At 35.8% G+C, this 57,671-nt stretch carries 55 protein-coding genes, 2 tRNA genes and 1 pseudogene (1 of these 58 running past the window's edge); 27 read left to right on the forward strand and 31 right to left on the reverse strand.

Going from position 1 to position 57,671, the window contains the following annotated elements; all coding sequences use genetic code 11:
- Positions 1 to 86: 86 nt before the first annotated feature.
- Entirely contained in the window at positions 87 to 710 is a 624-nt protein-coding gene (locus ACFIJL_RS05005) for a lambda exonuclease family protein (RefSeq protein ID WP_375623112.1), read from the forward strand.
- A gap of 72 nt (positions 711 to 782) precedes the next feature.
- Entirely contained in the window at positions 783 to 986 is a 204-nt protein-coding gene (locus tag ACFIJL_RS05010; RefSeq protein ID WP_005865986.1) for an AlpA family transcriptional regulator, read from the forward strand.
- Between the two features lie 99 nt (positions 987 to 1,085).
- Here ACFIJL_RS05010 and ACFIJL_RS05015 read toward each other — a convergent pair.
- From ACFIJL_RS05015 to ACFIJL_RS05030, 4 genes are all read right to left on the reverse strand, one after another.
- Positions 1,086 to 1,161 (reverse strand) — tRNA-Thr (locus ACFIJL_RS05015).
- Positions 1,162 to 1,365: 204 nt separating this feature from the next.
- Entirely contained in the window at positions 1,366 to 2,724 is a 1,359-nt protein-coding gene (gene accC / locus ACFIJL_RS05020) for an acetyl-CoA carboxylase biotin carboxylase subunit (protein WP_375623115.1), read from the reverse strand.
- Between the two features lie 14 nt (positions 2,725 to 2,738).
- The gene (gene accB / locus ACFIJL_RS05025) at positions 2,739 to 3,236 is read right to left on the reverse strand and encodes an acetyl-CoA carboxylase biotin carboxyl carrier protein (RefSeq protein ID WP_375623117.1); all 498 of its coding nucleotides are present in this window, start codon (positions 3,234 to 3,236) and stop codon (positions 2,739 to 2,741) included.
- Positions 3,237 to 3,478: 242 nt separating this feature from the next.
- Positions 3,479 to 4,345, reverse strand: a complete 867-nt coding sequence (locus tag ACFIJL_RS05030) for a DsbA family protein (RefSeq protein ID WP_375623119.1) — start codon at positions 4,343 to 4,345, stop codon at positions 3,479 to 3,481.
- 341 nt (positions 4,346 to 4,686) lie between these two features.
- Between ACFIJL_RS05030 and glpD the strand changes: the two genes are divergently transcribed.
- From glpD to cobT, 3 genes are all read left to right on the forward strand, one after another.
- Entirely contained in the window at positions 4,687 to 6,216 is a 1,530-nt protein-coding gene (gene glpD / locus ACFIJL_RS05035) for a glycerol-3-phosphate dehydrogenase (protein WP_375623121.1), read from the forward strand.
- Positions 6,217 to 6,928: 712 nt separating this feature from the next.
- Positions 6,929 to 7,909, forward strand: a complete 981-nt coding sequence (gene dusA, locus ACFIJL_RS05040) for a tRNA dihydrouridine(20/20a) synthase DusA (protein ID WP_375623123.1) — start codon at positions 6,929 to 6,931, stop codon at positions 7,907 to 7,909.
- Between the two features lie 385 nt (positions 7,910 to 8,294).
- A complete protein-coding gene (cobT, locus tag ACFIJL_RS05045) occupies positions 8,295 to 9,302 on the forward strand; it encodes a nicotinate-nucleotide--dimethylbenzimidazole phosphoribosyltransferase (protein ID WP_375623125.1) in 1,008 nt (335 codons plus the stop codon).
- Between the two features lie 28 nt (positions 9,303 to 9,330).
- On the opposite strand, the gene ACFIJL_RS05050 is transcribed toward cobT, so the two are convergent.
- The 8 genes from ACFIJL_RS05050 to topA all read right to left on the reverse strand — a co-directional run bounded on the left by ACFIJL_RS05050 (position 9,331) and on the right by topA (position 18,005).
- Positions 9,331 to 9,822, reverse strand: coding sequence for an Lrp/AsnC family transcriptional regulator (locus tag ACFIJL_RS05050; RefSeq protein WP_375623127.1), 492 nt, complete (start codon positions 9,820 to 9,822; stop codon positions 9,331 to 9,333).
- 23 nt (positions 9,823 to 9,845) lie between these two features.
- Complete coding sequence (locus ACFIJL_RS05055) at positions 9,846 to 10,475, reverse strand: uracil-DNA glycosylase family protein (RefSeq protein WP_375623129.1); 630 nt, start codon at positions 10,473 to 10,475, stop codon at positions 9,846 to 9,848.
- Between the two features lie 28 nt (positions 10,476 to 10,503).
- Positions 10,504 to 11,067 carry a thermonuclease family protein gene (locus ACFIJL_RS05060; protein WP_375623131.1) on the reverse strand — a complete coding sequence of 188 codons (564 nt, stop codon included), beginning with the start codon at positions 11,065 to 11,067 and terminating at the stop codon, positions 10,504 to 10,506.
- A gap of 343 nt (positions 11,068 to 11,410) precedes the next feature.
- Complete coding sequence (gene rpmG, locus ACFIJL_RS05065) at positions 11,411 to 11,578, reverse strand: 50S ribosomal protein L33 (RefSeq protein ID WP_004864083.1); 168 nt, start codon at positions 11,576 to 11,578, stop codon at positions 11,411 to 11,413.
- 104 nt (positions 11,579 to 11,682) lie between these two features.
- A complete protein-coding gene (locus tag ACFIJL_RS05070; protein WP_375623134.1) occupies positions 11,683 to 11,958 on the reverse strand; it encodes a hypothetical protein in 276 nt (91 codons plus the stop codon).
- A 44-nt stretch (positions 11,959 to 12,002) separates the two neighbouring features.
- Entirely contained in the window at positions 12,003 to 12,818 is an 816-nt protein-coding gene (locus ACFIJL_RS05075; protein WP_375623136.1) for an MFS transporter, read from the reverse strand.
- 333 nt (positions 12,819 to 13,151) lie between these two features.
- A complete protein-coding gene (gene rnr / locus ACFIJL_RS05080; RefSeq protein WP_375623138.1) occupies positions 13,152 to 15,428 on the reverse strand; it encodes a ribonuclease R in 2,277 nt (758 codons plus the stop codon).
- Positions 15,429 to 15,431: 3 nt separating this feature from the next.
- Positions 15,432 to 18,005 (reverse strand): type I DNA topoisomerase, encoded by a 2,574-nt coding sequence (topA, locus tag ACFIJL_RS05085; RefSeq protein ID WP_375623140.1) that lies wholly within the window; start codon positions 18,003 to 18,005, stop codon positions 15,432 to 15,434.
- Positions 18,006 to 18,269: 264 nt separating this feature from the next.
- Between topA and ACFIJL_RS05090 the strand changes: the two genes are divergently transcribed.
- The gene (locus ACFIJL_RS05090; protein WP_005773510.1) at positions 18,270 to 18,476 is read left to right on the forward strand and encodes a hypothetical protein; all 207 of its coding nucleotides are present in this window, start codon (positions 18,270 to 18,272) and stop codon (positions 18,474 to 18,476) included.
- On the opposite strand, the gene dprA is transcribed toward ACFIJL_RS05090, so the two are convergent.
- Genes dprA through ACFIJL_RS05110 form a run of 4 tightly spaced genes read right to left on the reverse strand, consistent with a single transcriptional unit; the run spans position 18,406 to position 22,502 of the window.
- The gene (dprA, locus tag ACFIJL_RS05095; RefSeq protein WP_375623143.1) at positions 18,406 to 19,638 is read right to left on the reverse strand and encodes a DNA-processing protein DprA; all 1,233 of its coding nucleotides are present in this window, start codon (positions 19,636 to 19,638) and stop codon (positions 18,406 to 18,408) included. The two genes, ACFIJL_RS05090 and dprA, sit on opposite strands and share 71 nt — an antisense overlap.
- Positions 19,595 to 20,227, reverse strand: coding sequence for a glycerol-3-phosphate 1-O-acyltransferase PlsY (gene plsY / locus ACFIJL_RS05100; protein WP_375623145.1), 633 nt, complete (start codon positions 20,225 to 20,227; stop codon positions 19,595 to 19,597). The genes dprA and plsY overlap by 44 nt, the downstream gene beginning before the upstream one ends.
- A gap of 11 nt (positions 20,228 to 20,238) precedes the next feature.
- On the reverse strand, positions 20,239 to 21,540 hold the full coding sequence (locus ACFIJL_RS05105; RefSeq protein ID WP_375623147.1) for a dihydroorotase: 1,302 nt from the start codon (positions 21,538 to 21,540) through the stop codon (positions 20,239 to 20,241).
- Positions 21,537 to 22,502 carry an aspartate carbamoyltransferase catalytic subunit gene (locus tag ACFIJL_RS05110; protein ID WP_375623149.1) on the reverse strand — a complete coding sequence of 322 codons (966 nt, stop codon included), beginning with the start codon at positions 22,500 to 22,502 and terminating at the stop codon, positions 21,537 to 21,539. Before ACFIJL_RS05110 ends, ACFIJL_RS05105 begins: the two co-directional genes overlap by 4 nt.
- A gap of 125 nt (positions 22,503 to 22,627) precedes the next feature.
- Here ACFIJL_RS05110 and ACFIJL_RS05115 point away from each other — a divergent pair, with 125 nt between their 5' ends.
- The gene (locus tag ACFIJL_RS05115) at positions 22,628 to 24,247 is read left to right on the forward strand and encodes an acyl-CoA dehydrogenase family protein (protein WP_375623151.1); all 1,620 of its coding nucleotides are present in this window, start codon (positions 22,628 to 22,630) and stop codon (positions 24,245 to 24,247) included.
- On the opposite strand, the gene ruvX is transcribed toward ACFIJL_RS05115, so the two are convergent.
- Positions 24,232 to 24,711 carry a Holliday junction resolvase RuvX gene (ruvX, locus tag ACFIJL_RS05120; RefSeq protein ID WP_330167622.1) on the reverse strand — a complete coding sequence of 160 codons (480 nt, stop codon included), beginning with the start codon at positions 24,709 to 24,711 and terminating at the stop codon, positions 24,232 to 24,234. The genes ACFIJL_RS05115 and ruvX overlap by 16 nt on opposite strands.
- 147 nt (positions 24,712 to 24,858) lie before the next feature.
- Here ruvX and gatC point away from each other — a divergent pair, with 147 nt between their 5' ends.
- Positions 24,859 to 25,146 (forward strand): Asp-tRNA(Asn)/Glu-tRNA(Gln) amidotransferase subunit GatC, encoded by a 288-nt coding sequence (gatC, locus tag ACFIJL_RS05125; protein ID WP_375623154.1) that lies wholly within the window; start codon positions 24,859 to 24,861, stop codon positions 25,144 to 25,146.
- A 31-nt stretch (positions 25,147 to 25,177) separates the two neighbouring features.
- A complete protein-coding gene (gene gatA / locus ACFIJL_RS05130; RefSeq protein WP_375623156.1) occupies positions 25,178 to 26,662 on the forward strand; it encodes an Asp-tRNA(Asn)/Glu-tRNA(Gln) amidotransferase subunit GatA in 1,485 nt (494 codons plus the stop codon).
- A gap of 92 nt (positions 26,663 to 26,754) precedes the next feature.
- Here the strand turns inward: gatA and ACFIJL_RS05135 are convergent, their stop codons facing one another.
- From ACFIJL_RS05135 to ACFIJL_RS05155, 5 genes are all read right to left on the reverse strand, one after another.
- Positions 26,755 to 27,465 carry an ABC transporter ATP-binding protein gene (locus ACFIJL_RS05135; protein WP_375623160.1) on the reverse strand — a complete coding sequence of 237 codons (711 nt, stop codon included), beginning with the start codon at positions 27,463 to 27,465 and terminating at the stop codon, positions 26,755 to 26,757.
- The gene (locus ACFIJL_RS05140) at positions 27,452 to 28,234 is read right to left on the reverse strand and encodes an ABC transporter ATP-binding protein (protein WP_375623162.1); all 783 of its coding nucleotides are present in this window, start codon (positions 28,232 to 28,234) and stop codon (positions 27,452 to 27,454) included. The genes ACFIJL_RS05135 and ACFIJL_RS05140 overlap by 14 nt, the downstream gene beginning before the upstream one ends.
- Positions 28,231 to 29,289: a branched-chain amino acid ABC transporter permease gene (locus ACFIJL_RS05145; protein WP_375613416.1), complete on the reverse strand. Its 1,059-nt coding sequence runs from the start codon at positions 29,287 to 29,289 to the stop codon at positions 28,231 to 28,233. Before ACFIJL_RS05145 ends, ACFIJL_RS05140 begins: the two co-directional genes overlap by 4 nt.
- On the reverse strand, positions 29,289 to 30,365 hold the full coding sequence (locus tag ACFIJL_RS05150) for a branched-chain amino acid ABC transporter permease (protein ID WP_375623165.1): 1,077 nt from the start codon (positions 30,363 to 30,365) through the stop codon (positions 29,289 to 29,291). The genes ACFIJL_RS05145 and ACFIJL_RS05150 overlap by 1 nt, the downstream gene beginning before the upstream one ends.
- Before the next feature lie 114 nt (positions 30,366 to 30,479).
- Complete coding sequence (locus tag ACFIJL_RS05155) at positions 30,480 to 31,613, reverse strand: ABC transporter substrate-binding protein (protein ID WP_375623167.1); 1,134 nt, start codon at positions 31,611 to 31,613, stop codon at positions 30,480 to 30,482.
- A 323-nt stretch (positions 31,614 to 31,936) separates the two neighbouring features.
- Here ACFIJL_RS05155 and ACFIJL_RS05160 point away from each other — a divergent pair, with 323 nt between their 5' ends.
- The 4 genes from ACFIJL_RS05160 (at position 31,937) to ACFIJL_RS05175 (ending at position 34,875) form a co-directional block, all read left to right on the forward strand.
- Positions 31,937 to 32,512: a cold-shock protein gene (locus ACFIJL_RS05160; protein WP_375623169.1), complete on the forward strand. Its 576-nt coding sequence runs from the start codon at positions 31,937 to 31,939 to the stop codon at positions 32,510 to 32,512.
- 251 nt (positions 32,513 to 32,763) lie between these two features.
- On the forward strand, positions 32,764 to 33,276 hold the full coding sequence (locus ACFIJL_RS05165; protein ID WP_375623171.1) for a DUF192 domain-containing protein: 513 nt from the start codon (positions 32,764 to 32,766) through the stop codon (positions 33,274 to 33,276).
- The gene (locus ACFIJL_RS05170; protein WP_375623173.1) at positions 33,273 to 34,046 is read left to right on the forward strand and encodes an alpha/beta fold hydrolase; all 774 of its coding nucleotides are present in this window, start codon (positions 33,273 to 33,275) and stop codon (positions 34,044 to 34,046) included. Before ACFIJL_RS05165 ends, ACFIJL_RS05170 begins: the two co-directional genes overlap by 4 nt.
- A 616-nt stretch (positions 34,047 to 34,662) precedes the next feature.
- Positions 34,663 to 34,875: a DUF3126 family protein gene (locus ACFIJL_RS05175; protein WP_375623175.1), complete on the forward strand. Its 213-nt coding sequence runs from the start codon at positions 34,663 to 34,665 to the stop codon at positions 34,873 to 34,875.
- Positions 34,876 to 34,919: 44 nt separating this feature from the next.
- On the opposite strand, the gene radC is transcribed toward ACFIJL_RS05175, so the two are convergent.
- The 3 genes from radC to sfsA are packed head-to-tail and all read right to left on the reverse strand — an operon-like array spanning position 34,920 to position 37,271.
- The gene (radC, locus tag ACFIJL_RS05180; RefSeq protein ID WP_375623177.1) at positions 34,920 to 35,714 is read right to left on the reverse strand and encodes a DNA repair protein RadC; all 795 of its coding nucleotides are present in this window, start codon (positions 35,712 to 35,714) and stop codon (positions 34,920 to 34,922) included.
- Positions 35,715 to 35,731: 17 nt separating this feature from the next.
- Positions 35,732 to 36,562 (reverse strand): type I methionyl aminopeptidase, encoded by an 831-nt coding sequence (map, locus tag ACFIJL_RS05185; RefSeq protein WP_375623179.1) that lies wholly within the window; start codon positions 36,560 to 36,562, stop codon positions 35,732 to 35,734.
- Positions 36,555 to 37,271, reverse strand: a complete 717-nt coding sequence (sfsA, locus tag ACFIJL_RS05190; RefSeq protein ID WP_375623181.1) for a DNA/RNA nuclease SfsA — start codon at positions 37,269 to 37,271, stop codon at positions 36,555 to 36,557. The genes map and sfsA overlap by 8 nt, the downstream gene beginning before the upstream one ends.
- 303 nt (positions 37,272 to 37,574) lie before the next feature.
- Between sfsA and ACFIJL_RS05195 the strand changes: the two are divergent.
- The 4 genes and pseudogenes from ACFIJL_RS05195 (at position 37,575) to ttcA (ending at position 41,164) form a co-directional block, all read left to right on the forward strand.
- Positions 37,575 to 38,412 (forward strand): annotated as a pseudogene (locus ACFIJL_RS05195) (RNA methyltransferase).
- The gene (gene murI, locus ACFIJL_RS05200; protein WP_375623183.1) at positions 38,405 to 39,232 is read left to right on the forward strand and encodes a glutamate racemase; all 828 of its coding nucleotides are present in this window, start codon (positions 38,405 to 38,407) and stop codon (positions 39,230 to 39,232) included. Before ACFIJL_RS05195 ends, murI begins: the two are co-directional and overlap by 8 nt.
- A gap of 172 nt (positions 39,233 to 39,404) precedes the next feature.
- A complete protein-coding gene (rpsD, locus tag ACFIJL_RS05205; RefSeq protein ID WP_273722651.1) occupies positions 39,405 to 40,022 on the forward strand; it encodes a 30S ribosomal protein S4 in 618 nt (205 codons plus the stop codon).
- 266 nt (positions 40,023 to 40,288) lie between these two features.
- Positions 40,289 to 41,164 carry a tRNA 2-thiocytidine(32) synthetase TtcA gene (gene ttcA, locus ACFIJL_RS05210; protein ID WP_375623186.1) on the forward strand — a complete coding sequence of 292 codons (876 nt, stop codon included), beginning with the start codon at positions 40,289 to 40,291 and terminating at the stop codon, positions 41,162 to 41,164.
- Between the two features lie 36 nt (positions 41,165 to 41,200).
- Here ttcA and ACFIJL_RS05215 read toward each other — a convergent pair whose 3' ends face one another.
- From ACFIJL_RS05215 to lexA, 3 genes are all read right to left on the reverse strand, one after another.
- Positions 41,201 to 41,365, reverse strand: coding sequence for a hypothetical protein (locus ACFIJL_RS05215; RefSeq protein ID WP_375623188.1), 165 nt, complete (start codon positions 41,363 to 41,365; stop codon positions 41,201 to 41,203).
- A gap of 749 nt (positions 41,366 to 42,114) precedes the next feature.
- Positions 42,115 to 43,428: a 30S ribosomal protein S12 methylthiotransferase RimO gene (gene rimO, locus ACFIJL_RS05220; RefSeq protein ID WP_375623190.1), complete on the reverse strand. Its 1,314-nt coding sequence runs from the start codon at positions 43,426 to 43,428 to the stop codon at positions 42,115 to 42,117.
- A 460-nt stretch (positions 43,429 to 43,888) separates the two neighbouring features.
- On the reverse strand, positions 43,889 to 44,593 hold the full coding sequence (gene lexA, locus ACFIJL_RS05225) for a transcriptional repressor LexA (RefSeq protein WP_375623192.1): 705 nt from the start codon (positions 44,591 to 44,593) through the stop codon (positions 43,889 to 43,891).
- 1,208 nt (positions 44,594 to 45,801) lie between these two features.
- On the opposite strand from lexA, the gene ACFIJL_RS05230 reads away from it, so the two are divergent.
- The 9 genes from ACFIJL_RS05230 (at position 45,802) to ACFIJL_RS05270 (ending at position 54,791) form a co-directional block, all read left to right on the forward strand.
- Positions 45,802 to 45,877: transfer RNA gene (locus tag ACFIJL_RS05230), tRNA-Lys, on the forward strand.
- 550 nt (positions 45,878 to 46,427) lie between these two features.
- The gene (locus ACFIJL_RS05235) at positions 46,428 to 47,327 is read left to right on the forward strand and encodes a septal ring lytic transglycosylase RlpA family protein (protein WP_375623194.1); all 900 of its coding nucleotides are present in this window, start codon (positions 46,428 to 46,430) and stop codon (positions 47,325 to 47,327) included.
- 896 nt (positions 47,328 to 48,223) lie between these two features.
- The gene (locus ACFIJL_RS05240; protein WP_375623196.1) at positions 48,224 to 49,387 is read left to right on the forward strand and encodes a D-alanyl-D-alanine carboxypeptidase family protein; all 1,164 of its coding nucleotides are present in this window, start codon (positions 48,224 to 48,226) and stop codon (positions 49,385 to 49,387) included.
- 28 nt (positions 49,388 to 49,415) lie between these two features.
- A complete protein-coding gene (gene tmk, locus ACFIJL_RS05245) occupies positions 49,416 to 50,060 on the forward strand; it encodes a dTMP kinase (protein ID WP_375623198.1) in 645 nt (214 codons plus the stop codon).
- On the forward strand, positions 50,057 to 51,100 hold the full coding sequence (locus ACFIJL_RS05250; protein ID WP_375623200.1) for a DNA polymerase III subunit delta': 1,044 nt from the start codon (positions 50,057 to 50,059) through the stop codon (positions 51,098 to 51,100). Before tmk ends, ACFIJL_RS05250 begins: the two co-directional genes overlap by 4 nt.
- A gap of 76 nt (positions 51,101 to 51,176) precedes the next feature.
- Positions 51,177 to 52,739 (forward strand): methionine--tRNA ligase, encoded by a 1,563-nt coding sequence (gene metG, locus ACFIJL_RS05255; RefSeq protein WP_375623202.1) that lies wholly within the window; start codon positions 51,177 to 51,179, stop codon positions 52,737 to 52,739.
- Positions 52,729 to 53,502 (forward strand): TatD family hydrolase, encoded by a 774-nt coding sequence (locus ACFIJL_RS05260; RefSeq protein WP_375623205.1) that lies wholly within the window; start codon positions 52,729 to 52,731, stop codon positions 53,500 to 53,502. Before metG ends, ACFIJL_RS05260 begins: the two co-directional genes overlap by 11 nt.
- 10 nt (positions 53,503 to 53,512) lie before the next feature.
- Complete coding sequence (locus tag ACFIJL_RS05265; RefSeq protein WP_375623207.1) at positions 53,513 to 54,322, forward strand: MBL fold metallo-hydrolase; 810 nt, start codon at positions 53,513 to 53,515, stop codon at positions 54,320 to 54,322.
- 109 nt (positions 54,323 to 54,431) lie between these two features.
- A complete protein-coding gene (locus ACFIJL_RS05270; protein WP_375613428.1) occupies positions 54,432 to 54,791 on the forward strand; it encodes a hypothetical protein in 360 nt (119 codons plus the stop codon).
- A 247-nt stretch (positions 54,792 to 55,038) separates the two neighbouring features.
- Here ACFIJL_RS05270 and ACFIJL_RS05275 read toward each other — a convergent pair whose 3' ends face one another.
- The 3 genes from ACFIJL_RS05275 to pcsA are packed head-to-tail and all read right to left on the reverse strand — an operon-like array spanning position 55,039 to position 57,334.
- Complete coding sequence (locus ACFIJL_RS05275; protein ID WP_375623209.1) at positions 55,039 to 55,452, reverse strand: DUF6163 family protein; 414 nt, start codon at positions 55,450 to 55,452, stop codon at positions 55,039 to 55,041.
- Positions 55,449 to 56,495 (reverse strand): enoyl-CoA hydratase/isomerase family protein, encoded by a 1,047-nt coding sequence (locus ACFIJL_RS05280; RefSeq protein ID WP_375623211.1) that lies wholly within the window; start codon positions 56,493 to 56,495, stop codon positions 55,449 to 55,451. The genes ACFIJL_RS05275 and ACFIJL_RS05280 overlap by 4 nt, the downstream gene beginning before the upstream one ends.
- Positions 56,496 to 56,521: 26 nt before the next feature.
- Entirely contained in the window at positions 56,522 to 57,334 is an 813-nt protein-coding gene (gene pcsA / locus ACFIJL_RS05285; protein WP_375623213.1) for a phosphatidylcholine synthase, read from the reverse strand.
- Between the two features lie 182 nt (positions 57,335 to 57,516).
- On the opposite strand from pcsA, the gene ACFIJL_RS05290 reads away from it, so the two are divergent.
- On the forward strand, positions 57,517 to 57,671 hold the 5' portion of the coding sequence (locus tag ACFIJL_RS05290) for a UbiH/UbiF family hydroxylase (RefSeq protein ID WP_375623215.1). 1,072 nt of this gene lie beyond the right edge of the window; only the first 155 of its 1,227 coding nucleotides appear in the window; its start codon is at positions 57,517 to 57,519; its stop codon lies beyond the right edge, outside the window.

Below are 57,671 nucleotides of genomic sequence, written 5' to 3' on the forward strand. Positions count from 1 at the left end.
AATGAATAAAGCACAACAAGAGCAATTAGATGCACCTATACAAGATATCGAATATGCGCCAACTCAACAAGAAACGGCGGTGTGAAATGGAACAAAGGACAGCAGAGTGGTTTCAAGCGCGCTTGGGTAAAGTCACTGCATCTAATGTCTACAGCGTACTCAGTAAGACAGCTAAAGGCTTGCCTACCAGCAAATATGAAGACTACAAAATCAAACTCATTACAGAGCGCCTAATAGAAGGAATAAGCCAATCTTATATAACACCAGCTATGCAATGGGGCATTGAACATGAGGATGATGCCTTGAGAGAATATGCATTCATTTATGACACAGACGTCACAAGGTGCGGGTTTATCCAACACCACACAATAAAAATGGCAGGAGCAAGTCCTGATGGATTTGTTGGTGATGACGGTTTAGTTGAAGTTAAATGTCCACAATCGACCACGCATTTGCGCTTCTTTATGGATGGCAAAATCAAACCAGAATATCACGCACAGATGCAATTCCAAATGGCTTGTACAGGACGAAAATGGTGTCATTTCATGAGCTATAATCCAAACTTTGTAGGTAGATCTACTGGTTTGAGAATGAAAATCAAACGCGTCAACCGTGACGAGGAACAAATTGAAAAGATTAATAAAGCGGTCGAAATCTTTTTAGGGGAAATAGAACAAGAAATGCAAAAGATTTTGACAAAAGCTGCTTGAACCTATGGGGGTGCTCTCTCCTCCCAGCACCCCCGCCCATTTAATTAATATAAAAAAGAGAAAGGTAATGAGATGATATTTGATGATGGAGATAGATATGTAACGACACGTGAGTGTGCACAGCTTTTTAGTGTATCCACAACAACGATTCGCAATTGGGTGCTTCAGGGGTTGTTTCCGGAGCCATATAAGCTAGGGAGAGCAGTGAGATGGAGAAAAAAAGAGATCTTAGCCTTCACTCCAAAGAAAAATAAGGAGCAAATAAGAACAAATTAGGTAAAATTATATAAACTGTAGAAGGTGGTCTAAAAGGTGGTCTGAAAATAGCTATTTAAAGAAAAAAACTATATATTTCAATATGTTTAAGAAATAAAATGGTGCCCCCAGAGAGACTCGAACTCCCGACCCCCTGATTACAAATCAGGTGCTCTACCAACTGAGCTATAAGGGCGTAACCATGTAGGAGTTAGCACAAACTAACAAAAAGGAAAACAGAAAATTATAAAATTTTGTGCATATTAAGTGAAAACTATATAACAAATAAAAAATAACCAACTTATTTCCTCTTTTACCACTTTTTACAGCAAGATTAGAACTATCCTTATGTTGATATCTTATAGAATCTTTTATAAAAAAACACCATTTTGCTCTCGAATTACGAATCTGAAGACTTTGATTGATGAGAAAGGTATTTTTCTAACCAGTGAATATTATAATTACCATCAGCAACATCTTGATTATTAATAAGATCGCGAAAAAGAGGTAGTGTAGTTTTTATTCCATCAACGACAAATTCATCTAAAGCACGCCGTAAACGCATCATACATTCTAAACGGGTACGTCCATGAACAATCAGCTTTCCAATCATGCTATCATAGTAAGGAGGAATACGGTAACCTGAATAAGCGCCTGAATCAACACGAATTCCTAAACCTCCAGGGGTATGAAAATGCGTAATGGTTCCAGGTGATGGCGTAAAATTAATAGGATCTTCTGCATTAATACGGCATTCAATGGCATGACCAGAAAAACAGACATCATCTTGTGTCAATGAAAGCTTGCAGCCTGATGCAATATGGATTTGTTCATGGACTAAATCTATACCTGTAATTGCTTCAGTTACAGGATGCTCGACTTGTAAACGCGTATTCATTTCAATAAAATAAAATTCGCCATTTTCATAGAGAAATTCAACAGTACCAGCTCCACGATATCCAAGTTGGGCACAGGCGTTTGCAACAATACTTCCAATTTTTTTCCGTTCAGTTTCATTAAGTGCAGGTGACGTAGCTTCTTCCCATATTTTTTGATGCCGTCGTTGAAGTGAACAATCGCGTTCTCCTAAATGAATAGCATTGCCCGCACCATCACCTATGACTTGAATTTCAATATGACGGGGTTTTTCTAAATATTTTTCTATGTAAACAGCGTCATCACCAAAAGCAGCTTTCGCTTCTGAACGCGTTGTTTTGAGAGCTATAGAAAATTCTTGTTCAGAATGAACGACTTTCATACCACGTCCACCACCACCGGCAGAAGCTTTTATAATAACTGGATAACCAATTTCTCGAGCAGTGCGTAAAGCATCTGATTCTTCTGTGATTGCTCCATCTGAACCTGGAACGACAGGAATACCAAGTTTTTGGGCGGTTTTCTTGGCTTCGATTTTATCGCCCATGATTCGGATATGAGTAGCTGTTGGACCGATGAATGTAATATCATGGGCTTCTAGAACATCTGTAAATTTTGCATTTTCAGAAAGAAAGCCATAACCTGGATGAACAGCATCAGCTCCTGTAATTTCACAAGCAGCAATAATTTGCTGAATACTCAAATAAGAATCGCGAGCGGGAGGAGGGCCAATACAAACACTTTCGTCAGCAAGACGAACATGCATTGCATCTGCATCAGCGGTAGAGTGAACAGCAACGGTTTTTATGCCAAGTTCTTTACATGCACGTAAAACGCGAAGAGCAATTTCTCCCCGATTAGCAATGAGGATTTTTCGAATCATGGTTGCCCCTCGCTTTATTCAACAATAATAAGTGGTTCACCAAATTCAACAGGTTGGCCATCTTTGACAAGAACAGTGGTTACCGTGCCTGAGCGTGGTGATGAAATTTGATTCATTGTTTTCATGGCTTCAATAATAAGTAATGTCTCCCCTTCAGAAACATTTTGTCCTACTTCTACAAAAGGTTGCGCGCCTGGTGAAGGTGCAAGATAAGCTGTTCCAACCATTGGAGAGGTTATAGTGTTTTTTGATTTATCTTCTTGAATAGGTTGTAGAGGAGATTCAGTTGTTGGAACTGGGGAGGATGTTACAGAAAAAGTGGGAGTAGAAACAGGAGCATAGATTGCTTGCTCAGAAGAAGTTAAGGTATTTTGGCGGGAAATACAAATACGAATCTCCCCTTGTTCAACTTCAATGTTCGTTAAATTTGTATCATTCAAAATTTCAGCAAGATCACGAATAATTTTCGTATCAATTGCGGTTTTTGCCGAATCCACTTTTTTTATTGCCATTTTATTTCTAACTCCTTGATCAATGAAGATCGTCATTATCTCATTTTATGATCGAATATTTCTAGATTAGGGATCATATCTTTTGAGGCTTTAAAGATATTTATTTCCTTTAAGTCATTATATTTTGCAATTTTGAACTCGTATCCGCTTTACGCAAAATTGCACTTATAAGCCTGTTGTCAAAAAAGAGAAAGCATAAAATTACCTCATTTACAGTATTCTGCCTAAAACTGATCAGGTATTTACTGTGTATTATCTATCGCTTGTTTTAAAATATCTTGTCTGACTGCGCCGATGAATATTTTATTACCAATGATGTAAGAAGGTGTTCCCGTAATATGAAGTGTAGAGGCAATTTGAATATTTTCTTTAAAAGCGTTTTGCAGATTAGGATCTTTTATTGCATTACGGAGTTTTTTTTCATCAGCTCCTAATGAAACAGCTATTTTTATAGCTTTAGCTTCATTTGCGCGCCCTTGATGCATTAAAAGTGTTTTGTGAAACTGAGGATATTTTTCTGGGAATTGTTTTCGAAATGCGTAGGCAACGATATGGGTAGCCATAGAATCAGATCCCAAAATTGGTAAATCTTTGATAATAACCCGTAGATCTGGGGATTCTTTTATCAAGTCTTCTATATATAAATAGGAACTTTTACAAAACTTACAATTGTAATCAAAAAACTCAACAAGTGCTTTTTTACCATTTGGATTCCCCAAAACAGCGTCATGAGGAGAATGAAAAATTTCCTTTTCTAATAAATGAATAATTGAGCTTTGACTTTCATCTTCATTCTGTCTTCCCAGCTTATCTTGAAGGATAAGCTGCATTTCAATCAAAATTTCTGGATGAGTAAGAAGATACTCTCTGACAATTTGTTGAATATGCTGAGAATCAGTATGCGGAGCCATTGTTTCTTTAAGCTTAGATAAAAAGCTAGAATCTTCTAAAAGTTGTGCTTTAAGTTTTTCTAAGCTTAAATGATTGGTTACTTTTTGCTGTGATGTTGCGTTTGATAAAGAAGGTGAAAAGGTTAAAATACTCAACATAACTGGGACTAAAATTTTTGAAATAACTGTTATTTTCGAGTTTTGAGGTTGATGAGTCATCTGTATACCTTTACATTTTCTATTGTGTCATTGAGTGAACTATATGAAAAGCGTTCTCTATGTGCAATAAAGCATTTAGCTATAGTGTGTATTCTCAAATGAGAAAAAACATTAATTTTTCTCTAAAAAGCTTTCATATGATGTACATTTGCAAAGATTATGTTGCCTAGAGGATAAAAAATCATCTCTTTAATTTGTCAAATGTTTTTTTGATGTATAAGGGTATCAAAAGCTTTTTGTGCGTGTTTATTTTAGGAAAAAGTACGTTGATAATACAACGAAGAACACTTGTATTGTTTTTTATTGTTGCTTTATTGAGGACAGTGAAACAAAATTGAATAATGAAAAGTGAAATTATGAAAACCACAATGCATTATGAGCTGTTTATCATTGGGGGAGGGATAAACGGGTGTGGATTGGCAAGAGATGCAGCTGGACGCGGTTTTAAAGTGGGATTAGCTGAAATGAAAGATCTTGCATCAGGGACTTCAAGTGCATCAACAAAACTTATTCATGGTGGTCTTCGTTATCTTGAACATTATGAGTTCAAACTTGTTCGTGAGGCACTCAAAGAACGCGAGATCATTTTACGCATAGCGCCACATATTGTACGCCCTTTGCGTTTTCTTCTTCCTTATCATAAAGAATTGCGCCCTGCTTGGATGTTGCGTTTTGGACTTTTTATTTATGATTATTTAGGGAGCTGGAATCAGAAATTGTGGCGCAGTAAAACGATTAATTTTTCAAAAAAGTTTTGCGCTACACTGAAAAAAGAATATCAGAGAGGTTTTGAATATTCTGATGCAAGAGTAGATGATGCGCGTTTAGTCATTGCCAATGCTCGTGATGCAGAAAAGTGGGGAGCGGATATAAAAGTACGGACAAAAGTTCTCTCTTTAAAAAGAGAAGACAAAAAATGGCGTGTCTTTCTTCAAGACAAATTAAACGGTAAAAAATATAATGTCACAGCTTCTTATGTCGCGAATATGACAGGTCCTTGGATTGATCGTGTTTTGTCAAGCGTATTAGATTGTAAAGAACACACACCAATACGCCTTGTTAGAGGTTCTCATATTTTGGTTCCCAAGCTTTATACGCATGATCGTGCTTATATTTTTCAAAATGGTGATGGGCGTATTATATTTGCTATTCCGTATGAAGAAGAGTTTACCTTGCTTGGAACAACAGATTGTAACTATCAGGGAGATCCAGCTGATGCTCATATTACTGATACAGAAATAAACTATATCTGCGCAGCAGCCAGTGAATATTTCATACAACCAGTATTACCTGAAACGATTGTCTGGTCTTACTCTGGAGTTCGTCCACTCTATGATGATGGAGCTTCAAAAGCACAAGAAATTACGCGCGATTATGTTTTAAGAGAAATGGGAACAGGAAGTGCACCAAAGATTCTTAATCTTTATGGTGGAAAGATTACAACTTATCGTAAGTTGGCTGAAGATGCGATGAAATTTGTTGAAAAAGCACTTGGTAAAAAGGGAGCGTCATGGACAGCTAATGCACCCCTTCCAGGGGGGGATTTTCACTATAATAAATTAGATGTAATTGAAAATAAAATTGCTTTTTTAATGCCAGATTTAGATGCCTTTACACACCGCAGACTTGCACGCTCCTACGGCACAGAAGCCTTAGTGATATTTGCAAATGGTAAGGCGGACAGAGGAAAAGATTTTGGACATGGGCTTTATGAAATAGAAGTAAAATGGTTGATGGAAAAAGAATGGGCTAAAGCATGTGAAGATGTGTTATGGCGTCGTTCAAAACTTGGACTTCTCTTTAATGAGCAAGAGGTTGATACTCTTTCTTCCTATATGCAGAGCCAAAAAGAGATTGAACAACATTTATAATCATTTAATTTTACAGATTTTATTTGCAATATTGTAGAATATTTTTCTCCAAGAGATATTGATATAAGGTACATTCACACATGTTAAAAAATAATGCTCGTCTATACCCTCATCTTAGTTGTTTGTTTGCAACAACCATACAATGGCAAAATTAGGTTGAATATTTAGGGTAAAATTTGTCTATCCTATGAAGTGAAATCTAATAAAGAACGCATTGAGAGAAAATGTTTTATAATTAGATTCATATGAATAAGAAGTTTTGTCCTTTATCTTAAGGAGGAGATAAAAATACTTTCTATCGTGTTTTTTGCACAATAAGTTGGAATATTCTAAAGAAAATTAAGCCTATCATAAAAAATTGTATAATGTTTTAATTTATCATTTATTGTCTTAAACGCTGTGCTAAATCATGTAAGGATAGAGGCGTAATGGGGATTTTAAGAAGGACTTGTAAATAAGTTTTTTATGTTACAGTGAAAATCTTCTTCTTTCATGTTCATATATCTGAACATGATTCTATAAGAAGTGCGATATTGTATTTTATTATGATTGATTGTAATAAACTTTTCTATCAATTGAAGGAAACAATTGATAGAAAGAGGCTGTTATTATACGCGTGATCGTATAAAAGAATAACACTTTCTGTAAAATAAAAGTAAGTATTTTTCTATGTATAAAGAGAGAGCTATGGGGATATGAGAGTAGTCGCCTCATGATATTTTACAATCTTCCATCGCCTGTAAAATTTGCAGTCGCACCAATGTTGGACTGGACAGACCGACATTGTAGGTTTTTTTATCGTCTTTTAACGAAAAAAGCTCTTCTTTATACGGAAATGATGGTCGCAGATGCTGTCATTCATGGTGTTCGAGATCAATTGTTGGCTTTTAGCCATAAAGAATGTCCAGTTGCATTACAATTAGGGGGAGCAGATCCGAAAAAGTTGGCAGAAGCTGCACGGATTGCTGAAGATTTTGGCTATAATGAAATAAATCTCAATGTCGGTTGCCCATCAAATCGTGTTCAAGCAGGTGTATTTGGAGCTTGTTTGATGTTACATCCAGACATTGTGGCAAATGCTGTGGAAGCGATGAAACGAGAGGTTACGATACCCGTAACTATCAAATGTCGGATTGGAGTGGACGAACAAGATGAAGAATTAGCATTAGATCTTTTGGCTAATCAGGTTTGGAATGCTGGATGCGATGCGCTCTGGATACATGCACGCAAGGCATGGCTAAAAGGATTGAGTCCAAAAGAAAACCGTAATATTCCGCCCCTTAATTATGAAAGGGTTTATAAATTGAAACGTAAATACCCTCATAAGTTCATTGGGATAAATGGTGGAATTAAATTGATTGATGAGATCAAAGAGCATTTGACTTTCTGTGATGCTGTTATGGTTGGTCGCCAAGTTTATCATGATCCAACTTTGTTAAAACATATTGATTTTGAACTTTATGGTGAGGCGCAAAATAATCTGAGTGAAAGTGATCTTATTGAGGTTATGTGTGATTATGCGGCTCGACATATTGCATCGGGAGGGCGGCTTTCTCACGTGACACGTCACATGATTGGTTTATTTCATGGGCGAGAGGGGGCACGTCGATGGCGACAAATATTATCAAATGATGCAACAAAACAAAATGCAGATATATCTATTTTGAAAGAAGCTTTTCATGCTCTCATTTAATAACAGCCTGACAATTAACCTATGTTAAAGTTGAGATTTTTTGCGCTTTGTTTTCTTTACGATGATTTTGATGACTTTAATTTTATAAGTTTTTAAAAACTTATAACTTTTGTTATAGAAAGAACATTAGGATTCATATATTACACAACACGCTTATTTTTCCTATTTAATAGGAGAATAGGTTAGGGGTGATGTGTAAAGATAATAATAAGATATTGATAATATTTTGCATGTTCGTTATTTGATGAGAAAATAGAATATAAAAATTATTGCTTTCATAATATTTAACGTTTTTAAAGCACTGTTTAAAAAAGCAATAAATTATTCATATCCTGTATATATGACGTGATTTTCATTAAACATTGTAGATTTTAAAGGTATTCTCATGACCGTTAGCCCATTTGATGATTTTCGTGCTTTGCTTACAAATTTACCTGTTGCTGATGAGTTTTCTATGATTTTGGCAAAGAAAAGGCAAAAAAACTTAACAAAAGCGCAAGGAGCATTAGGAAAACTGGGAGATATTGCTGTTTGGTATGCGGGATGGAAGGGTACAGAAAAACCTATCGTAACGCGACCTTTAGTCGCTATTTTTTCTGGAAATCATGGTATTGTAGAAGAGAATGTTACACCATTTCCACAATCTATGACACAAAGGATGGTACAAAATTTTGCATCTGGTGGTGCTGCTATCAACCAAATTTGTATAGCTTATGATCTTGGATTAAAGATATTTGATTTAGCATTGGAATATCCAACAATGAATATTACGAAAGATGCCGCAATGGATGAGCGAAGTGCGGCTGCTACAATGGCATTTGGAATGGAATCCATTGCTGGCGGAACAGATCTTTTATGTATTGGTGAAATGGGGATTGGAAACACAACAATAGCTTCAGCTTTATGTTTAGCATTGTTTGGTGGAGAAGTTGAAGAGTGGACAGGAAATGGTATGGGATCGGAGGGTGATTTTTATCAGCGTAAAATAGCAGCGGTTAAGACAGCAGTCTCTTTGCATAAGGAGCATTTTAATGATCCTTTTGAAATTATGCGTCGCTTAGGAGGCCGTGAAATTGCAGCTATGGTTGGTGCTATTTTAGCAGCAAGAATGGAAAAAATACCAGTCATTTTAGATGGTTTTGTGGCAACTGCAGCAGCAGCGATCCTTTATAAAATGCATCCAAAAGCTCTTGATCATACCCTTGTTGGACATGTTTCTTCTGAGAAAGCCCATCGTAAACTCTTAAAAAAAATCGGTAAAGAACCACTTCTAGATTTTGGAATGCGTCTTGGTGAAGGGACAGGAGCAGCTATGGCTGCTGGTATCGTCAAAGCCGCTGTTTTAACACATGCACAAATGGCAGTTTTGGAACAAGAAAGTTTGAACGCCTAAAAGATAATGAGATAGATATAAAAAAGCCTTAAGAGTTTTGCTCATTTATCTTTTCATGTAATTTGATATAATTCAACGGAAGTTCCGTTGTATATTTAATCTGTTCCATTGCGAAAGAAGATGAGACATCACGGATATCAATTTTAGAAATTAATTTTTTATAAAAAAGATCATAAGCTTCAATATTGGGAACAACAACACGCAATAAATAGTCAATATCTCCACTCATTCGGTAAAATTCAATGACTTCACGGAATTCTTGTACAATTTTTGAAAAACGCTTAAACCATTCATGACTATGGGTATTTGTGCGAATAGAAACAAAAACAGTGACATGCGCATTTACTTTTTCTGGAGAAAGAACGGCAACGCGACGCTGAATAACACCATCTTCTTCAAGTTTTTGAATTCTACGCCAGCAAGGCGTGGTCGAAAGTCCAACTTTTTTAGCAATATCAGCGACAGAAAGTGTTGCGTTTTCTTGCAAAAGATGTAAAATTTTTCGGTCAAGACGGTCCATAATTTATTCTCAATATTTTTAATTTATAAAAATTTACGCACTAAACAACGCAAATATACAATAAGCTCATCATTAAACCATGGATTTTTCTGTAACCAAGAAGTATTTCGCCATGATGGATGAGGCAAAGGCATAACATTATAGCCTCGAGGTTGAGGAATGGAAAGGATATTTCTCCAATCACCAACAGTTGCAGAAACGGTTTTATGTTTTAATTCTGTAATGTGCCACTTTTGCGCATAACGGCCAATAGCAAGAACAAGCTTTATTTGAGGCATAGCTTGAAATATCTTTTCATGCCATATTTCTCGACATTCACGTCTTGGTGGTAAATCAGCTTTATTTTTGTCATAACCTGGAAAACAAAATCCCATAGGAACAATAGCAAAGAGAGATTTATTATAAAATTCTTCTTCCGTAACACCCAGCCAATTACGCAATCTTTCACCAGAACGATCATTAAAAGGGATAGAAGTTTCATGAACACGCAATCCTGGTGCTTGTCCTGCAATTGCAATCAAAGCCGTATTGGATAAATAAACAACGGGATTTGGTTCATGAGGAAGAGGAGGAAAATAATGGGGTTGTTGGATACAAACACGACAGGAATAGATCTTTTGTTCAAGTTTGATAATTGGGCTACATTGTTTCATTGGTAAATAAAATTAAAGAGTATTTTTCTTATTCTGTGCGCGGATTCGCTTTGCGCCATTCTTTTGGTCGTTGAAAACTTGATGCCCATATTCCTTTCTTTTTCCTTCTAGCTTCTTGCTCTTCTTTGGGGTATTCATAATAACTTACAGCCCAACCATTATGTACAAGCGTTGCGTTAATATTGCCAACTTGTTTTGTTTTACATGTTGCAAGGATACGGCGATATTTATCTGTTTTATGCCAGAGACATGTAACTGTTTGATTTTTTAGTAGTTGTTCTAAATATTTTTTTGCTTCAATCCCACAAGGGTAGCGTGCCTCCTTTTTTCCACAAAATTGGTGAAGTTCAGGAGCATCAATTCCAGCCAGTCGAATCTTAATTGAAGAAATCATGATGGTATCGCCATCAATGATTAATGCATTTCCTTCCACAGAGCTTTGAGAAGAAATTTTTTCTTTTTGAGATAACGATTGAGTCTGCTTAAAATAAGTTGACATAATCATAAGAATACTAGCAGAAACAAAAATACTGAAACCGATAACTTTTAGATTAAAGCCTCTTAGATTAAAATGAGAAAAAAAATTTTTCATGAAATAAAAAACTGCTATTTTTTATTATAACGCATTTTATTTAGTATTGCTTATAATCTTTTCAAGAAATTTTTATTCATATCACGAAACACCATCTCGTTTTAACGACAAAATTTTTGTTAAATACCACGACAATCAAATACTCATGCAGGATATATGTAAGCAACTTAAACAATAAATCAACTTATCCAAATCGGGACAAAACATACAAATTTAAGGTCATATAAATTTCAAAATAAACTTTTAAAGAAATAGAAAAACGCCCCTCAGACAATAACCCCGAAGGCAATACTTCCACATTTCTCTTGGACTATAAAACTTATCAATTCAATGATAAATTCATTTATTTAATTTTTGTTTCTTTAAATTCAACGTGCTTTTTTACAACTGGATCATATTTACGCTTGCTCATTTTATCTGTCATGGTACGGCTGTTTTTCTTTGTAACATAGAAAAAACCAGTATCTGCAGTTGATAAAAGCTTGATCTTAATGGTTGCTGCTTTAGCCATAATGTAAGAACCTTATTTATACTGAAAAAATATTATCTTGCTATCAAAACCTATTTCTGAAGTCATCAGATTTTCCAGCAACAGTACGGATGTTCTCGAAAAAGTCAAGAGCTGATTAATTTTCTCATAAGTTGGACAAACACCAAAATGACATATAAACCGAAAAAAACAGCCATGGCTATTGAAAAACCGAAGGGTTTAAAGATATCCATGGATTTTCCGATAAAGGTCGGTCCGATGAGCATACCAATTCCATAACAAAAAATAAAAGCAGAATTAGCAGCTGCAAGTTCTTGCCCCTTGAGACGGGCTCCTAAATGTGCAAGAACAATTGTATAAAGGCTCGCTGATACACCACCTAGAAAAAACAAATCAAGCATCAAAACCCATGGATATTGAAGAATCCATGGTACTATAAAAGTTCCTATAAACCTAGAATAGCGCAACTCATCAGTGGGTAGCGTCGATCTTTGGCGTAGTCGCTTATAATGCTGATAGGAATTAAGAGGAAAATATTCCCAAGTGCAAGGGTTGCCATAAAATGTGCTGCTTCATTCTCATTATAACCAATGGATAAACTAAAGGGTATTATAAGAGTTAATACGCCCATTTGAATGGCCCCGTAAACAAGGACCGCCATCATTGCACTTGGAACGTGAAAAAGATAACGAAAAAATGGTATATATTGATTTTTTTGAAATTCTGGACTTAGTTTCCAAGCGGCAAGAATTGGGATAGTAGTAAGTATAATAAGGCTATATCCAACAGCAAAAGGAATAAATCCTTGTGTTCCCACTTTTGCTAGCAGCGTTAGACCTATTATAACCCCTAATCCTAAGACAATAGCATAAATAGAAAGGATCAAACCGCGTTTTTTGGGGGGAGCATAACTGTTGATCCAAAATTCTGACAGGATAAACATAACTGTCATGCTGAAATGTAATATAAACTTTAAAATAAACCAAACCCATATGGAATCAAAAAAATAGAATCCTAAAAAACTTAAAGATCCTATCGCCATCATAAGTAATATTGTTTGAGCGATGCCTAAGCATAAGGCAATTCGAGACGTAAAAATAGCTGCAATAATTATGGCTATTCCACCAACTGTTCCACTATAGCCGATCGTACTGTTGGAAAGTCCTTTTTCTGCCATAAGAAAAGAGACAAGTTGTGTTCCCATTCCCAATGCTGTTCCAACAGTGCCAATGGTTGCAATAGCTGCAATAATGGCACGCAAAGAATTATTTTGAGAGTCAAAAGCTTTTTTTCATGAGAATGACTTAAGATACTTTTGTTTATTCGAATAATAAAAAGGTGTGCTGAAATGAAAAAAGCCCAAGCTTCCTTTTGCAGATTTTCTTACCTCTTGAGTATAAAAACTCTGCAATATTTTTATACAATTACTATAGATATAAAATAAAACATATGTATTATTATATAATAAAGAAAGAAAATTATATACATAAAATAATATAAACACTACCTATTATAGGTATTTTATTATCTTAAAGGTATTATTATATTATTGTTTATATTCTGTTTAATAGTAAAACAAGAATTTTATTTTTTATTAATATTTTCTTCTTCCATAAAAAGGATGCTTTTGTTTTTTTAATTTGTTTTTATGGTAGGATGTCGGTGAAAATTTTATTGGACGAGGTTTTGTTAAGAGCTCAAAGCATAAAGCACCAGCAAAAGGTTGTACCGTTATAAGTTTTACTTCTACAACATCACTGAGCTGATAGCCTTTATGGCTACGCTGTCCTACAAGAACATGTTGTGCTTCATCAAAATGATAATAATCATTTTTAAGCGTAGAAATATGGACAAAACCATCTGTATTGAGTTTATCAAGTGAGATAAAAAGGCCTGCTTTTGTAACTCCGGAGATGCGACCTGTAAAAATACGTCCAATTTTATTTGTTAAATAGTGAGCAACAAGTCGATCAATCGTTTCTCTTTCAGCCATCATTGCACGGCGCTCGTATAAAGAAATTTGCGTAGCAATTTCTGCAAGATTTTGTTCTTGTGTATCTGTTAATTGATCATTTCCTAATTTGAGAGCTTTAATGAGTGCTCGATGAATAATAAGATCAGCATAACGACGGATTGGTGATGTAAAATGTGTATAATTCTGCAGATTTAAACCAAAATGGCCGCTATTTTTAGGATTGTATTCTGCTTGAGATTGTGAACGCAAAATAACTTGATTGACGAGTTCTTGTTGTTGAGTATGAGCAACCTTTTCTAAAATTCTATTCAGACGTGCTGATGTCAGTTCTGCACTTCGGGCGAGTGATATCCCTAAACTTTGAAGAAAATTCCGTAATATTTCTTGTTTGGCAAGAGAGGGTTTATCATGAATACGATAGATGAAAGGTTGATGATGTTCTTTTAATGTTTCAGAAGCTGCAATATTGGCTTGTATCATAAACTCTTCAATTAAACGATGTGCTTCTAGATGTTCTTCACTCACAACATCTTTTATGCATCCATTTTGATCAAGAATAATCTTTTTTTCTGTTATTTCTAATTCTAGTGGTTGGCGACGATTTCGCGCAGCTTTAAGGCATGCATAGGCTTCCCATAAGGGGTGTAAGATATTCTCAAGCAGGAGCGCACTTTTTTCATTGAGATGTTCTTTTTTTGCTAATTGCATTTCTTGATAAGAGAGTTTGGCTCTCACCCGCATCATAATACGATGAAAACTATGTTTTCGTTTATTACCGTTTGCATCAAAAACCATACGAACGGCTAAAGCCGGTCGTTCTTTTCCTTCACGCAGAGAGCACAAATCATGAGAAAGGCGTTCAGGCAACATTGGCACAACGGTATCGGGAAAATAAACAGAATTTCCACGTTTCAATGCTTCTTTATCTAAAGCGCTTCCTGTTTTGATATAGTAAGAAACATCTGCAATGGCCACAATAATAATCCAACCATCATTATTTGCTGGGTCTTTATCCTTGGTTGCATAAACTGCATCATCATGGTCTTTTGCATCTGGTGGATCAATTGTAATAAATGGTAATTGTCGCCAATCTTCACGATTATCCATATTGGCAGCTTTGATATGTTTAACTTGCTCAAGAACATTTTCAGGAAAAATATAAGGAATTCCTTTCGAAAGAAGCGCTATCATTGAGAGTGTTTTCTCACTCTTAATATGCCCTAAAACATTCTTTATTTTTGCGCTCTTTAATCCGTAACCAGTATTTTTTTTAATTTCGACTTCAACGAGATCACCAATTTGAATCTTCATTTCTGGAGACATTTCAACAATGAGCTCATTGGTTTTGCGGTCTATAGGATCAAGGCGCCATTGATTATTTTCAAATTTTTGTACAACAGCAAATGCGCTTTTGGGAGATACATCAATTTTACGAATAATTCGTCCCGTATAAGGGGGGCTTGAGCTTTCAGAATTTTTATTTCGAAAAACTTTTACAAGAATATGATCTCCAACACCAATGCTACTTCCTTTTATGTGATGAAAAGAGTGTATTTCAATATTGGGCTTTGGAGAATCTTCCCATTCAAGAGGTTGTGCAATAAAACTTCCATCTTTATCACGTCCGCTAATTTTGACTAAAGCAACAGGGGGTAATTTTCCTTTGTTTATTGCTCTTTTGCGGTGTTTAGATATAAGATTTTGATCTTTTAACTCACGTAATATATCTCTCAGCCAAACCCGAGAATCGCCTTTTAAGTTAAAGGCTTTGGCGATTTCTCGTTTACTTGAGTGGTTAGGATTCTCATTTATAAAGGAAAGGATTTCTTCCTTATTGGGAAAATTTTTTCCCTTGAATGAAGAGAGAGATTTTATGTTTTTTTCACCTTTAGCCAAAATTTATGTCTCTTTTATTTTTGCTTTTGTTTTAGAAGAAGCTCTTTTTGAAGTTGTTTTTTTACTCGATGCTTTAGCCGATATAAGTTCTAGTGCCTCTGGAAATGTTACACTAATGGGATCTTTATCTTTTGGCAATGTTGCATTAATTTTACCCCAATTGACATAGGGACCATAACGCCCGTTGCGCACGGTAATGGTTCCTCCTTCCGGATGCTCTCCTAATGTTGCCAATGCTTCAGGTGTTGTTCTGCTTTGCTTGGTTTTGTTTTCTTGTTGTTCTGCCAATACTGTAACAGCGCGATTGATACCAATATCAAAAACTTCATCTGCATGAAGAAGGCGCGCAGATTTTCCGTTATGACTAAGATAGGGACCATATCGTCCAATTGTAGCCGTGATTGTTTTTCCAGTTTCAGGATGAATGCCAATTTCACGGGGAAGAGATAGTAAAGCCAAGGCTTTATCAAAAGTTACATTTTCTGCCTGCCATTCTTTTGGTAGTCCTGCACGCTTAACTTCTTTGCTTTCACCAAGTTGAATATAGGGACCAAACCGGCCATTGCGAAGAGAGATGTCTTTTCCTGTTACAGGGTCAACACCAAGTATAACAGGTTCATCATTGCGCACAAATTCATTTTCTTTTCCAGTATCTGTACCAAGTTGGTGTGTGTATTTACATTCGGGATAATTAGAACAGCCAACAAAAGCGCCATAACGGCTGAGTTTTAATGATAATTGACCATTTTTACAAAGAGGACATGAACGCACATCACTTCCATCTTCGCGTTCAGGAAAGGCGAGAGGTGCTAATGTTACATTTAAAACATCAAGGACATTGGTTATACGGAGTTCTTGGATATTGCTAATAGATGCATTAAATCCATCCCAAAAATCTCTTAAGACGTCTTTCCAAGAAAGTTTGCCGTCAGAGATAAGATCCAGCTTTTCTTCAAGATCTGCTGTGAAACCATATTCTACATAGCGATTAAAGAAATTTTCAAGAAAGGCCGTAACAATACGTCCTTTAGCATCAGGAATAAGTTTCCGTTTATCAATGACAATATATCCACGGTCACATAATGTCGCTAATGTGGAGGCATAAGTTGAAGGACGACCAATTCCTAACTCCTCAAGCTTTTTAATTAATGAAGCTTCAGAATAACGAGAAGGGGGCTCTGTGGTATGTTGTACAGATTCAACTTTTTCTTTTGTAAGTGCTTCACCAGTATTTATTTGTGGTAAACGTGTTGTTTCATTTTCTTCATTATTTTCTTCGTCTCGTTGATCCGTGTAGACGGAAATAAAGCCATCAAAACGAACAACAGATCCTGTTGCCCGTAGATTTGCACGCTCTTCTCCTTGCTGTGCTTCAATTTCAACAGTTGTACGTTCAATTTCAGCAGAGCGCATTTGGCTGGCAATGGCACGCTTCCATATCAGCTCATAGAGCTTTGCTTGATCGCTATCGAGAAAATTACGGACTTGACTAGGATTGCGTTGAAAATCTGTTGGGCGGATCGCTTCATGTGCTTCCTGTGCATTTTTTGCCTTTGTTGAATAAAAACGTGGCTTTTCAGGAATATAGTCTTTTCCGAAAGTTTCATGAATAACTTTTCTTGCTGAATCAATAGCCTCAGGTGCTATCTGCACACCATCGGTACGCATATAAGTAATAAGCCCTGCCGTTTCACCATTAATTTCAATGCCTTCATAAAGCTTTTGGGCAATTTGCATAGTGCGAGAAGCTGAAAAACCTAGTTTTGAAGAAGCTGCTTGTTGTAGTGTAGAGGTTGTAAATGGAGGAAAAGGATTTCTTTTTGTAGGTTTTGCTTCAACACTGAGTGTATGATATTGCGCTTTCTCCAACATAAAGCGAATTTGATCTGCTTGTTCTTGAGATTGAATATCAAGCTTGCCAATCTTCCTTTGATTAAACATCGTCAATCTTGCTTGGAAACTATCATTTCGGATGGTTTTTAACTGTGTTGTAATAGACCAATAATCTTCTTTGATAAAATGTTCTATTTCTGATTCCCGGTCACAAATAATACGCAAAGCAACCGATTGAACGCGACCAGCCGAACGTGCACCAGGGAGTTTACGCCATAAAACAGGTGAAAGTGTAAAACCAACGAGATAATCGAGAGCACGACGTGCAAGATAAGCATCGACAAGGGATGTATCAATATCACGTGGATTATTCATAGCATCAAGCACAGACTTTTTGGTGATGGCATTGAAGACAACTCTTTTAATAGGTTTATCTTTTAAAACTTTTTTTTGACGGAGAACATCCAGAATATGCCATGAAATAGCTTCCCCTTCACGATCAGGGTCTGTTGCTAATATAAGGCTATCAGCTTCTTTAACGGCTTTTGCTATTTCATTTAAACGTTTAGCGGCAGCAGAATCTATATCCCATTTCATAGAAAAATCTTGATCCGGTAAAACAGAACCATCTTTTGCAGGCAAATCACGAACATGTCCAAATGATGCGACAACTTTGTATTGAGATCCAAGATATTTATTAATTGTTTTTGCTTTTGCTGGAGATTCAACGATAACGATATTCATAATTTTACCCAAATATTGAAATAAAAATTTTTTTATAAACGCCTTTTACGCGAATAGCTAATGCCAATTGCTTAAGAGCACATAAAAAAATATTAGCCATATAAAAAACATGAATATTGTACAACTTATGATTGTCATTATTAGAGTACACCCTATATAGAATTACACGATTTATTTTCCACTGTTATTACAAAAACATACGGCGAAATACTAAGATAACGTCTATTGAGAGGTAGGAGGGGAAATGCTCAAGGATAGAGGATTATGTTTATAAATCATTTAAAAGTTATCCAATATATTACAGACATGTCAAAGCAAATGAATCAGATGGCGCGTCAAGCGCATAGTCCGCTTTTAGCATTGCTTTTGGATATGGTTGCCAAAGAAGGGCAAAGCATTATTAATAGTGCTGAGGCTCTTGGGGAAGATCAAGATTCGACAATGACACACAACCACCAGAGTGTCGAATAAGCTTTCCAGCAAGCTCGAGTTCTACCAACAAAAGGTAGAGAGTTGGGAGTGAAACACCTGAGTGGATACTGAGTGTGTCTAAGTCGATTGGCGTTGTTGAAAGAGCGGAGAGAACTGCTGCACGTGCTGCATCATCATCTGCTAAAGAGAGGCTGCTGTTTTTTTCATCTGCTAAGTTAAAATTCTCCTTTTCAAGTTGTAAAGAGGATGGTTCCTCAAAAAAATTGAGTTGGGAATTGGGAATCGGTGAAATTAGTGGCGTAAGTGTTTCTATAATGTCAGAAGGATGTGTGGTGAGTAGAGCACCGTCTTTGATAAGATTGTTTGTACCAACAGATCTTGGATCAAGTGGAGAACCGGGAATGGCAAAAATTAACCGTCCCATTTCAGCTGCTTGACGTGCGGTAATTAAGGACCCTGAGCGCAGGGCGGCCTCTACAACCAAGAGACCAAGTGATAGAGCTGCAATAATACGGTTTCTTCTTGGAAAATCGATAGCACGCGGCTTCCAAGAAATGGGCATTTCGCTGATGATGGCTCCACCGTTGGCGATAATATCTTCATGCAACTTTTTATTTTCAGGAGGGTAGATATGATCAATTCCTCCAGCCATGACTGCAACAGTTCCTGTTTTTAAACTTGCTTGATGCGCAACGCTATCAATTCCACGAGCGAGCCCAGAAATTGTTACAAAGTCTGCTTCTCCAAGAAAACGTGCAAATTGAGCCGTAAGCTTTTTTCCAGCAGCTGAAGCATTTCGAGAACCTATAATTCCAATAGAAGTTTTTTGAAAAATTGAAACATTACCTTTGATAGCAATAAGCGGCGGAGGGGCTTCTGTAACCTTAAGAAAAGCTGGATAATCTGGTTCTCCCATACCGATAAATCGAGCACCTAATTTTTTAGCTTTTTGTATTTCTTTTTCTGCATCTTCTAAGCTTGCTATTTTAATAGATGCAGAACCACCACCTTTTCTACTAAGCTCTGGCAGTGCTGCCAGAGCATTTTCTGCTGTTTTATAATGATCAATGAGATTGCGAAAACTAACAGCTCCAATATTTTCACTGCGCAATAACCGTAACCAGCTTAGACGTTGATGATCAGTAAGTAGGATTCCTTTATTTATCTCCGCTTTGCGTACCAATCTTACTTTCTTCCCCAATTAATAATCTACCGATATTTGTATAATGTTTTATGAATACAAATATGCTCATCGCAATCAGCATACAACAGAAATAAGAATCGGAAAAATAAAAAACAAATATCGGCGTGATCGTAACAGCAACGAGTGCGGATAATGAAGAATAGCGTGTGAGGAGAAAAATCGCACTCCATACAATAATAAAAATAATTGCTGCGGGCCAGTAGGTCCCTAAGCAAACACCTAGATAGGTAGCAACACCTTTGCCACCTTTAAATTTAAGCCATACGGGAAAAAGATGTCCTAAGAAAGCAAAAAAACCTGCTAGAGAAACAAGGATACTATTGTCTAGCGGATCACTAAAAAACTTTATAACGAAAATAACAACAGCCCCTTTCAATATATCACAAAGAAGTGTCAGAGCAGCAACTTTTTTATTTCCTGTTCGTAAAACATTTGTCGCTCCAATATTGCCGGAACCGATAGTTCTTACATCTCCGAGTTTGGCTAATCTCGTAAAAAGAAGACCAAATGGGATTGAGCCAATGAGATAAGATATGAGGAAAATAAACCATGGAGTGGACTGAAAAAATATTTCTGCTTTATTCATTAAGAATCTCATTAAGTTTGTTGATCAAGTTTAAAAACGTTTTTCCCTTTCACAAAAGTCTGGAGCACGCGTCCTTGAAAACGTGCATTCTCAAAAGGGGTATTTTTTGAACGTGAATAGAGCTTCTCTTTCGAAACAACCCATGGTTCTTCAAGATCAACCACAATAAGGTCTGCATGAGCACCTTTTTTGAGTGTTCCTGCATTGAGTCCAAAGAGCTTTGCAGGTGCCGTTGACAAAAGTTCCGTTATCCGTAGAAGAGATAGGCTCTCATCATGATAAAGGCGTAAAGCTGCGCTCAATAAGGTCTCCATACCAATAGCGCCAACTGCCGCGTCATTAAATGGTAAATGTTTTTTGTCGATACTCTGAGGATCATGAGAAGAGACAATAACATCTATAGTCCCATCCTTTATTGCTTCAATCATTGCTATACGGTCTTCTTCTGTACGCAATGGGGGCATTAAGCGAAAAGAGGTACGATATTGTCCAATGTCATTTTCATTGAAAGATAAATGATTAATAGATACACCCGCTGAAATCTTCTCACTGCGTTTTTTACCTAAACGGAGTGCATCAACAGAGAGTGCTGTTGATATTTGAGCGGCGTGATAACGTGTTTGCGTTAATACTGCTAATCGCAGATCCCTTTCAAGTGGGATAACTTCTGCTTCGCGAGGGATGCCAGAAAGACCAAGCCAACTGGAAAGCAGTCCTTCATTCATCACACCTTGCCCTGTAAGATCTTTATCTTGCGTTTCATGTATCAATGGAACATCAAAATCACGTGCATAAGTCATTGCACGCCGCATAACAGATGAATTTTGAAGTGTTTTTTTTCCTTCACTAAAGGCAACGGCTCCTGCATCTTTGAGCAAACCAAATTCGGTTATTTCTTGTCCGTTAAAACCTTGTGTGATTGAAGCAACGGGATAAATATTGACCGATGATATTTCCTGTGCTGTATGCTTAATAAATTTAACGAGTGCTACATTATCAATAACTGGATGCGTGTTTGGCATCATAAGAAAGGAAGTAATACCACCTGCTGCGGCCGCGTAACTTTCTGATGCAATTGTTTCACAATGTTCATTCCCTAATTCTCCAACAAAAACGCGTGCATCAACAAGACCAGGGAGAATTGCTTTGTTTTGTGCGTTAATAATTTCTGCTTCTTCAGGAGCTCCCTGATTCAGAGCTTCTTTTCCAGCGGCTATAATTCGTCCATTTTTAACAATAACTGTACCAATTTCATCGATTGCGCGCGAAGGATCAATAATACGAGCATTCTGAAAAACAATTGGTTTTATCATTTTTTTTCTCCACTGATCTTTGCGCGTGAATCTAATAAAGCCTCCATGACAGCCATACGCACTGCAATTCCCATTTCTACTTGTGTCTGAATCATACTTTGTGGTCCATCTGCTATATCGGATGCAATCTCTACACCACGGTTTATTGGTCCAGGGTGCAGAATAATAGAATCATTTTTGGCATAGGCTAAATTTTCTTTATGTAAGCCAAAATAATGGAAATATTCACGCGTAGAAGGAATAAAAGAGCCTGTCATCCGTTCATGCTGTAAGCGCAACATCATGATAACGTCAGCATTTTTAAGACCCTCTTTCATCGTGTTAAAAACCTCAACACTCATATGAGCGATTTCTGCGGGTAAGAGTGTTGAGGGAGCAACAGCACGAACACGAGCACCCAAAGCATTGAGACACAGGATATTGGAACGGGCAACACGTGAGTGTAAGATATCTCCGCAAATCGCAACAGTTAATCCTTCAATACGACCTTTTGCCCTTTTAATGGTTAGAGCATCTAATAAAGCTTGGGTTGGATGTTCATGAGCACCATCACCTGCATTAATAACACAACAATCAACTTTTTGTGCTAATAAAGCCGCTGCTCCCGCACTGTTATGGCGAAAAACCAGTATATCTGGCTTCATCGCATTGAGAGTTATAGCTGTATCAAGTAATGTTTCTCCTTTTTTTACAGATGAGTTGCCAATCGCAAGACTCATCACGTGTGCACCTAGCCTTTTACCCGCTAATTCAAAAGAAGATTGTGTTCGCGTAGAGGCTTCAAAAAAGAGATTAATTTGAGTCCGTCCATGCAAAGTAGATTTTATTTTATCAATTTTGTTAGAAAGGATAACATTTGCTTCTGCACGATCAAGCAATGTATTAAGGTCTTGTACACTTAGATCTTTAATAGCTAAAAGATGTTGATGAGGGAAAAGTGGAAAAAAATTATCTTGCATCATAGCATTCTTCTTTATCTCTCTCTAAACAAGTTAAACAAGCATTTGTTTGAATATGATAAATGTTTCTTAACTCTAAAAAGACAAATAGTCTATGATATGAATGATTTGAATGTAGGAATATACCTATGAGTGCTGTATCTGCGCAAAATACTCGTCGAAAAAATACATTTCTTAGCGATACGCTTATGTTTCGTATTGCTTCTACTTTGCCTAAGTTTTTGTTAGCAAGTTTTGAAGAAATAGGGGATTTTGCCGCGAGTCGAGAAGCATGGAAACTTTCTTGCTTAGCGAATCATTATAAGCCTTTACTATGCTATAATGATGAATGGGGGCAACCAACAGAAAGATTAGAGATCCATTCTTCCTATCAAGCTCTTCAACAATATTCTAGACAAGCAGGTTTGGTTACCTCGCTTTGGGAAAATACGAGCTCAGAAAATGGAGTACGCTATCAAGCGCGTGCGATTCGTTTAGCTTTATCTGCTGGTTTAGAAACAGGACATTTGAATGAAGTTATCATAACGAGTGCAGCTATTGCTGTTTTAATTAGTGATATTGAGCTCTTCAAAAAATGGCAAAATGTACTTTTATCACGCCAATATGATTCTTCATCAAAGCCTATTCATCATAAAAAGGCTGCTTCTCTAACTTGTGCATTTGACGATATTGAAAAATACGCTTTCAATTTTCCAAGTGTTAAGAAAATTTCTTTCGATGAAAGTATGGAACGTGATCTATATCGTTTAAATGTTGTAAAAACCAACGTTATTAATCCTACCGCTGACGGATATCTTGTTAGTGCAGATTTAGATGGTCATTTAAGTTGTTTTTTTATTCCACGCATACAAGAAAATGGCGCATTAAATGGATCTATATCGATTCGTCATTTAATTCAGCGTTCTGGAGAACTGTTAACGCCAGAAGGGGTTGTTGATTTTCAAGGCAGTTATGGCTGGCTTTTGGGAAATGCTGGAGAAGGGCTTAAAGTTATTAAAGATATCGAGACAATGATGCGTTTTGATCAATCTGTCATATCGGCAGGTGTTTTGCGAGCGGCTCTTCAATTTGGTATGGATTTTTTCCGGAAAAAAATGCCCAATCAGCCTTTACCACCACTGACAGAACGTATTTTTGCAGATATTGCATTAGATATAGCTGCCTCACAAGCATTGGTTTTGCGTTTAGCAAGAGCATTTGACAATGCAGCAAATGACCGTTCTGAAGCAGCTTTTGCCCGCATTATGACACCTATTATTGCTTATCATGTAAGTCAATTGGTTGTGCCTATTATTGGTGAAATTATTGCACAACTTGGTATTGAAAGTTTTATAGAGAATAATCCATTATCACAAATGTTGCATAATGGGCCTGCGCGGATTGTGAGAAATAGTTTTGCTAATCAGTTGGTAAAGGATGCCATTCTTATTGCTGAAAAAGCTCCGGGATTGTTTCAGAAATTGTTGGAAAAAATTGCTCTTGATATTGGACCAGCAGGACCCCGAGCAATTGAAATTATTAAGTCAGCAGGTGATATGGCATCAGCAAATGAGGGAGCAGGAAGGTTTTTTGTTGAACAGGTAGCCTATGCAGCAGCTGCAGCAGCATTACGTTCTACAGACATAGAACATGTTGCAAATGCCTATATGGAAAGCCGCCTTGGAGGGCAATGGAGATCTTCCTACGGGATGCTTATTGCACGATATAATGCAGGGCATTTGCTCAATGTCCTCTATCCTTCCATGTGATGAAAGTTTTGAATTCTATTGAGAGCACCTTGCAATATAAAAGCGGCGGCTGCCGAATCAATACGGCTTGCTCTTTTAGCACGCGATACATTCATTTCTAAAAGAGACCGTTCCGCCGCAATTGTTGATAAACGTTCGTCCCAAAAAACAAATGGAATTTTTGTATAAGCTTTCATATTGCTCACAAAAGCTCTGGTTGCTTGAACACGAGAGCCACTGCTTCCATTCATGTTAAGAGGTAAGCCAATGATAATAACGCCTACATTTTCACGGTCAAAAATTTTAATAAGTGTGTAAGCATCTTCTGTAAATTTTTTTCGCTGTAGTACAGGACGCGGATTCGAGACAGTCAATCCCATATCAGAAATTGCAATTCCGATCGTTTTTGTCCCTAAATCTAAGCCTGCTATTGTTTGTCCAGGCAAAAGATGTGTCATAACTTCGTTTATATTAATAACAGTCATAAGGATATAATACGTTTTTTAATGTTTCAGATTTAATGGTTATATTCTTTATTCATGTTATCTAATATTCTTGCACTTGCAAGATCAGCCTTGTATAGCCAGAATAAAGATCAATAAAAAACAAAGAAGCAGAAAGGCGTAAAGAGTATGTCTGTTGATCAAGAGACCGTCAAGCGGATCACACATTTAGCGCGGATTGCCCTCCACGATGATGAGATAGAATCTGTGACAAAAAAATTTAATGCTATTTTAGGTTTTGTAGAGCAATTGAATGAAGTTGACGTCAGTGGAGTTGAGCCATTAACATCTGTGATGCCGATGACTCTACGAATGCGTGAAGATAGTGTGACAGATGGCGATAAAGCAGCAGATATTGTAGCCAATGCCCCTGTTACAGAAGAAAATTTTTTTCTTGTCTCAAAAATTGTTGAGTAACTTTTTATATTTTTGAAATTTGAGAACCAATATGACTGATTTAACAACTCTCACAATTGCGCAAGCTCGTGATGCTCTAACAAAGAAAAATCTCAAAGCAACAGAATTAACGGAAGCTTATTTACAAGCAATAGAGTTGGCGAATCCAACTTTGAATGCTTATGTAACAATAACAGCAGAACAGGCAAGAAAAATGGCTGCTGAATCAGATGGACGTTTGGCGAAAGGGCAGGGGAGGCTTTTAGAAGGAATTCCTTTGGGGATTAAAGATCTTTTTGCAACCTATGGTGTTCATACGCAAGCCTGTTCACATATCCTTGATGGTTTTAAACCGCACTATGAATCAACTGTCACGGCTAATTTATGGCAAGATGGTGCAGTGATGTTAGGAAAACTTAATATGGATGAATTTGCTATGGGCTCATCCAACGAAACATCATATTATGGCCCTGTTATTAGCCCATGGAGAAAAAAAGGCTCGGAGGAAAAACTCGTACCCGGTGGTTCTTCGGGAGGATCTGCTGCCGCTGTTGCTGCACAAATTTGTGCTGGTGCAACTGCAACCGATACAGGTGGCTCAATACGTCAACCAGCAGCTTTTACTGGCACTGTAGGAATAAAGCCAACTTATGGACGTTGTTCACGGTGGGGCATTGTTGCATTTGCTTCATCCCTTGATCAAGCTGGACCTATTGCCAGAGATGTTCGTGATTGTGCTATCTTACTGAGATCAATGGCCTCTTTTGATGAAAAAGATTCTACTTCCGTGAATTTACCAGTTCCTGATTATGAAAGTTATCTTGGTCAATCAATCAAAGGAATGAAAATCGGTATTCCAAAAGAATATCATATGGATGGAATGTCTCTAGAAATTATTGAGCTTTGGCAAAAAGGAATAAATTGGTTAAGAGAAGCAGGCGCTGAGATTAAGGATATTTCTTTGCCCCATACAAAATATGCTCTACCTTCTTATTACATTATAGCTCCTGCAGAAGCCTCTTCTAATTTAGCGCGTTATGATGGTGTGCGTTTTGGTTTACGCGTGCCTGGAAAAGACATCATTGAGATGTATGAAAATACGCGTTCTGTTGGTTTTGGTAATGAAGTTAAGCGGCGTATTTTGGTTGGGACTTATGTCCTTTCATCTGGTTATTATGATGCCTGTTATTTAAGAGCTCAAAAAGTAAGAACACTCGTAAAACGTGATTTTGATCAATGTTTTGCTTCAGGCATTGATGCGATTTTGACACCAGCAACACCAACACCTGCTTTTGGTATTGGTGATGAAAAAATAAAAAATGATGCTGTAGCAATGTATCTTAATGATATTTTTACGGTACCAGTTAATATGGCTGGGTTACCAGGAATTTCTGTTCCTGCTGGTCTATCATCAAATGGTTTACCGCTAGGATTGCAATTGATTGGTAAACCTTTTTCTGAAGAAGTGATTTTTCAGATAGCGCACATTATTGAACAAGAAGCAGGAATATTCAGCGCAGAAAAATGGTGGATGTAATAGTCAAAATTCACAAAAAAGAAGTTCTCATTAAGTAGAGAGATGCTTTAAAAAAGAGGATGGGAGAACTCTATTTTCTGAATTTGTAACCTTTATCCACCAAGATAGGCTTCTTTAACACGCGGATCAGAAAGCATAGTTTTGCCTTCACCGTGAAATAAAATATGCCCTACCTCTAAAATATAAGCATAGTCAGCGATGGAAAGTGCAGCAAATGCATTTTGTTCAATAAGAAGAACAGTTTTTCCCATATCATTAATTTTTCGAATAATTGAAAAAATTTCCCGAACAAGAAGTGGTGCTAACCCCAACGAGGGTTCATCTAATATGACCATATCAGGATTGCTCATAAGTGCACGGCCCACAGCAACCATCTGCTGTTCACCACCTGACATTGTTCCTCCCAACTGTTTTGCTCTTTCACGGAGGCGTGGAAAAAGATCAAATATCCATTCAATATCGCGGGAAATTCCCTGCTTATCGTGACGAATATAAGCGCCTAGATGAAGATTCTCTAAAACAGTAAGATGGGGCATGATACGTCGTCCTTCAGGACTTAGAGCAATCCCTAATCGCAAAATCTCTTCTGGTGATTTTTTAATAATAGATTTTCCATTATAGGTAATTTCTCCATAAACAGAGCGATTAAGTCCTGTAATAGAACGTACAATACTGCTTTTTCCCGCACCATTGGCTCCAATTAAAGTAACAATACTGCCCCGCTTTATGGACATAGAAAGATTTTGGACAGCTTTAATGGCGCCATAATGAACGTAAAGATTTTTTATTTTAAGAATATCCATAAACATCTCCGCCAAGATAAGCTTCAATAACTTTAGGGTTATTACGAATTTCATCTGGTGTACCATTGGCAATACAACAGCCATATTCCATAACCAAAATACGTTGGCAAAGCCCCATAACCACTTTCATATCGTGCTCAATAAGAAGAATTGTAAGATCAAAGTCTTTTTGCACTTTTGCTATGAATTTTCTAAGATCTTCACTTTCTTGTGGATTCATGCCAGCAACAGGTTCATCAAGAAGAAGCAATTTGGGCTTTGTAGCTAATGCACGTGCAATTTCTAGACGCCGTTGCACACCATAAGGCAAAGCTGTTGCCGATTGATTGGCAAGGTGATCAAGTTGTAGCTGTTCAAGGAGCTCCAAGGAATTTTTATAAACTTCCTTCTTTTCTTTCATTGCTTTTGAAAAAAATAGAGCTGAAGAAAACCAAGGATATTTTTGTCGAACATGCGCTCCTACCATAACATTCTGCAAAACCGTTAACCCTGAGAAAAGACGAATATTTTGAAATGTTCTGGCAATATGGCGTCTACAGATGATATAAGGAGACGCTCCAGAGATTTTTTGCTCATCAAAAAGAATGCTGCCGCTTGTAGGAGCATAAAAACCAGAAATCATATTGAAAACTGTTGTTTTTCCAGCACCATTAGGACCAATTAATCCAGTAATACTCCCTCGTTTAATTGCCATATTAACATTATTTACAGCAACTAATCCGCCAAAACGCATTACAACATTATTGAGTGAAAGGATGGTGTCGTTCATAGCTTTCCCTCAGTATTAGAAAGCTTTTTGCGTGTCAAAAAGCTATAAATTCCATTCCATGAGAATTCTCGTTGTCCCATCAATCCTTTTCTCCAAAACAAGATAATTACCAGCAATAAAAGAGAAAAAACAACCATACGAAGTCCTGGGGTTTCTGGAATATGTATAAAACCTAAGTCAAAAGGACTTTCAATAATACGAAGCCATTCAAGCATGACTGTAATAATAATACTGCCAATAATGCTCCCTGTAATTGAACCCAGACCACCAGCAACAACAATCATCAAAATATTAAAAGTCAAAAGAAAATTAAACATTTTTGGATCAATGGTTGAAATAAGAGCCGCCATTAATGCGCCACCTATACCTGCAAAAAACGCTCCAACAGTAAAAGAAAAACTACGGTAGAAAAAAGCGTTAATTCCCATAGTTTTCGCAGCTATTTCATCATCACGAATAGCCCGTAATACGTTACCAGTATTGCTTTGCAGTAAGAGAACAATAAAGAGAACTGTAAATGCTAGCCAACCATAGTTCCACCATAATGTTGCATTTTGAGGTATTCCTTTGATTCCCAAAGAGCCATTTGTGAGCGATGTGGCGTTCGTAATGACAATGCGAATAATTTCCGCAAAACCTAATGTTGCAATTCCAAGATAATCGCCACCAAGACGCAATATTGGTAAGGCAATCAATAAACCTACAACAGCAGCACACAAACCACTTACAACAACAGCGATAAAAAAAGGTAACTGTAAATGATATAATGGTTCAGCAATAGGCTCAAGAATCCACATCATTTCTTTTTGTTCAGGGGAAAGAAGTAAAATTGCGCAAACATAAGCACCAATAGCCATAAATCCAGCATGTCCAAGAGAAAACATACCTGTGAAACCGTAAATCAAATTAAGCGAAATTGCCAATATCGCATTAATAGCAATCAGATTGATGATACGAAGCGTATAGTCATTAAAATGGCTATCAGCATAAAATAAAAAACCTATGAGAACTAAAACACTTATACACGATAAAACAGTTGTCGCTGACTTTGCCATTAAATTTTCTCCTGATTTCTTTTACCCATTAATCCTGTGGGCAATATTAATAGAATCAGAATTAATAAAATGAAAGCGAAGGCATCTCGATATCCAGATAGCGCGGGGAAAAATGCGATAATCATAATTTCAATAAACCCTAATAATAATCCTCCCAACATTGCACCTGGTATCGAACCAATACCTCCGATAACAGCAGCGATAAATGCTTTGAGACCAGGAAGAACACCCATATAAGGCTGAATTTGAGGATAACGTAAAGACCACATAATGCCCGCTATGGCGGCAAGAGCTGAGCCTATTCCAAATGTAAACGCAATAACTTTATTGACAGACACACCCATCAAACGTGTTGTTTCAATATCATGGGAGATTGCGCGCATAGCAAGACCCGGTTTTGTTTTATGGATAATCCATAATAGTAATAAAATAAGAATTAATGACACAAAAGGAACGATCAGAGACATGGGAGCAATTCTGATGATAGCATCTGCTCCTGATCCTAGATGCCATAAAAATGGTGTTACAAGAAAATCTGGCTGTTGTACACCTTTCGGAACACCACTAAAGAGTACAGTAGCAAGATTTTCAATAAAAAAAGAAACACCGATTGCACCGATAAGTGCCGAAATACGCGGAGCATGGCGTAGAGGTTTATAGGCAAATTGATCAACTGCCACACCCACAGCACTTGTAATAAAAATGGAAAAACAAAGAGCTAAAAGCCAAATTGGGGTAAAATCTTGTGGGGAAATTTTAAAATAATAAACAAATCCTAACGTAAGAATTAAAAAAGCAGCAATCCAATAAATTGGAGGACGCCTTTTAAACCCTATAAAGACCGAATAATAAATAAGAGCCGCGAGGAACAAAAGAAGAATTGCTGCCCAAGCAGGCATAAAGCTAATTGTGGAAAAGAAAACAAAATATGCTCCCAGCATAAAGATATCACCGTGAGCAAAATTAATGAGTCTCAATATACCATAGACCATAGTGTAACCAATAGCGATAAGCCCATAAAGAGATCCCAATGCCAGTGCATTAAAAAAATACTGGATGAACATTTCAGTGCTCATCTCTCATCCTTCCACATTTGTTAATTTACATAAGATAACAAGAAACCTTTAAGTTTTTGGTTGAGAAAAGATCCTCAACCAATTCTTGTATTTTCATTAGTAAAACTTCTTAAATTAAAAAGCAGGTTTAACTTCTTCTAAATAAACACGTTTTCCATCCTGTATTTTAATGATACCAATAGGAATTTTAGGATTATGATTTTCATCCATGGACATATCACCAAAGGGGGTTGGAAAATCTTTTAATTTGCTAAGCGCGATAGTAATTTTTTCACGATCAGCGCTACCTGCATTTTCAATAGCCTTCATGAACATCATATAACTCGTGTATCCCAAAACAGAATTGATATTTGGCTCTTTGTCAGGGTATGCTTTTTTCCATTCTTTTGTGAATTCTTGCGCAGCTACTGACATATTTGGCATATCCTCACTATAGGGAAGTGTTGTATGTAAGAAACCTTCTGCTGCTTTTCCTGCAATCGTAATGGTTTCTGGATTATCCATAGCATCTCCACCCATAATTTGAAACTTCGCTCCTAATTCTCGTGCTTGTTTCATGATGATAGCACCTTCAGAAAAGTAAGATGGAATGAATAAAATATCAGGTTTTTGTGCAATAATTTGCGTAAGAACAGCTGAAAAGTCTTGATCTCCGGAATTATAATTTAGATTTGAGATAACTTCACCACCTAATTTTTTGAAAGCACGCGTAAAATAACTTGCAAGACCAATGGCATAATCGCTTGAAATATCTTTAAGGATAGCGGCTTTTTTTGCGTGTAAAGTTTGGCTTACATAAGTTGCGATTCCGACTCCTTGATAGGAATCAATAAAGCAAGCGCGAAAGTAATATTTTTTACCCTGTGTAACAAGAGGACTTGTTGAGGACGTTGCAATAGTTGGAGTCTTTGCTTTTTCAGATATTTCACCACCTGCTAACGAGAGCGAAGAACCATAGCTACCAATGATTCCACTCACTTTTTCACTTGCTGTTAAACGCATAACAGCATTAGCCGCTTCTACTTTATCAGACTTATTATCAATAATAACAAGTTCCACTTTACGGCCTAAAATTTCTGGAACTTTTTTATGGGCTAATTCTATACCTCTAATTTCAAGCTGACCTCCAAATGCATTTTGACCACTTAATGGAAGATAAACACCAATCTTAATAGGTTCACTCGCATAAACATTTGCTGTAAATGCCATAAATGCTGCGATTATCGTAAGGACTTTTTTCAATTGCATTGCGCATTTTCCTTAATTGAATTGTCGTTTTTTCACCTTATATTGAACTTCTTCATCATGCAAGTTACACATTAATGAAAATATCATTATGTAAAAAAACTTTTATATGACCTCTTTTGTAGGGCACACCTTGTAAGGTATGTAAAGTGTACAATCAAATAGTTTTATAAATATTCATGTTAATATTCTCTGACATTAACATAGAAGATACGACAATATGGGGAAATCTTATCTTGGGGCTTGCGTGTTGATACAAGAGCAATGTTTACTTAAACCTAGAGAATCAATATCGTACAATTTATAAGCTACAGGATCACGTTATTATGACGAGTAAGGATGCATTAAAGGATTGTTCCCCATCTGAGGAGAGTATAGGTGCTTGTGGGGAGATTATCGAAATCAGTGGTGTCATTAAGTGGTTTGATGGTAGTAAGGGGTATGGATTTATTGTACCTGATTTACCTCATTTCCCTGATATATTATTGCATGTTACAGTAATGCGAAGGGATGGTTTTCAAACAGCTTTGGAGGGAGCTAAAGTCATTTGTGCTGTGGAAAAAACTGAACGAGGGTTAAAGTGCGTTCAGGTGAAATCTATAGATTGTTCTTCAGCAATTCATCCATCAGAAATTCCAGCCCGTACCCATGTTGTTGTTACTCCAGAAAGTGGACTAGAACGAGCAATTGTTAAATGGTTTAATCGTGACAAAGGATACGGTTTTCTTAGCCGTGGGCAAGGGACAGAAGATATTTTCATTCATATGGAAACATTGCGCCGTTTTGGTCTAGCAGAGCTTCGTTCGGGTCAAGTTGTTCTTGTACGTTTTGGTAAAGGAGAAAAAGGTTTAATGACAGCAGAGATTTATCCGGATATAGGTATTCCTTTAGCTACGCATTAAATTTCGCGAGTGAAATCAGTATGTTTTCTATATTTTTAAAGGTTGTTATTTCATAAATTGCTATAGAAGTAGATTTTTAAAGAAAATATGGCTCTCGTGAATCCATAAACCAAATGAAGAAAATGGCGCATATTACGTTGAAAGAAACTAGAAAATAACAAGGAAGCAATCCTCTTGTTTTTTGACTTTTAAACTCTGGTACTTTTTATTTTAGAAACAAAATTTAAAATTTTTCTGTGGTGGAGACAAGAATGTTAAAGCCTTTTAAAAAGGGGCATATTGTTTTATTGGTGATGCTTTTTATGTTAAATATGCGTGTTGTTGTAGCAAAGGAGCCCATAGAGATTCCTGTGCATCCAATTCCTTTAGAAATACATACAAAGCAAGGTACAGTTTCTTATAAGGTAGAGATTGCTTTTACGCCATCTCAAGCAGAAGCTGGTTTAATGTATCGAACTGATTTTCCACGCGATCGTGCAATGCTCTTTAAGCAGCTAAAAAGTTCTCAATCGGGAGATGAGCAGAAAATTTTTATGTGGATGGCAAATACGCCTTTACCTTTAGATATGATTTTCTTAAACTCTGAGGGAATTATTGTATCAATTATTGAAAATACTTCTCCATTTTCAACAAACACCATTTCATCTGGAGTTCCTGCAGCTTTTGCACTTGAGATTAATGCTGGTGAAGTTTCTGAAAAACAGATACAAAAAGGGCAACGTGTTATTCATCCTGTACTTTGTGGAGAGTGCAATAAAAAATGACAGCTGAAGATATTCATTTTTTTGAATATGATGGTTTGCGATTTGCTTATCGAGAAGAAGGGCAAGGTGCACCTATTTTGTTGATCCATGGTTTTGGATCTTCTGCACGGGTGAATTGGTATGCAACGGGTTGGTTTCGTATTCTCACTGAAGCAGGATATCGTGTTATTGCTCTTGATAATCGCGGTCACGGAGATTCAGTTAAAAGTTATGATCCTGTCTTTTATACACCTCAAGCTATGGCTGGAGATGCAGTAAAGTTACTACAGCATTTAGAGTTATCTAAAGCCCATGTTATGGGATATTCTATGGGGGCTCGTATTAGTGCTTTTATGGCTCTTTTGCATCCAACGTATGTGAACAGCGTTATTTTTGGTGGTTTAGGTATTGGCATGGTAACAGGAGCGGGAAATTGGGAGCCTGTTGCTGAGGCTCTTTTAGCAGAAGATATTTCTACCATTACCAATACGCGTGGTTTAATGTTCCGTAAATTTGCAGATCAAACGAAAAGCGATAGACGTGCTTTGGCTGCGTGTATTATCACATCAAAACAGGAGCTAACGGCATCTGAAGTTTACAAAATCAAACAACCAGCACTTGTTGCCGTTGGTTCATTAGATGAAATTGGCGGCGCTGCAGAGCCATTGGCAGCCTTGCTGCCTTGTGGTGAAGCTTTATCAATTCCTGGTCGAGATCATATGCTTGCGGTAGGCGATAAAGTTTATAAAAAAGGTGTTATCGATTTTCTTTCTCGTTATCCTATAAAATAAGAATTCTTCATAGCTTTTAGAATTTACAGAAATACCCAATATTTTTATCTCGTATAAATTAAAAAAACTTATTTAAAAATATTTCTTTTATGACATAAGTTTTTATAAAGAATGAAAAGAAAAATAAACTCTTATTAGCTTATTTTGTATATTTTTCAGAGATGTAATTATTCTAAGATTAGATAATTATACTTTAAAGTTTATTAAAAAGAATTATTTTTGAATGATGTAATAAATATTTTTTGCTAAAAAATGTAGTTTTAAATAAAAAAATATTCTTATTTGTATTTTTTATAAAAGGAACAAAATTATAAATTATTGATCAATTTATTCTTACGAATATGCATTCTAAATACAGATTCTAAAATTGGAGATAAAGTAAAATTATTAAAAATATACAGTTTTTTTGCCATTTTTTAATCTATACGGGTATATTTAATAATGATAGACTCTTTTTGTAAACGTTCTTTATGAATGTATAAAGAACGTTGTAAATATATGTAACATTAAGTAAATATTCAGATTATGCTTTTTTACTGACTTTACAGAATCATAAGAGTGTCTTATTTGCGCGACACGCAATTATTTTAATCGTTTCAAAAAACAGGAGAGCATAGTGAATGCTGATGAAATAAAAAAACTTGATAATTATTTTAAAAATATATTCCAAAACTCAGCATTGCAAGTCAGAGCACGGCCTAAAAAGAGTGATTCTTGTGAGGTTTATATGGGAGATGAGTTTTTAGGCATTATCTATCGAGATGAAGATGAAAATGAGCTATCCTATAATTTCTCAATGGCTATATTAGATATTGATTTAGAAAATTGATTCGTTATTTATCATTGAATAAAGTCTTTTTTATCCCATAAGATTTATATAAGTTTTAACGCTTTAAAGCTTGTATGGTTATTTCGTGCAATAATAAGATGGTCATGGATAATAATGCCTAATGCATTTGCTGCGTCTTTTAATCTATATGTCATTGTTATATCTGCATCAGAGGGGGTGGAATCGCCAGAAGGGTGATTGTGGACTAAGATAAGTCCTGATGCGGATAACTCTAAAGCTCGAGAAATAACTTCACGAGGATAAACAGGGGTATGATCAATGGTTCCAGTTTGTTGCACCTCATCAGCAAGCAAGCCGTTTTTCTTATCAAGAAATAAAATACGAAATTGTTCACGGGTTTCGTGAGCCATAACGGCTTTACAATAAGCTAACACTTTATCCCATGATGAAAAAATATCGCGTTTAAACAATTGCGCACGAGCAAGACGCCCAGCAACATCTGAAATAATTTTTAAATCGATTGCAGTTGCGGGACCACATCCTTGAACTTCTTGAAGTCGGTGAATATCAGCTCCTAACACATCAGCTAATGAACCAAAACGCGCTATCAAATTTTTAGCTATGGGTTTTGTGTTTGCGCGGGGGATTGTGCGAAAAAGTAATAATTCAAGATATTCATAATCTTCAATTGCATTTCCTTTTGACTTTAAATAACGTTTCCGAAGACGCTCACGATGTCCTTGATAATGTTTATGGAGCTGTGCATTTTTCTTAGGCTCTTCATTTTTTCTTTCTGATATTGGGGTGAGTGGAGAACTCGATGTTAATGCAAAGTGATTACTTTGAGTATCTTCCTTTTGATTTAATTTTTTAGTCATAAAGTCTCTACAGTGCGTTAGGTATGCGAATTTGGAATATAAAAAATATTTTTAGGAGATTGTGTAAATATTTCATACCCTTCATTTGTAACACCGATCGTATGTTCATATTGTGCGGTCAGAGAGCGATCACGGGTAACGGCAGTCCAACCATCAGATAAAATCTTAACTTGTGGTTTACCAAGGTTAATCATAGGCTCAATTGTAAACATCATACCTTGTTTTAATTCGACTCCTTCTCCAGGGTTTCCATAATGGAGGATATTGGGAGCATCATGAAAAAGCTGGCCGATACCATGTCCGCAAAAGTCTCTCACAATTGAACAGCGTTCAGATTCTGCATACTGTTGAATGGCTGCACCAATATCGCCCGTCGTTGCTCCAGGCTTAACGACAGCGATACCTTTCATAAGACTTTCATAGGTTATTTTTAGTAAGCGTTCTGCGGCACGTCTAATTTTTCCAACAGGATACATTCGACTTGAATCTCCATGCCAACCATCAAGGATAAAGGTTACATCAACATTTACAATATCACCTTCTTGCAAAGGTCTTTTATTGGGAATGCCATGGCAGACAACGTGATTGATAGATGTACAGCATGAATGGCTGTATCCATGATAATTGAGATCAGCAGGAAGTGCTCCTCGCTTAGCACCAAAAATAAATACAAAATCATCTATTTCTTGCGTAGTAACGCCCGGCTTAATAATATCTGTAAGCGCATCAAGGCATTCTGCAGCAATACGACCAACTTCACGCATTTTAGCAAAAGCATAATCATCGAAAATGCGGATTTTTCCATTAAATTTTAAAGGGATTTTATTATATTCGATATACTCAGTCATTGTTTCTTCTATTTTCTATTTGTACTCTCTGAATCGGAAAAATGCCTTCTACACTTACATGACACTTTACAGCATAACATTCTACCCCTGATTTTAATGCTAAATCAAACTTACGTCCATAGAGTGGATCAAGATCATGACAGATTGTAAAAGCGGCGCAATCTTCTCTTTGAATAATATAAAGCATCGCAGCTCGTTTTCCTTGTTGTACGACTCCTATGAGTTCTTCAAGATGACGTGCACCACGTTTTGTCACGGTATCAGGAAATTCTGCTAATCCTTTTTGACGAATAAAATGAACATTTTTAACTTCTAGGTAACAATCAGGAAGAATGTTATCACGTAAAAGAAAGTCAATTCGTGATTGTATCCCATAGCGTTGTTCTTTTAAGATTGTTTTATACCCACTTAATTCTGGTAGTAATCCATTTTGAATTGCTTCTAGTGCAAGTTTATTGGGTACAGCGGTATTAATGCCAACCAAAGTATTATCGGCTTCAACAATTTCTAATTGATAGGCATATTTTCGTTTGATGTTGTTATGATAAGAAAGCCAAATATTAGAGTTGGAAGCTGTTAATCCAAGCATTGATCCTGTATTAGGTACAGACACGGTGAGGACATGCTGATCATCTTGTTGAACATCCGCAAGGAAACGTTTATAACGACGGATAAGCTTTGCAGGAAAAAGTTTGGGAATAAAGTGCATATCCCTTTTTTAGGATTTATGATTTCATAATTCAACTGAGATTATGATTTATAGTGGCTGTTCCTATTAAAAAAGATAAAATTGATGTAAAAAACACTACGATATCTTATATAAATTGTTATAAATTCCATCGTTCACTTTAATGGCTTTTAAAATTTATTATTAGGTTTAGAAGCGATTATTTTTGAATAAAAAGATAACATTGTCTATAATTTATTATTAAACAAGCATTAGGGTATTGTGAAAAAGGTTTCGTAAAAATAGTGGAGAGGGAGATAGTTTAAGTGAAACTAGGTAAAATTGATGGCTGGAACGAATAGGAATCGTGAAAATTTAACAAATGGTCCCATTATTATTTTAGTTGAACCGCAGCTTCCTGAAAACATTGGTATGGTCGCAAGGGCAATGGCGAATTTTGGGCTTTCTAAGCTTCGATTAGTTAATCCTCGAGAAATGTTTCCAAATGAAAAAGCTAGAGCTGCTGCAAGTAAAGCTGATCATGTCATTAACAACGCTGTGATTTTTAACACATTGCGTGATTCAATTGCAGATTTACACTATGTTTTTGCCACAACAGCACGTGAAAGATGTGGTTTCAAAACTGTAAAAAGTGCTGTCGAAGCAGCAAGCGTATTACGTCAGCGTGAAAGTATCGGACATAAAACAGGTATTGTCTTTGGAAGAGAGAGATGGGGACTAGAAAATGATGAAATCAGCCTTGTTGATGAAATTATTACTTTTCCAGTTAATCCTGCTTTTGCGTCACTTAATATTGCGCAAGCGGTTCTTTTAATGTCTTACGAATGGATGAAAACAGGTCTAGAAAATGTCAGCGATACGGCATTTCGTGCCGCAGAGATGGAACCTGCAAATAAAACAATATTTCATGGTTTTTTATCTCAGTTAGAAGAGGCTTTGAATATCCGTGGGTATTTTAGACCCCCAGAACGCAAAGAAGTAATGCTTGCAAATTTGCGCTCTGTTTTTACGCGCGCTAACTTTAGTGAACCTGAGGTTCGTTTATTGCGAGGCATTATATCTTCTTTAGATCATTTTTCGCCACAATATCCACGGGGGAGTAGAGCACCTGAAGAACGTGATCGTAAAAAAATTAAAAACAAGTGTGAAAACTAATGGATGAACGGCCTGTTCTTTTTTTTGATAGTGGTATTGGTGGTTTAACTGTTTTAAGGGAAGTGCGTGTCCTTATCCCTGAAAAGCAATTTATTTACGTGGCTGATGATGCGGGATTCCCTTATGGCAATTGGGAAGAAAATGTTTTGAAAGACCATATTTTGAAGATTTTTACAAATCTTTTGACACGCTACAATCCAGCTTTATGTGTGATTGCTTGCAACACTGTTTCTACACTGATGATAGCAGATTTACGACAGAATTTTCCTCATGTCCCTTTTGTAGGAACGGTTCCTGCAATTAAATCAGCTGCAGAACAAACAAAATCTGGTTTTATTTCCGTATTAGCGACTCCAGGAACAGTTAAACGTGCTTATACAAATGAATTAATTAACTCTTTTGCTGGACAGTGTCATGTTCAGCTTGTGGGAAGTAAAAAGCTGGCTGGATTTGCTGAAGATTATTTACGGGGAAAATCTATCGATGCGGAAGAGATAAAGAAAGAAATCTTGCCATGTTTTGTAGAAAAAAATGGCAAATATACTGATATTATTGTTTTAGCCTGCACACATTATCCTTTTTTGATTAACTTCTTTCGTGAACAAGCTTTATGGTCCGTTAAATGGATTAATCCAGCAAAAGCTATCGCTAAACATACCAGATCATTATTACCATTGTCGGAAAAAATACATCAGCAATCTGTAAAGAAATATCAAGATTTTGTGTTGCTAACATCAAAAAATGTCACTTCTTCAACGGAGCGCTTGTTAAAAGGATTTGGCTTAAAAATCATGAAAAGAGTTGACTTTGGGATACAAGATCAATAAAGCTATTTCAGCTTTTTCTTTCAAGAAAATAGCATTAATTGACGTGTCCCGTGGATAACTTTGCATATTGATATGTTAAGGTATTCTGTCAGTCTTTATAGTATTTAAAGGCAGAGGAGGGCGCGTTTCCTTGGGGTCTTAAGATCTCGTGTTTTATTTTAAAGGAAATGCGATGAGTAAACGCGAAACAACAAAGTATAAAATTGACCGTCGTATGGGAGAAAATATTTGGGGTCGTCCAAAATCTCCCGTCAATCGTCGTGATTATGGTCCAGGTCAACATGGACAGCGTCGTAAAGGAAAACTTTCTGACTATGGGGTGCAGTTGCGCGCTAAACAAAAGCTGAAAGGGTTTTATGGAGATATTTCAGAAAAACAATTTCATAAAACTTATGAAGAAGCTGCTCGTCGACGGGGTGATACTGGTGAAAATCTTATTGGTCTGTTAGAGTCACGTTTGGATGCTGTTGTCTATCGTGCAAAATTTGTACCTACGATTTTCGCTTCTCGCCAATTTATCAATCACGGTCATGTTAACGTAAATGGGCGGCGCACAAATATTCAATCTTATCGTTGTAAGCCCGGTGATGTTATTGAGGTTCGGGAAAAATCAAAACAACTTGTTTTAGTTTTAGAATCTGTACAATTGGCAGAACGTGATGTCCCTGATTATATTGAAGCAGATCATAAACAGATGAAAGCAACCTTTACACGTATTCCTGCTTTTGCAGATGTTCCTTATGCTGTGCAAATGGAACCTAATTTGGTTGTTGAATTTTATTCTCGATAATTTTTTTATGAGAAAATTTATTTCTCTCTTCATATGGTTATAACTTAAAATATTGTGTTTTTTATAATCTTTGGAGTTAACAAGTATTTTTTGTGAATGGTTCTATATTAAGTTTATTGCTATGTTTTATAGCGATAAACTTATATAGTTCCATTTCTTTTTTATGTATCTAATTTTTATAAATTCAAAAAACATAACTGTAAGTTTACTTTATATTTGTTTCTGTCTTTGCAAAACGAGCTATTACTTGTGCAGGATATGGTATTATGAATGATGTTTCAGTTGAATATCAGACAATAGAGGAAAACAAAGAGAGAGATGATCTTTTGGAAAGAGAAGGAGATGATTGTCATCCAATATTTCGGGTTGCTCCTTCAAGCGTAGAATTTAATAAATTGCGCAAACGGCTTTTGCGTCATATGCGGCAGGCTTTGGATGATTTTTCTATGCTCTCTACGGGAAAAAAATGGCTTGTTGCTTTATCGGGCGGAAAAGACTCTTATGGTTTATTAGCGCTTCTTTTAGATTTAAAGTGGCGTGGTCTTTTATCCGTTGAAATTCTTGCCTGTAATCTTGATCAAGGGCAACCAGGATTTCCTAAGCATATTCTGCCAGACTTTTTAAGTTCTTATAAAGTTCCATATCGTATTGAATATCAGGATACTTATTCCATTGTTACAGATAAATTGGCAGAGTCGCAGACATATTGTTCACTTTGTTCTCGATTACGACGTGGTAATCTCTATCGTATTGCCCGTGAAGAGGGATGTTCTGCATTAGTTTTAGGTCATCATCGTGATGATGTTTTGGAAACGTTTTTCATGAATTTGTTTCATGGTGGACGATTAGCCGCTATGCCTGGTAAACTTAAAAATGATGAAGGTGATCTTTTTGTATTACGTCCTCTTGTCTATGCTGCTGAAGAAGATATGGAAAAATTTTCTCAAGCAATGAAATTCCCAATTATTCCTTGTAATCTTTGCGGTAGTCAAGATGGCTTACAACGTAATGCAATGAAAGAAATGCTGAAAAACATTGAAAGACAAATGCCAGGACGTAAAGATACGATGATTCGCGCTTTAACAAATGTACGCCCAAGTCATTTGCTTGATAAGAAATTCTTTGACTTTAAAGCGTGTTAATAAAAATTAGATACTCTAAAAATAAGTTCAAAGATTTTAATAAGACGCTTCCTTAAAGAGACATCTCTCAAAGAGCACCCAAGCCCACTTCATGATGGCATCTGTGAAGGCGATACCATGAAATCCATAAAGCCCTCCATCTTTACGTTTATTAAGGAGTAAGCCAGCATCATCAACACACTTTGCCAGCTCGTGGGTCACTACACCCTTGGCACTTAAGACGATTCATAAAAACCATTTTTAGTTCTTTCTTTAATAATTTTTATCCACACATTCATCCCGCTTGTAACGTACAAACGAATGATTTTGATTGATTCAATGTAAACAGGTCTGAAATGAGAGAATCTTACGATATTCGGGACTCTCATTCAACATGCAAAAAAGCAAATTATTCTTATAAATCAATATATTGATTTATAAGAATAATCGGGAATTGCATTGCTTGAGAAAAATTTTCCATATCTTCCTCAGCAGCATAGACAATACGATAATTTATTGTTTTGCAATTTAGCTATAAAATATTTTAGTTCAAATTCTCTTATATTACATCTATAAACATTCCCTTGCATATAACAAGTGGAATTCTTGTGTGTAGAAAACACAATTGAAAAAAGCCTTCTTTCACGAACCAATGACTATCGAAATATTAAAAACGGAAAAATAGTGTGACTATCCGGTTTATTCTTTAATTAAAGATGAAGAGAGCCGTATGAATGTTATCTTATCCTGTTGTACCATAAAACACTATCATTTAGAGTAGTATACTAAGAGAATATATAAATTTTATTACACTTTTAGAATGTATAGCGAATATTCAGGGTAAGGACTTCCGGTAAATTCTCATGAAGTGAGTCACATAAGTGATCGGGCTTTATTGTGAGAAGTCACTTTTTTATAAACCGACTCTGATAGGAGTCTTCGTCATTTAGAACCTAGAAGGGGTTAAGTTTTTAAACGGCGATACCATAAAGGTCATAAGCATCCGATTGTTCGATTTTAACGGTGACAAATTCACCCACACGCAGTGGACGTCGTGATGATATATGGACAACACCATCTATTTCTGGAGCATCGTATTGACTACGCCCTTTAGCAATTTTTCCTTGACTTTCATCGATAAGCACTTGGAGTCTTTTTCCAATTTTTTTCTTTAAAAGATGCGTAGAAATTTGTTGTTGTTTTGCCATAAAACGATGCCAGCGGTTTTCTTTTACGTCTTCAGGAATATTTTCTAATCCCAAATTATTTGCAACGGCTCCTTTTACTTCTTCATATTTAAAGCACCCAGCTCGTTCAATTTTTGCTTCTTCTAGCCATTCTAGGAGTATATTAAAATCTTCATTCGTTTCACCAGGAAAACCAACAATAAACGTTGATCGCAAAGTAAGATCTGGACATATTTTCCGCCATTTTTCAATTCTTCTGTTTGTTTTTTCCATAAGTGCGGGACGCTTCATATGACGCAAAACAGTTGGTGATGCATGCTGAAAAGGTATATCCAGATAAGGGAGAATTTTTTTTGCAGCCATAAGCTCGATAACTTCATCAACATGGGGATAAGGATAAACGTAATGCATACGTACCCAAATTCCCATATCGCCCAGTTCGCGACAAAGGTCAAAAAATTTCGTTTTGATTGTGCGATCTTTCCAAGAATTCTCGAGATATTTAAGATCAATGCCATAAGCACTCGTATCTTGTGAAATAACCAAAAGTTCTTTTACACCTGCTTGTACAAGTTTTTCAGCTTCGCGAAGAACATCGCTGATGGGGCGTGAAGTGAGATCACCACGCAGTGTAGGGATGATACAAAAACTACACCGGTTAGAGCATCCTTCAGAAATCTTTAAGTAGGCGTAATGGCGAGGTGTTAAACGAATACCTTGGGGAGGAACTAAATCAAGAAAAGGATCATGAACGGGAGGAATTGCCGTATGAACAGCTTCTATAACAGTTTCATAAGCTTGTGGTCCTGTAATGGCCAATACATTAGGGTATGCTTGGCGAATAACATCAGGATCAGCACCAAGACACCCTGTTACAATAACTTTTCCATTTTTTTTGAGAGCTTCATCAATATTAGCGAGTGATTCTTTTCTAGCAGAGTCAAGAAAACCACAGGTATTCACAATAACGACATCAGCCCCTTGATGTTGACGTGAAATTTCATACCCTTCAGAGCGAAGGCTTGTAATAATTCGCTCAGAATCAACAAGTGCTTTTGGGCATCCGAGGGAGACAAAACTAATACGAGGTGCGACCATGATGATCCTACAATTACTATCAATGATTGAGTTACGCTTTTACTAACTTAAAAATAATGTTCTTTATTTTTATACCTATGCAATACAATCTGTTACAAAGTTATTTGATTTTTTTCTACAAAATTTTATGTGTTTTTATGCATGCATACAATTTTTTCCTATTATATCGTAAAACTCTGTCATTGAGGAGGAGGATATAAGGCTGCTTCCTTCAAAACATTCAAGTTCTTTTACAAAGTACGTGGTGAATATTTTAAAGCTTACTTGTCAAGCTTGGTGTAAGTGAAGGACATGGAGGGAAGGGAAAGTAGAAACCCGCTTGATAAGGATCTGGATTGTTTATAAACCGAATTGGGGACTTCTTTGGCTGTGGAGAAGAAGTCAATTGCATGTGGCACAATAAAAAAATACTCAACAGCTTCTTATTGCGATATCTATCGCGTACTATAAGGTTTATTTTTTAATATTTGCGAATAAGTCCGGTAAGTTTGCCTTGTATTTCTACACGGTCGGATTCGTATGTCCGTACTTCATAATGAGGATTTGCGGCTTCTAATGCAATAGAAGCTCCTTTGCGTCGATAACGTTTTAATGTGGCTTCTTTTTTATCAATAAACGCAACAATGATTTCACCTGTTATTGCTGTATTTTGACGTTTCACAATGATCGTATCTTTATCAAGGATACCAGCCTCCATCATAGAATCATCTTTCACTTCTAATGCGTAGTGCTCACCTGTATTAACCATATCGAGTGGGAGAGAAAGGCTGTTTATTTGTTGCAGTATAGCAGAGGCGGGTACGCTCGCAGAAATACGTCCCATAATAGGAATGGTGATATTTTTTTTTTCTTCTTCATCAAAGTGACTCAAACTTTTTGATATTTCTCTTTTATTTTTTTCTATCATACTGGGAGAAATTTTACGTGCTAAAGAAAGACTAAATGTTATTTTCTCGGGAAGCCGAATCACCTCCATTGCACGAGCCCGATTGGGCAAACGACGTATAAAACCTCGTTGTTCTAAGGCTATAATAAGCTTATGAATACCAGACTTTGAAGAAAGTTCTAATGCATTTTTCATTTCTTCAAAAGAAGGAGGAACACCAGTTTCTTTTATATGGTTATGAATAAACAAGAGTAATTCATATTGTTTACATGTTAGCATTCAACATTCCAATCAAAATAATAAAAAATGTGTAAAGTAAAAAAAATATATATAACACTTTTACAATTTTTATCGCCAAATCAAAATTATTTTCTTTGTTTTTGATCTTATCGTTTAATAAATCAATATGTTTATTTATAGATATATTTAAATTATTATTTATATACTGTATATCTACATTAATATTAAATAATGTATAAATATACTTTATCGTTCTGACTGAATTATCCAACACTAAATTTTGTGATTAGTATTATCCTTTTCTTCTAAAAATATATCTACGTATTTTGTAATTTTTGATATAAAAAAGTTAACTAGAAGGCATTCTATATATTCAAAACACTTAAAATCATTTTGCATACTGCATATTATTTCTGCTTTTTTATTCTTAGTAAAATTATCTACAGCTCTAATAGTGAGCACAATTTATAGTCATTCGGGATATTTTCAATGAGACTAAATTTTTGCTTCATATCTACTTTATTTTATAGGATAAATTGGCTTTCGTTATATATTCATTATGCATGAATAAAAATCATACTCTCAAAGTGCCATTGTTGCTTATTGTTCCATTTTCAAGTCTAACGTGCTAACCGCTATATACTATTTTCATGAATCCTAATGTTGCGATAATTTTTGGTTATTGAAAAGAGACATAAAAGGCATTTTTATTTTTTTATAGTTTTATTCTCTCACTTTTATCGGTCAAGAAAATGCTTTTTATTGTTTCAATATAAAAAAGATTTGAAATAAGAGAAGCTTACAGTATTTGAGACGTCTCACTCAAGTGAGAAAATGATAAATTATTATAAATCAATATATATCTTATAAAGCTGTATTCATATTTGAAATATTGAACACTAAAATATAAAGATATAAAATAATATTATAGTAAAAAGTATTTTTCCTTCTCTATCCATTATGCTCAACACCCCATGTGAAGGGAAGAGGGGTATTTCTCATAATTTTAACGCTTCGAATCTATGCAATATTTTGCAGTGAAATTTTTCCTTTATTGAAACTTCAAAAAGAAGATTAAAGAGTACTTATACAATGATGAAGTAAAGGGGCGAAAACGAAAAATTATTGATAACTGAAGAAAATAATAATATTTTTCTTCAAAAGGTGTTGACCAAATGAAAAGTCAACCGTATGTTCCCTTCACTTTCTGCAAATTAGATAGTGTGCAAACTAGATAGCTTGTATGAGAGCGCGTAGCTCAGCTGGTAGAGCAACTGACTTTTAATCAGTAGGTCCAGGGTTCGAATCCCTGCGCGCTCACCAACTTTAAATTAGTATCAATAGGCTATCAAAAATTTAAAAATCTTTCTTGTTTTGATTCTTTTTAAAGTTTTTTATTGATTCTATAGCCTGTCATTTTCTATCAGCTGTTTTGGAATAAAGCGATGCTATGCTGTCTCCTGTCCAACAGAAAAGAGCATTAAGCTTACGATAGGGGTGTATCTGCGTTAGCAGCACATGTGGTTTCTAATTTTCTTAATCAGAGGGTGTTTTTTAATATCCACTGCATTACATGATTCGAAAAACAGTTGCTAAAATCACCACTTATTCACACTTATATTATGAAAGAATTTTTCTATAAGATATTGATTTATTTAATTTTAAATCTTTTTAACATCAACTATAGTACATTTATTTCTTATGAAAATCATAAAAAGGTTAACAATGTGTTAATTTCTTGATAAAAGGGGCAATTCAAGAGTGGTATATGCGCGAGGGGAATCATTTAAAAGCGTAAACTCTTCCGTTGCGTACAAAAAAACGTGACGTGGTTTTTACAGTAGTGCTTAACAGAAATAAGTGGACTGAATAGATGCCTTCAAATAGAAAAAAGAAATTTACTTTTATGATTAAACCAACACTTCAATTATTTTCTATGATAGTCATTTCTCAGACATTGGTGTCTTGTTGCGCAAGCCAAACTATGCAGTTTTCAATAAAAGATTCTTATCATAATAAACCAATTAACGTAAACACTTCTGTATTACCTCAACAAGTATCTAATAAGAAGAATCAATCGGAAGAAAAAAAGCGTGGGCGAGCGATTGTTGGTAAACCTTATCAAATAAAAGGAAAGTGGTATTATCCTCAAAATGATCCGACTTATAAACGTGTTGGCGAAGCCTCATGGTATGGTTCAGACTTTCATGGGCGTTTAACTGCCAATGGTGAAATTTATGACATGAATCTTTTGACTGCCGCTCATCCTACAATGCCTTTACCTAGCTATGCTCGTGTTACTAATTTGAAAAATGGGTCTTCAATCATTGTTAGAGTGAATGATCGTGGACCTTTTATGAAAGACAGAATCATTGATTTATCAAGGCAAGCTGCAACAATACTTGGTTATGTCGATAGGGGGGTCGCAGATGTTAAAGTAGAATATATTGCTGAAGCACCTGTTGGCTATTATGATGGTGCATATTTAATGGCCTCTTATACTCCTGGAAATGCTGCCCCATATTCATTAGCATCGGAAAATGTTGCGAAAAAAAGAGAAACTGTTTTATTAAAAGAGCAGCGCAATACAGGAAACAAAAAAGAATTAGCTAAAACAGCTACTGTTGAACAGGAACAACGCAATAAAACTGTTGCAGTGAAATTGCCAGAAGTTGGTCCTATCATGGTTGATAAGCCGGTACCATTCGATCAAGTTGCTTCTATAAATAAACTAAACAAGAAGACAAAAGCAAATTGGCTACAACTGTTTTAAGAAAAAATGCATTGGTTTTTAATCAATATAATTTTCAAATAAAAAATGATAAAAAGTTGCGGATTTATTGTAAAGCTTTCATCTTAAAGCGAACAGCTATACAATTTAATTTGGGAAGAATAAAAAGCTTAAAAAGTTAAAGAATATTTCCTTTTGATTCGGTTTTACAGCTTTCTAAAACACCTACAGCAATATTTTATGATAGAGATTATGCACAGTCTCATACTTTTGTTTATCACGTTCTTTAAATGGGGTTAAAGTGCCCCATGTAAAGTAGAGCGCTTCAAAAAAAATACACTTGCATTGCCCATTCAAGCACTTATTTTAAGGAGATATATCCTCAATACTCTTAAGTTTATTTTACAACAATGCCCATGAATGGTGTCATTATAAAACCTTTAGGTATCACTATCTTTACACTTATGAAGATATAAACAGACACCAACATACACTTTTCCCCCAATGTTTTACGATAATCCTTAACATTTGAGAGGTTTATAAGAAATATTTTACTCTCTTCTTTAATAATTTTTACGCATATACCAACCTTGCTTATGACGCGTAAGCAAGCGATTTTTAATGAATTCAATATGAGAGGAGGGGATGAGAGAATCTTATAGTATTTTGAGTTAGCTTCAATTTTAAAATGATAATTTATCAAAACAAATCAAAACACTATCAATAAAAATAGGAAAAAATCTTTTGTCTCTCATACTTTAAAATGTTAAACTGAACCTACATGGAAGATAAAAAGCGTGTCATATTATTTTTTCTAACGCTAAATGAAAATAAAATCTTTTTGTGAGTTGTAAATAATTTCTTAATTTGCAGAAATCAAAAAGTTTTTTCCTATATAGTAGGTTCTTTAAGCTGATCTTTAGATGGGAGGAGCGGCTATGTATACAGCATTAAGGATCTTATTGATATTATGGGGAGTATTGGCATTTAATACGTGGGGGAGAGCGCAAGATTTTCAAACTCCCGCATCCCAATTGTTATTACTCGATGATGATACAGAGACAGTACTCTATGAAAAACAAAGTGCTATTCCTTTTTTTCCTGCTTCATTAGTAAAATTGATGACAGCAGAAGTTGTATTTCATCAATTAAAAAAAGGATTATTAACAAGTACGCAGAAATTTAAGGTCAGTGAAAATGCTTGGCGCAAGGGTGGAGCACCTTCTGGTACAACCACTATGTTTGCAAAAATAAAAACAGAAATCAGTGTTTCTGATCTGTTGCGTGGTTTAATTATTGTCAATGGAAATGATTCTGCTATTATTCTTGCTGAAGGCATATCAGGAGATGAAGCTCATTTCGCAAAGTTGATGAATCAGCGCGCTAAAATGATTGGATTATCTCAGAGTCATTTTGTTAATGCAACAGGGCTTCCCGAAGAGGGACAATTTGTAACAGTGCATGATATGATTATATTAGCACGTTACATTACTCAGGAATATCCAGATTATTATGCACTTTATCGTGAACCTCATTTTACGTGGAATAATATTTTTCAACGTAACAAAAACCCTCTTATTTCTAAGGAAATTGGTGTAGAAGGATTTGGTTTTGGCTACAGTAAAAAAGAAGGTTTTTCAATGGTTGCCACCATTTCTAAAAATCATCGACGTCTTTTTTTAGCAATCAATGGTTTGCAAGATGGAAAAAAATATACAAAAGAAATAGAACGCATTCTTCAATGGGGAATGACGGCATTTGATCTCAAAACGATTTTCACAAAAGAAGAAACGGTTGCTCGTGCTTCTGTTTATGGTGGTAAGCAAAATTTTGTTCCACTCATTGTTAAAACACCAATAAGTTTTATGCTTTCAAATGAAAAAAAAGTAAATGTTAAAGCAAAAATTAAATATCATGGTCCATTGAAAGCTCCCATCATTTCTGGGCAATCAGTTGGCGTTATTCAAATTTTAGAAGATAAAAAGGTTCTTCTGGAAAAACCAGTTTTTGCCGGAATGAATGTTCAGGAAGGAAGCTTCTTTGCAAAAGTAAAAAATGCATTCTATGAAATAACAATTGGATGGTTACGGAAATATTTATAGTTACGCGCTAATAAGGTTAAGGTCATACGTGTCAGGTTATTTTATTACATTCGAAGGAGGGGAGGGAGTAGGAAAAACAGTACAGATTTCTTTGCTTGCTGAGTATCTCTCTCACAAAGGTTATGATGTTGTTACAACACGAGAACCAGGAGGAACGGCAGGAGCAGAAGCAATCCGACATATTTTATTGTCAGGGAAGATACAACAGTATGGACCATTGATTGAAGCTGTTTTGTTTACAGCGGCACGCGCTGACCATTTTCATGAAGTTATCGCACCTTCTTTGCAAAAAGGTAAAATCGTTTTATGTGACCGCTTTATTGATTCTACACGCGTTTATCAAGGACTCAATAATAGAGTCAGTTCTTCTGTTCTTTCTATTTTAGAGTATGTTGCGCTCAATGATATCATGCCTCATTTAACATTTTTATTAGATATGCCAGCAATATGGGGTATGAAGCGTGCAAATTTGCGAAGAAAAAAAACAGAAGAAATTGATTATTTTGAAAAAGATCAGTTGGAAATTCAAGAACAAAGGCGTCAAGCTTTTCTTCAACTGGCCAAACAAGAACCCCATAGATTTCGAATCATTGATGCCACTGGCTCAGTGGAAGCTATTGCTCATCAAATAAAAAATATTTGTCATCAGGTATTGTTGGATCAGCTTTCATGAGTAACGTAAATATCTTACACCAATATGATGATATTGATACAATTTTATCACCATCCCAGAACAATGTTATCTTTGGTCATGAGGATATTCGTCATTTTTTGACACAAATGCTTAAAGAAGAGCGTTTGCATCATGCATTATTATTTGAAGGAGAATATGGGATTGGAAAGGCTACATTAGCCTTTCATCTTGCTTGGAATATTTTAAGTTTTCAACAGAGTTCTTTCTTGAAACCCGATCCTTATTCTACCTCATGGCGCCAAATTACACAAGGAAGTCACCCTGGTCTTTTGTATATTTCACGTCGATTTGATGTAAAAACGCAAAAGTTTAAAACAGGAATACTCGTTGATGATATCCGTGATATTATGCATTTTTTAAGCCGAACATCGCAAGACAATGGATGGCGTATTGTTATTATTGATTCTGCAGATGATATGAATAGAAATGCAGCAAATGCAATTCTCAAAATACTTGAAGAACCCCCTACAAAAACGTTATTTATTATTATCGCGCACTCTTTAGGAAAATTGCTTCCAACAATCCATTCACGATGTCAAAAAATTTCTTTTCGTCCGTTGAATAACGATGAAATGAAAAAAGTCATTACACATATTTTCGCCCATCAGGATTTACCTGATGAGAAAACTATGAAAACGATTATTAAAAAATCCAAAGGCAGTCCTCGAAAAGCTGCTTTACTTATTTGCCACGGCGGTCTTGAAATTATTAAAACGATAGATGCTCTCTTAGAAAAACCTGTTTGTGATGCAACGATTGTACACACTCTTGCACAAACATTTTCATCTGCTTCTTCCATATTCCAATTTCAACAATTTTGTAATGAAATTCTTGATAAAATTCAAAAAAAAGCTATCATGCTCATTGAAAAAGGAGATTTATTTCTCTCAAAAAAATATGCGCAAAAGTGGCAAGAGATTCATCAAGAAATAGAGGAAGTGCAAGTGTTTAATCTCGATAAGAAGCAGTTTGTGATTAACGTGCTTTTTAGAGTTCATAAGATCATTCACGAGGATTAGTTTTTCCGTGACAATGTGATGAACAGACGTTATGTCATTGTATCTTTTATTTATGGCGTTTTACAATGAGTATGACATGCGTGACACATATTACATAACAACTCCTATTTTTTATCCTAATGGTGCTCCACATATTGGGCATGCCTATAGTGCCATTGCTAGTGATGTTTTAGCCCGCTTTCAACGATTAAACGGAAAAAATGTATTTTTTCTTTCTGGTACCGATGAGCATGGTCTAAAGATGCAACAAACGGCAGCAGCATTGGGCATGACACCTCAGCAACTTGCAGATCGTAATAGTGCTGTGTTTCAAAAAATGCTTGCAGTATTAAATTGTTCTAACGATGATTTTATCCGTACGACAGAAGAGCGCCATTATCAAGCTTGTCAAGAAATTTGGAAAAAGATGGAGACAAATGGCGATATTTATCTCGACCGTTATACGGGTTGGTATTCGGTTCGCCAAGAAGCGTATTATGAAGAGAAAGATACAGAAGTTGGAGCAGACAACATCCGTCGCGAGAAGGAATTAGGCTCTCCAGTTGAATGGAATGAAGAAGAAAGTTATTTTTTTAGACTTTCTCGTTATGAAAAGGCTCTTCTTGAATATTATGAAAAATATCCTGATTTTATTTTGCCACTTGAGCGGCGTAATGAAATTATAAGTTTTATCAAATCGGGATTAAAAGATATCTCTATTTCACGCACAAGTTTTAATTGGGGCATTGCTGTTCCTGATAATCCAAAGCACGTAATGTATGTCTGGGTTGATGCGCTTACGAATTATTTATCAGCAATTGGTTTTTTCAATGAAAATTCAACAAAACGTGATTTTTGGCCTGCTAATACGCATATTATTGGTAAGGATATTATTCGTTTTCATGCAGTCTATTGGCCGGCATTTTTAATGTCTGCTGGGATTGACTTGCCTCAGAATATTTTTGCCCATGGTTTTTTACTTAATCGTGGTGCAAAAATGTCAAAATCTGTTGGAAATGTCGTTGATCCTTTTGAAATGGTTGATCATTATGGTCTTGATCAGGTCCGTTATTTTCTTCTCCGTGAAGTACCATTTGGACAAGATGGTAGTTATAGCCATGAAAGTCTTGTGAACCGTATTAATGCTGATCTTGCTAATGATCTTGGTAATTTAGCACAGCGCTCTTTATCTATGATTGCCAAAAATTGTGATGCAAAAGTTCCGCTACCAGCTTCATTTTTAGTTCAAGATAAACAGCTTTTAGAACAATCTCTTCAAGTGCTTGAAACTATACATCAAGCAATGTCTTCTTATAGTATGCATTTAGCACTTTCAGCTATTTTTTCAATTGTAGCAGATGCCAATCGCTATTTTGCCAATGAACAACCTTGGAGTTTACGTAAGAATGATCCAGAGCGATTTTCTACAGTTCTTTATATAACTGTAGAAATCTTGCGGCGAATAGGAATAATGCTTTTGCCTTTCATACCCCAATCAGCAGCAAAACTTCTTGATAGCCTTGCGATTGCTGAAGATGATCGGTTGTTGTATCATATAAGCCATTCAAAAATTCAAGAAGGACTTGATCTTCCACCACCAGAACCGATTTTTCCTCGTTATATCTTGAAGAAAGAAGAAGATATTCATCATGTTGATTGATACGCATTGTCATCTTGATTTTGAAGATTTTTCACAGGATTTGGATAATGTTATCCAGCGAGCTTTAGATGCTGACGTTAAACGTATGATAACAATTTCAACCCATGTTCATAAATTAGATAAGCTGTTAGCCATTGCGCAAAATTATGATCAAGTCTTTTGTTCTGTTGGTACACACCCCAATCATGCGCATGAAGAGCAAAATATTACAGCCAAAGAGCTTATACAGCTTTCGAATCACCCTAAAATTGTTGCATTTGGGGAGGGGGGACTTGATTATCATTATGATTATTCTACACCAGAAGAGCAAAAGAAAGTTTTTCAAGAACATATCATTGCTGCTCGAGAAACACAGATTCCTCTTGTTATCCATTCACGCAATGCAGATGATGATATGGAGAAAATATTACGTGAACAGATAAAAGAAGGAGCTTTTCCCTTTATCCTTCATTGTTATTCGTCTGGAATGCAACTTGCTCGTGCAGGAATTGAACTTGGTGGTTATATTTCTTTTTCAGGTATTCTTACTTTTAAAAACGCACTTGAAATCCGTGAAATAGCAAAAATTGTACCCCATGAGCATTTGTTAGTGGAAACAGATGCTCCATTCTTAGCACCTAGTCCCCATCGGGGCAAAACAAATGAACCATCTTTTGTATGCTATACGGCAGCTGTTTTGGCTGAAACAATTGGCTTAAGTATTGAAGAAACAGCCCAAATAACAACCCGTAACGCTTTTCGTTTATTTAGCAAAATGAAATAAGGCAAAAGATATGTGTGATCAATACCGATTTACAATATTAGGTTGTGGTCCTTCTCCAGGAGTGCCCCGCCCCAATGGTGATTGGGGAACATGTGATCCGAATAACCCTAAAAATAAACGCTACAGAAGTTCTTTATTAGTTGAACGTATTAAACCATCAGGAGACAAAACAACGATCGTTATTGATACGGGTCCAGATTTTCGCTCACAAATGATCGATGCGCATGTGAACCATCTTGATGCTGCTCTTTACACGCATTCTCATGCTGACCATATCCACGGTATTGATGATTTACGCAGCTATGCACTTGCACAAAAATGTTTAATAGATATCTATGCCGACAGATTTACACTAGAACATCTCAAAAACGCTTTCGGATATTGTTTTCAAACACCAAAAGATTCATCTTATTCTCCCATTTTAAAAGAGCATCTTATCAATGAAGATAGCCAATTTATTATTCAAGGGCAGGGGGGAGCAATAAGCATCAATACACATTTACAACACCACGGAAACATTCACTCCTTAGGTTTTCGGATTGGGAATGTTGCCTATTGTACAGATGTTAGTGAATTTCCTGAAAAAACTTTATCCAAATTAATGGATTTGGATGTTCTCATCATTGAAGCTCTTCAATTTAAATCCCATCCGAGTCATTTTTCTGTTGATCAAGCATTACAGTGGATAGAATATTTAAAGCCAAAACAAGCAATACTCACACATATGGACAGATCACTGGATTACAATAAGGTTATAAATTACGTCCCATCCTATGTAAAACCTGCATATCAAGGTCTAACTTTTGAAACAGATGCATAAGCTTATTATGCGCAATATTTTAAGTTAAATAAAATACTTTTAAATTTATCCTTTATTTTATTTCATTTTTGACATATTTAGTGTTTTTTATGTCAAAAATGAGGCTTTTATGTATAAGAATTTTAAGCGGGGTGTATGTATTGTGGTTTTAGCGGTTTCCTTGACAGCATGTGGGGGGCGTTTAGAAAAAAATATTGCAACGACAACATTACATGACGGATCAATGAGTTGTGCCGATATTCAACGGGAGTTTTTTGCTAATAAACGTCAGATTAATGATACAATTGCAGAGCGTTCTAAAGCAAGAAATAAAAACGTGGCTTTAGCAGCGGCAAGTGTTGTATTTGTACCTGCTTTGTTTTTTATGGATACTAAATCCAGTGAAAGTAATGAAATTTCGGCTTTAAACAATCGTAATGCTGTTTTGAGTGATCTTGCACGTATGAAACGTTGTAAAATAATGCAATAATTTTCCTTATTTTATTATACGTAATTTCGTTATCACTATTTTTGGTCTTTAAGGAATATTCCTTAAAGACCAAATTTTATTTTAAAAGTAAAAAGTAAATTGTATCATATTATCGCATAATATATATTATGGAACTTTTTTTAGAAAGAGTAGAAGTTTGGCAATTGAAGTGAATATCTTTTACTTATTACTTAAAAAACTTTTTGATGACTTTTTAAGATTGAAAAATCTTTTTCGAAAATTTTAATCATAATGGTTTTTTATTTTTTACTTTTTTTAAAAAAATCATCATAATTTGTAAGATAATAAAAGCTAAAAATAATATTCCATGAAATAATGGTACAAAAGGCTGATAAATAAAATCGGAATAATATATTGCTATTGTTTCAATCAATGCGGCAACACACCATAAAATAATGCCCCATAGTGAATACATCCAAAGACCAATTAAAGCAATAGGATAGAGAATGGCCAATATAGCTGATGCAAATTGCCACTGCCAAGGCATAAGGTCAAAACGCCATAAAATACCTGGAAAGACCCCCACAAGGCGTATCCAATAAAAAATACCTAGGACTAAGCAAATAAGTGCCAAAAACCGTAAGTAACAGTTATAGATTAAATTGATTTTTGAAATCTGTTTGTGAGAATTATTTTTCACAATAATAACTCTTGTTCAACAGGTTGGAAGTAAGAATCTACCATTTCATCTGTCACATTTGAAAGTTTATCTGGCTGCCATTGAGGTCTTTTATCTTTATCGATTAACATAGCACGTATACCTTCATAAAAATCATGTGAATGAATCATATGATGCGCTATGCGGTTTTCAATTTTCATACAATTTTCCAACGTTTGAGATGAATTTTGTTTCATTTGTTTCCAGATAACTTTTAAACTTGTCGGAGAACGTGACTGCAAAATATCATAACATTCTTTAGCAAATAAAACATCTTCATTGCTTTTTTTATGTAGCAACTCAAGACATTCTTCTAAGCTGTGGGCACTAAAACAACTGTTAATAATATAACGTATTTCATGACTCGTTTCATAGTCTTTTGTAATTGCTTGCTCGTTTAAAGCTAAAGTGGGGTCTCCTTGCTCAATAACAGCTTTTCTAATCATATCGAATTCAATTTCAGGAACGGCATGTGTTGCTAATCCTAAATTTAAACAATCTCCCCACTTTATGCGTGCGCCCGTTAATGCAAGATAGATGCCAAAATGATTGGGAAGAGATGGTAAGAAAAAACTTGCACCTACATCTGGGAAAAAGCCAATCGCACCTTCTGGCATAGCAAAAACTGTATTTTCTGTAACAATTCGATGCGAACCATAGAGAGAAATACCTACCCCTCCTCCCATCCAAATACCGTTTAAGAAAGAAATGTAGGGCTTTGAAAAATGTTTGATATAAGCATTCAAGCTATATTCCTCCCTAAAGTATTGACAAGCAGAGGCACTTTTCCCCATATGATAGATTTCTACAACATCTCCACCAGCACAAAAAGCACGTCCCTCCCCTTCAATTAAGACACAAGAAACATTATCATCTGTTTCCCATGTTCTGAGAGCTTTTTTTAAAGCTGAAACCATTCGTTGATTAAGAGCGTTTAATGCTGAAGGACGCGTGAGCTTTATAATACCAGCACATCCTTCTTTCGTAAAAGAAATATCATCACCTGCTCCAAAGTCAATTTGCATCTTACACCCTTTTAAAAACAACTATTTTATTGTTTTTTTATATTTTTTGCCCCAAGTTGAGGAAATATTTGCATGATTGCGCCAATACAATATATATAAATTCCTGTTACCGAGATTCCTATTTTAACCCAATCTGGAGCTTCTAGTTGATAAAAGAAGGCAGAAACACCAAAAACACACCATAAGAGAAAAATGGGAAAATTAACTCTACGTAAACGAAGAACTCTTACTGGATGGATAAAATAAATTGGTAAAAAAGATATAATCGCCGATAAAACAATAATGATAAAAGTAATCCACTCTCCTGGTCTGACGACAAAAAGCGTAAAAACCATCATATTCCAAACAACAGGAAATCCTTTAAAAAAGTTTTCTTTGGTTTTCATACTAGTATCTGCATAATAAATAGCAGATGAAATAACAATAATTGCACTCAATGAAAATGATAACCCTACCCCCATGAAACCACTTTGATAGAGTGCAAAGGCAGGAATTAAGACATAAGTCACGTAATCAATAATATTATCTAACAGCTCTCCAGACCATGTTGGAAGAACGTATTTAACATCAAGTTTGCGTGCAATTGGTCCATCTATACCATCAACGAGAAGGGCAAGCCCAAGCCAACAGAACATAGCTGTCCATTCTTTTTGAGAGGCTGATATAAGAGAAAGAAATGCTAAAAATGATCCCGAAGCTGTTAGTAAATGAACGGAAAAGGCCTTTGCTTGTGGCATTGTTACTTTTTTATGGCGTAATAATTTAGCATTTGTTTTGATTTTCTTTGTTAGTTTACGTTTCAAGGTTTTCTTATCCTCATTTTTAAAGTCTTCATCCATCTATTAATACGCCATTTTTTACCGATGATATGATCCGGCATAAAAAATCATAAAAAGGTTACTTTTTTATATCGCATTATTTATTACATACTATAATAATAGAAGAGCTTCATATAATAAAAAGAGAGTGATCATTTGGAAATATTAAAATATTTTATCAATGGAGAAAGGTTCAAACAGTTGTGATCTTTGAAAAGAACGAGCATAAAGATATTGCTGTTATTGGTGCAGGTCCTGTCGGAATGTTAGCTGCGCTGAGTCTTGCACATGAGGGGCTTTCTGTTTTTCTTGTTGGGCCCCCTGCTCATACAGATGAGTTACGAACAACTGCTCTTAT

This window comes from Bartonella sp. TT119HLJHH, assembly GCF_042193385.1.
Classification (GTDB): Bacteria; Pseudomonadota; Alphaproteobacteria; order Rhizobiales; family Rhizobiaceae; genus Bartonella.

Coding starts and splice junctions, on each gene's coding strand:
- ACFIJL_RS05005 (WP_375623112.1), top strand. CDS start 87: ATGGAACAAAGGACAGCAGAGTGGTTTCAAGCGCGCTTGGGTAAAGTC.
- ACFIJL_RS05010 (WP_005865986.1), top strand. CDS start 783: ATGATATTTGATGATGGAGATAGATATGTAACGACACGTGAGTGTGCA.
- accC (WP_375623115.1), bottom strand. CDS start 2,724: ATGATTCGAAAAATCCTCATTGCTAATCGGGGAGAAATTGCTCTTCGC.
- accB (WP_375623117.1), bottom strand. CDS start 3,236: ATGGCAATAAAAAAAGTGGATTCGGCAAAAACCGCAATTGATACGAAA.
- ACFIJL_RS05030 (WP_375623119.1), bottom strand. CDS start 4,345: ATGACTCATCAACCTCAAAACTCGAAAATAACAGTTATTTCAAAAATT.
- glpD (WP_375623121.1), top strand. CDS start 4,687: ATGAAAAGTGAAATTATGAAAACCACAATGCATTATGAGCTGTTTATC.
- dusA (WP_375623123.1), top strand. CDS start 6,929: ATGATATTTTACAATCTTCCATCGCCTGTAAAATTTGCAGTCGCACCA.
- cobT (WP_375623125.1), top strand. CDS start 8,295: ATGACCGTTAGCCCATTTGATGATTTTCGTGCTTTGCTTACAAATTTA.
- ACFIJL_RS05050 (WP_375623127.1), bottom strand. CDS start 9,822: ATGGACCGTCTTGACCGAAAAATTTTACATCTTTTGCAAGAAAACGCA.
- ACFIJL_RS05055 (WP_375623129.1), bottom strand. CDS start 10,475: ATGAAACAATGTAGCCCAATTATCAAACTTGAACAAAAGATCTATTCC.
- ACFIJL_RS05060 (WP_375623131.1), bottom strand. CDS start 11,067: ATGAAAAATTTTTTTTCTCATTTTAATCTAAGAGGCTTTAATCTAAAA.
- rpmG (WP_004864083.1), bottom strand. CDS start 11,578: ATGGCTAAAGCAGCAACCATTAAGATCAAGCTTTTATCAACTGCAGAT.
- ACFIJL_RS05070 (WP_375623134.1), bottom strand. CDS start 11,958: ATGCTTGATTTGTTTTTTCTAGGTGGTGTATCAGCGAGCCTTTATACA.
- topA (WP_375623140.1), bottom strand. CDS start 18,005: ATGAATATCGTTATCGTTGAATCTCCAGCAAAAGCAAAAACAATTAAT.
- ACFIJL_RS05090 (WP_005773510.1), top strand. CDS start 18,270: ATGTTTATAAATCATTTAAAAGTTATCCAATATATTACAGACATGTCA.
- plsY (WP_375623145.1), bottom strand. CDS start 20,227: ATGAATAAAGCAGAAATATTTTTTCAGTCCACTCCATGGTTTATTTTC.
- ACFIJL_RS05105 (WP_375623147.1), bottom strand. CDS start 21,540: ATGATAAAACCAATTGTTTTTCAGAATGCTCGTATTATTGATCCTTCG.
- ACFIJL_RS05110 (WP_375623149.1), bottom strand. CDS start 22,502: ATGATGCAAGATAATTTTTTTCCACTTTTCCCTCATCAACATCTTTTA.
- ACFIJL_RS05115 (WP_375623151.1), top strand. CDS start 22,628: ATGAGTGCTGTATCTGCGCAAAATACTCGTCGAAAAAATACATTTCTT.
- ruvX (WP_330167622.1), bottom strand. CDS start 24,711: ATGACTGTTATTAATATAAACGAAGTTATGACACATCTTTTGCCTGGA.
- gatC (WP_375623154.1), top strand. CDS start 24,859: ATGTCTGTTGATCAAGAGACCGTCAAGCGGATCACACATTTAGCGCGG.
- gatA (WP_375623156.1), top strand. CDS start 25,178: ATGACTGATTTAACAACTCTCACAATTGCGCAAGCTCGTGATGCTCTA.
- ACFIJL_RS05135 (WP_375623160.1), bottom strand. CDS start 27,465: ATGGATATTCTTAAAATAAAAAATCTTTACGTTCATTATGGCGCCATT.
- ACFIJL_RS05140 (WP_375623162.1), bottom strand. CDS start 28,234: ATGAACGACACCATCCTTTCACTCAATAATGTTGTAATGCGTTTTGGC.
- ACFIJL_RS05145 (WP_375613416.1), bottom strand. CDS start 29,289: ATGGCAAAGTCAGCGACAACTGTTTTATCGTGTATAAGTGTTTTAGTT.
- ACFIJL_RS05150 (WP_375623165.1), bottom strand. CDS start 30,365: ATGAGCACTGAAATGTTCATCCAGTATTTTTTTAATGCACTGGCATTG.
- ACFIJL_RS05155 (WP_375623167.1), bottom strand. CDS start 31,613: ATGCAATTGAAAAAAGTCCTTACGATAATCGCAGCATTTATGGCATTT.
- ACFIJL_RS05160 (WP_375623169.1), top strand. CDS start 31,937: ATGACGAGTAAGGATGCATTAAAGGATTGTTCCCCATCTGAGGAGAGT.
- ACFIJL_RS05165 (WP_375623171.1), top strand. CDS start 32,764: ATGTTAAAGCCTTTTAAAAAGGGGCATATTGTTTTATTGGTGATGCTT.
- ACFIJL_RS05170 (WP_375623173.1), top strand. CDS start 33,273: ATGACAGCTGAAGATATTCATTTTTTTGAATATGATGGTTTGCGATTT.
- radC (WP_375623177.1), bottom strand. CDS start 35,714: ATGACTAAAAAATTAAATCAAAAGGAAGATACTCAAAGTAATCACTTT.
- map (WP_375623179.1), bottom strand. CDS start 36,562: ATGACTGAGTATATCGAATATAATAAAATCCCTTTAAAATTTAATGGA.
- sfsA (WP_375623181.1), bottom strand. CDS start 37,271: ATGCACTTTATTCCCAAACTTTTTCCTGCAAAGCTTATCCGTCGTTAT.
- murI (WP_375623183.1), top strand. CDS start 38,405: ATGGATGAACGGCCTGTTCTTTTTTTTGATAGTGGTATTGGTGGTTTA.
- rpsD (WP_273722651.1), top strand. CDS start 39,405: ATGAGTAAACGCGAAACAACAAAGTATAAAATTGACCGTCGTATGGGA.
- ttcA (WP_375623186.1), top strand. CDS start 40,289: ATGAATGATGTTTCAGTTGAATATCAGACAATAGAGGAAAACAAAGAG.
- rimO (WP_375623190.1), bottom strand. CDS start 43,428: ATGGTCGCACCTCGTATTAGTTTTGTCTCCCTCGGATGCCCAAAAGCA.
- lexA (WP_375623192.1), bottom strand. CDS start 44,593: ATGCTAACATGTAAACAATATGAATTACTCTTGTTTATTCATAACCAT.
- ACFIJL_RS05235 (WP_375623194.1), top strand. CDS start 46,428: ATGCCTTCAAATAGAAAAAAGAAATTTACTTTTATGATTAAACCAACA.
- ACFIJL_RS05240 (WP_375623196.1), top strand. CDS start 48,224: ATGTATACAGCATTAAGGATCTTATTGATATTATGGGGAGTATTGGCA.
- ACFIJL_RS05250 (WP_375623200.1), top strand. CDS start 50,057: ATGAGTAACGTAAATATCTTACACCAATATGATGATATTGATACAATT.
- metG (WP_375623202.1), top strand. CDS start 51,177: ATGCGTGACACATATTACATAACAACTCCTATTTTTTATCCTAATGGT.
- ACFIJL_RS05260 (WP_375623205.1), top strand. CDS start 52,729: ATGTTGATTGATACGCATTGTCATCTTGATTTTGAAGATTTTTCACAG.
- ACFIJL_RS05265 (WP_375623207.1), top strand. CDS start 53,513: ATGTGTGATCAATACCGATTTACAATATTAGGTTGTGGTCCTTCTCCA.
- ACFIJL_RS05270 (WP_375613428.1), top strand. CDS start 54,432: ATGTATAAGAATTTTAAGCGGGGTGTATGTATTGTGGTTTTAGCGGTT.
- ACFIJL_RS05280 (WP_375623211.1), bottom strand. CDS start 56,495: ATGCAAATTGACTTTGGAGCAGGTGATGATATTTCTTTTACGAAAGAA.
- pcsA (WP_375623213.1), bottom strand. CDS start 57,334: ATGGATGAAGACTTTAAAAATGAGGATAAGAAAACCTTGAAACGTAAA.